Source organism: Endozoicomonas sp. Mp262 (genome assembly GCF_025643335.1).
Classification (GTDB): domain Bacteria; phylum Pseudomonadota; class Gammaproteobacteria; order Pseudomonadales; family Endozoicomonadaceae; genus Endonucleibacter.
Genome location: NZ_CP092489.1, coordinates 3,799,630 through 3,857,300 on the forward strand (window position 1 = coordinate 3,799,630; position 57,671 = coordinate 3,857,300).

Consider the following 57,671-nt stretch of genomic DNA (forward strand, 5'->3'; position numbering starts at 1 on the left):
GCATCGATATCAATAGCCTGAGCCTGGGAGTGACGGCCAGCGATGGTACCCGTACCTCCAGTGAGTCCACGGTGACCGTGGATATTACCCGGATTAACGACAATGCACCGGTGATGGATACAGCATCGGACAGTACCCTTACCGAAGGTGCTATCAATACCAATACCGTAGTAGCCAGCTTTACCGCCAGTGATCTGGATGATGCGGATACGGTGACCTTTAGCCTAACTAGCGGCAATGACCAGGGCTATTTTGCCATTGATGGCAGCACCGGGGTGGTGACCCTGACCCAGGCAGGGGTGGATGCCATTAACAGCGATGCCGGCATTGATATCAATAGTCTGAGTCTGGGAGTGACGGCCAGCGATGGTACCCGCACCTCCAGTGAGTCCACGGTGACCGTGAATATTACCCGGATTAACGATAATGCACCGGTGATGGATACCGCGGCGGGCAGTACCCTTACCGAAGGTGCTATCAATACCAATACCGTAGTAGCCAGCTTTACCGCCAGTGATCTGGATGATGCGGATACGGTGACCTTTAGCCTAACTAGCGGCAATGACCAGGGCTATTTTGCCATTGATGGCAGCACCGGGGTGGTGACTTTGACCCAGGCGGGAGTGGATGCCATTAACAGCGATGCCGGCATCGATATCAACAGTCTGAGCCTGGGTGTGACCGCCAGCGATGGTACCCGCACCTCCAGTGAATCTACGGTGACCGTGAATATTACCCGGATTAACGACAATGCACCGGTGATGGATACCGCGGCGGGCAGTACCATTACCGAAGGTGCTATCAATACCAATACCGTAGTAGCCAGCTTTACCGCCAGTGATCTGGATGATGCGGATACGGTGACCTTTAGCCTAACTAGCGGCAATGACCAGGGCTATTTTGCCATTGATGGCAGCACTGGAGTGGTGACCCTGACCCAGGCAGGGGTGGATGCCATTAACAGCGATGCCGGCATTGATATCAATAGTCTGAGCCTGGGTGTGACCGCCAGCGATGGTACCCGTACCTCCAGTGAGTCCACGGTGACCGTGGAAATTACCCGGATTAACGACAATGCACCGGTGATGGATACCGCGGCGGGCAGTACCATCACGGAAGAATCCATTGATACCAATACCGTAGTGGCCAGCTTTACCGCCAGCGACCTGGATGATGCGGATACGGTGACCTTTAGCCTAACTAGCGGCAATGACCAGGGCTACTTTGCCATTGATGGCAGCACCGGGGTGGTGACTTTGACCCAGGCGGGAGTGGATGCCATTAACAGCGATGCCGGCATCGATATCAACAGTCTGAGCCTGGGTGTGACCGCCAGCGATGGTACCCGCACCTCCAGTGAATCTACGGTGACCGTGAATATTACCCGGATTAACGACAATGCACCGGTGATGGATACCGCGGCGGGCAGCACCATCACAGAAGAATCCATTGATATAAATACCGTAGTAGCCAGCTTTACCGCTAGCGATCTGGATGATGCGGATACGGTCACCTTTAGCCTAACTAGCGGCAATGACCAGGGCTACTTTGCCATTGATGGCAGCACCGGAGTGGTGACCCTGACCCAGGCAGGGGTGGATGCCATTAACAGCGATGCCGGCATTGATATCAATAGTCTGAGTCTGGGTGTTACCGCCAGCGATGGTACCCGTACCTCCAGTGAGTCCACGGTGACCGTGGAAATTACCCGGATTAACGATAATGCACCGGTGATGGATACCGCGGCGGGCAGTACCCTTACCGAAGGCGCTATCAATACCAGCACGGTGGTGGCCAGCTTTACCGCCAGCGATCTGGATGATGCGGATACGGTGACCTTCAGCCTGACCAGCGGCAATGACCAGGGCTACTTTGCCATTGATGGCAGTACTGGAGTGGTGACCCTGACCCAGGCAGGGGTGGATGCCATTAACAGCGATGCCGGCATTGATATCAATAGTCTGAGCCTGGGAGTGACGGCCAGCGATGGTACCCGTACCTCCAGTGAATCTACGGTGACCGTGAATATTACCCGGATTAACGACAATGCACCGGTGATGGATACCGCGGCGGGCAGTACCCTTACCGAAGGTGCTATCAATACCAATACTGTGGTAGCCAGCTTTACCGCCAGCGACCTGGATGATGCGGATACGGTAACCTTTAGCCTAACTAGCGGCAATGACCAGGGCTATTTTGCCATTGATGGCAGCACCGGAGTGGTGACCCTGACCCAGGCAGGGGTGGATGCCATTAACAGCGATGCTGGCATCGATATCAATAGCCTGAGCCTGGGAGTGACGGCCAGCGATGGTACCCGTACCTCCAGTGAGTCCACGGTGACCGTGGATATTACCCGGATTAACGACAATGCACCGGTGATGGATACAGCATCGGACAGTACCCTTACCGAAGGTGCTATCAATACCAATACCGTAGTAGCCAGCTTTACCGCCAGTGATCTGGATGATGCGGATACGGTGACCTTTAGCCTAACTAGCGGCAATGACCAGGGCTATTTTGCCATTGATGGCAGCACCGGGGTGGTGACCCTGACCCAGGCAGGGGTGGATGCCATTAACAGCGATGCCGGCATTGATATCAATAGTCTGAGTCTGGGAGTGACGGCCAGCGATGGTACCCGCACCTCCAGTGAGTCCACGGTGACCGTGAATATTACCCGGATTAACGATAATGCACCGGTGATGGATACCGCGGCGGGCAGTACCCTTACCGAAGGTGCTATCAATACCAATACTGTGGTAGCCAGCTTTACCGCCAGTGATCTGGATGATGCGGATACGGTCACCTTTAGCCTGACCAGCGGCAATGACCAGGGCTATTTTGCCATTGATAGCAGCACCGGGGTGGTGACTTTGACCCAGGCGGGAGTGGATGCCATTAACAGCGATGCCGGCATCGATATCAACAGTCTGAGCCTGGGTGTGACCGCCAGCGATGGTACCCGCACCTCCAGTGAATCTACGGTGACCGTGAATATTACCCGGATTAACGACAATGCACCGGTGATGGATACCGCGGCGGGCAGTACCATTACCGAAGGTGCTATCAATACCAATACCGTAGTAGCCAGCTTTACCGCCAGTGATCTGGATGATGCGGATACGGTGACCTTTAGCCTAACTAGCGGCAATGACCAGGGCTATTTTGCCATTGATGGCAGCACTGGAGTGGTGACCCTGACCCAGGCAGGGGTGGATGCCATTAACAGCGATGCCGGCATTGATATCAATAGTCTGAGTCTGGGAGTGACGGCCAGCGATGGTACCCGTACCTCCAGTGAGTCCACGGTGACCGTGAATATTACCCGGATTAATGATAATGCACCGGTGATGGATACCGCGGCGGGCAGTACCCTTACCGAAGGTGCTATCAATACCAATACCGTAGTAGCCAGCTTTTCCGCCAGCGACCTGGATGATGCGGATACGGTGACCTTTAGCCTAACTAGCGGCAATGACCAGGGCTATTTTGCCATTGATGGCAGCACCGGGGTGGTGACTTTGACCCAGGCGGGAGTGGATGCCATTAACAGCGATGCCGGCATCGATATCAACAGTCTGAGCCTGGGTGTGACCGCCAGCGATGGTACCCGCACCTCCAGTGAATCTACGGTGACCGTGAATATTACCCGGATTAACGACAATGCACCGGTGATGGATACCGCGGCGGGCAGCACCATCACAGAAGAATCCATTGATATAAATACCGTAGTAGCCAGCTTTACCGCCAGTGATCTGGATGATGCGGATACGGTGACCTTTAGCCTAACTAGCGGCAATGACCAGGGCTACTTTGCCATTGATGGCAGTACTGGAGTGGTGACCCTGACCCAGGCAGGGGTGGATGCCATTAACAGCGATGCCGGCATTGATATCAATAGTCTGAGCCTGGGAGTGACGGCCAGCGATGGTACCCGTACCTCCAGTGAATCTACGGTGACCGTGAATATTACCCGAATTAACGACAATGCACCGGTGATGGATACCGCGGCGGGCAGTACCCTTACCGAAGGTGCTATCAATACCAATACTGTGGTAGCCAGCTTTACCGCCAGCGACCTGGATGATGCGGATACGGTAACCTTTAGCCTAACTAGCGGCAATGACCAGGGCTATTTTGCCATTGATGGCAGCACCGGAGTGGTGACCCTGACCCAGGCAGGGGTGGATGCCATTAACAGCGATGCTGGCATCGATATCAATAGCCTGAGCCTGGGAGTGACGGCCAGCGATGGTACCCGTACCTCCAGTGAGTCCACGGTGACCGTGGATATTACCCGGATTAACGACAATGCACCGGTGATGGATACAGCATCGGACAGTACCCTTACCGAAGGTGCTATCAATACCAATACCGTAGTAGCCAGCTTTACCGCCAGTGATCTGGATGATGCGGATACGGTGACCTTTAGCCTAACTAGCGGCAATGACCAGGGCTATTTTGCCATTGATGGCAGCACTGGAGTGGTGACCCTGACCCAGGCAGGGGTGGATGCCATTAACAGCGATGCCGGCATTGATATCAATAGTCTGAGTCTGGGAGTGACGGCCAGCGATGGTACCCGTACCTCCAGTGAGTCCACGGTGACCGTGAATATTACCCGGATTAATGATAATGCACCGGTGATGGATACCGCGGCGGGCAGTACCCTTACCGAAGGCGCTATCAATACCAATACCGTAGTAGCCAGCTTTACCGCCAGTGATCTGGATGATGCGGATACGGTCACCTTTAGCCTGACCAGCGGCAATGACCAGGGCTATTTTGCCATTGATGGCAGCACCGGGGTGGTGACTTTGACCCAGGCGGGAGTGGATGCCATTAACAGCGATGCCGGCATCGATATCAACAGTCTGAGCCTGGGTGTGACCGCCAGCGATGGTACCCGCACCTCCAGTGAATCTACGGTGACCGTGAATATTACCCGGATTAACGACAATGCACCGGTGATGGATACCGCGGCGGGCAGTACCATTACCGAAGGTGCTATCAATACCAATACCGTAGTAGCCAGCTTTACCGCCAGTGATCTGGATGATGCGGATACGGTGACCTTTAGCCTAACTAGCGGCAATGACCAGGGCTATTTTGCCATTGATGGCAGCACTGGAGTGGTGACCCTGACCCAGGCAGGGGTGGATGCCATTAACAGCGATGCCGGCATTGATATCAATAGTCTGAGCCTGGGTGTGACCGCCAGCGATGGTACCCGTACCTCCAGTGAGTCCACGGTGACCGTGGAAATTACCCGGATTAACGACAATGCACCGGTGATGGATACCGCGGCGGGCAGTACCATCACGGAAGAATCCATTGATACCAATACCGTAGTGGCCAGCTTTACCGCCAGCGACCTGGATGATGCGGATACGGTGACCTTTAGCCTAACTAGCGGCAATGACCAGGGCTACTTTGCCATTGATGGCAGCACCGGGGTGGTGACTTTGACCCAGGCGGGAGTGGATGCCATTAACAGCGATGCCGGCATCGATATCAACAGTCTGAGCCTGGGTGTGACCGCCAGCGATGGTACCCGTACCTCCAGTGAGTCCACGGTGACCGTGGATATTACCCGGATTAACGACAATGCACCGGTGATGGATACAGCATCGGACAGTACCATTACCGAAGGCGCTATCAATACCAATACCGTAGTAGCCAGCTTTACCGCCAGTGATCTGGATGATGCGGATACGGTGACCTTTAGCCTAACTAGCGGCAATGACCAGGGCTACTTTGCCATTGATGGCAGCACCGGGGTGGTGACCCTGACCCAGGCAGGGGTGGATGCCATTAACAGCGATGCCGGCATTGATATCAATAGCCTGAGCCTGGGAGTGATGGCCAGCGATGGTACGCGGACCTTCAGTGAATCTACGGTGACCGTGGATATTACCCGGATTAACGACAATGCACCGGTGATGGATACAGCATCGGGCAGTACCATTACCGAAGGTGCTATCAATACCAATACCGTAGTAGCCAGCTTTACCGCCAGTGATCTGGATGATGCGGATACGGTCACCTTTAGCCTAACTAGCGGCAATGACCAGGGCTACTTTGCCATTGATGGCAGCACCGGGGTGGTGACCCTGACCCAGGCAGGGGTGGATGCCATTAACAGCGATGCTGGCATCGATATCAATAGCCTGAGCCTGGGAGTGACGGCCAGCGATGGTACCCGTACCTCCAGTGAGTCCACGGTGACCGTGGATATTACCCGGATTAACGACAATGCACCGGTGATGGATACAGCATCGGGCAGTACCATTACCGAAGGTGCTATCAATACCAATACCGTAGTAGCCAGCTTTACCGCCAGTGATCTGGATGATGCGGATACGGTCACCTTTAGCCTAACTAGCGGCAATGACCAGGGCTACTTTGCCATTGATGGCAGCACCGGAGTGGTGACCCTGACCCAGGCAGGGGTGGATGCCATTAACAGCGATGCCGGCATTGATATCAATAGTCTGAGTCTGGGTGTTACCGCCAGCGATGGTACCCGTACCTCCAGTGAGTCCACGGTGACCGTGGATATTACCCGGATTAACGACAATGCACCGGTGATGGATACAGCATCGGACAGTACCATTACCGAAGGTGCTATCAATACCAATACCGTAGTAGCCAGCTTTACCGCCAGTGATCTGGATGATGCGGATACGGTGACCTTTAGCCTAACTAGCGGCAATGACCAGGGCTACTTTGCCATTGATGGCAGCACCGGAGTGGTGACCCTGACCCAGGCAGGGGTGGATGCCATTAACAGCGATGCCGGCATTGATATCAATAGTCTGAGTCTGGGTGTTACCGCCAGCGATGGTACCCGTACCTCCAGTGAGTCCACGGTGACCGTGGATATTACCCGGATTAACGACAATGCACCGGTGATGGATACAGCATCGGACAGTACCATTACCGAAGGTGCTATCAATACCAATACCGTAGTAGCCAGCTTTACCGCCAGTGATCTGGATGATGCGGATACGGTGACCTTTAGCCTAACTAGCGGCAATGACCAGGGCTACTTTGCCATTGATGGCAGCACCGGAGTGGTGACCCTGACCCAGGCAGGGGTGGATGCCATTAACAGCGATGCCGGCATTGATATCAATAGTCTGAGTCTGGGTGTTACCGCCAGCGATGGTACCCGTACCTCCAGTGAGTCCACGGTGACCGTGGAAATTACCCGGATTAACGATAATGCACCGGTGATGGATACCGCGGCGGGCAGTACCCTTACCGAAGGCGCTATCAATACCAGCACGGTGGTGGCCAGCTTTACCGCCAGCGACCTGGATGATGCGGATACGGTCACCTTTAGCCTAACTAGCGGCAATGACCAGGGCTACTTTGCCATTGATGGCAGCACCGGAGTGGTGACCCTGACCCAGGCAGGGGTGGATGCCATTAACAGCGATGCCGGCATTGATATCAATAGTCTGAGTCTGGGTGTTACCGCCAGCGATGGTACCCGTACCTCCAGTGAGTCCACGGTGACCGTGGAAATTACCCGGATTAACGATAATGCACCGGTGATGGATACCGCGGCGGGCAGTACCCTTACCGAAGGCGCTATCAATACCAGCACGGTGGTGGCCAGCTTTACCGCCAGCGACCTGGATGATGCGGATACGGTCACCTTTAGCCTAACTAGCGGCAATGACGAAGGTTATTTTGCCATTGATGGCAGCACCGGAGTGGTGACCCTGACCCAGGCAGGGGTGGATGCCATTAACAGCGATGCCGGCATCGATATCAACAGTCTGAGCCTGGGTGTGACCGCCAGCGATGGTACCCGTACCTCCAGTGAGTCCACGGTGACCGTGGATATTACCCGGATTAACGACAATGCACCGGTGATGGATACAGCATCGGACAGTACCATTACCGAAGGTGCTATCAATACCAATACCGTAGTAGCCAGCTTTACCGCCAGCGACCTGGATGATGCGGATACGGTGACCTTTAGCCTAACTAGCGGCAATGACCAGGGCTACTTTGCCATTGATGGCAGCACCGGAGTGGTGACCCTGACCCAGGCAGGGGTGGATGCCATTAACAGCGATGCCGGCATTGATATCAATAGTCTGAGTCTGGGTGTGACCGCCAGCGATGGTACCCGTACCTCCAGTGAGTCCACGGTGACCGTGGAAATTACCCGGATTAACGATAATGCACCGGTGATGGATACCGCGGCGGGCAGTACCCTTACCGAAGGCGCTATCAATACCAGCACGGTGGTGGCCAGCTTTACCGCCAGCGACCTGGATGATGCGGATACGGTCACCTTTAGCCTAACTAGCGGCAATGACCAGGGCTACTTTGCCATTGATGGCAGCACCGGAGTGGTGACCCTGACCCAGGCAGGGGTGGATGCCATTAACAGCGATGCCGGCATTGATATCAATAGTCTGAGTCTGGGTGTTACCGCCAGCGATGGTACCCGTACCTCCAGTGAGTCCACGGTGACCGTGGATATTACCCGGATTAACGATAATGCACCGGTGATGGATACCGCGGCGGGCAGTACCCTTACCGAAGGCGCTATCAATACCAGCACGGTGGTGGCCAGCTTTACCGCCAGCGACCTGGATGATGCGGATACGGTCACCTTTAGCCTAACTAGCGGCAATGACGAAGGTTATTTTGCCATTGATGGCAGCACCGGAGTGGTGACCCTGACCCAGGCAGGGGTGGATGCCATTAACAGCGATGCCGGCATCGATATCAACAGTCTGAGCCTGGGTGTGACCGCCAGCGATGGTACCCGTACCTCCAGTGAGTCCACGGTGACCGTGGAAATTACCCGGATTAACGACAATGCACCGGTGATGGATACCGCGGCGGGCAGTACCATCACGGAAGAATCCATTGATACCAATACCGTAGTGGCCAGCTTTACCGCCAGTGACCTGGATGATGTGGATACGGTGACCTTTAGTCTGACCAGCGGCAATGACGAAGGTTATTTTGCCATTGATAGCAGCACCGGCGTGGTGACCCTTACCCAGGCGGGAGTAGAGGCCATTAACAGCGATGCCGGTGTGGACCTGACCAGCCTGAGTCTGGGGGTGACCGCCAGTGATGGTACCTACAATTCCAGTGAGTCCACGGTGACCGTGGACATTACCCGGATCAATGATAATGCTCCGTTAGTGACTGGGGTCGTCAGCTATAACATTCTGGAAGATAATTCATTGCTGATAACAGAAGATCAATTACTAGCGAATGCCAGTGATGTTGATGGCGACAATTTATCAGTTCAGAACTTAACAAGTTCAAGTGGCTCTATAACTGATAATGGTAATGGTACTTGGACACTAACTCCAACTGCTAACTTTAGTGGTAATGTTCAACTTAATTATGATGTGTCAGACGGTACTTTCAGTACCGCTGCGCAAGGCTCTGTTTCTGTAACCGCTGTTGTTGATTCTGCAAGTCTCTCTGTCAACGCATCCACCACGGATCAACTGCCGGATGGAGCAGTATTCCAGCTAAGGGCAGATAGTTTAGGTAATATTACTGATGGGGATTCAGTAACAAGTTGGGACAGTCTGACAGGAAATCATGATGCCTCGGTTGTTGGTACTGCTCCTCGTTTTGATGCTAGCGCAGGTTCAGGTAGTGGCGGTATTGATTTCAGCGGTCGCAATGGCGTGTTACAGATACCTGATCATGCTGATATAAATATCAATGGAACCAGCGCAAGAAGTTTTGCTTTTTCATTTGCTACTGGAGCGAATACTGATGGATTTCAGGTTATTTATGAAGAAGGTGGTGGGGCTAATGGTTATAGCCTTTCCATTGTCGATGGTAAATTATATGCCTTTGCCTGGAGTGAAACTAATTGGCCCAATGGCAACCAGCATAAGGCAATCCTTTTAGGAGAAGTATCTGAAAATACCAGTTATGAAGTGGTTATGGTTCATGATGGTGACGCAGGTACCTTTAGTGGCTGGTTAGATGGAGAATTGATAGGTACTCTGAATGGTGCAAATGCGATGTCTGCAGATAGTGGTGATATTGGTATAGGAGGCATAAAGAGCCATACCGTCAGGCCAGACAATTTTGCAGATAATACTTCTGAAACGGGAGGGTTCTTCGAAGGTGCTGTTCATGAATTAACCATGTGGAATGATGCACTCAGTGCAGATCAGGTTGATGCTGTACAGGGACGTATGGTTGATAGCTGGAGAGGGGTGATTAGCGAAGATACTCCAGTCGCTCTTGATATCTCCGCAGCCTTAGTTGATACCGGTGGTAGTGAAGTCTTAAGCATTACTATTGACAATTTGCCTGCAGGCGCAAGTTTATCTGCGGGTACTGATAATGGAAATGGTAGTTGGACATTAACGCCTGACCAGCTTCAGGATCTGGTTTTAAATTTACCTGAAAACTTTAATGGGCAGGTCCAATTATCTGTCACAGCAACATCTACAGAATCCGCAACGGGTGAAACGGCGACAACGACGGAAAATATCACTATAGATATTGCGGCTGTTAATGACTTAGCGACAACGAGTGATAACAGTGTTAATGGTGTTGAAGACACATCTTATATTTTCACATTAAATGACTTCCCATTTTCTGATGTTGATACTGGGGATAGTTTACAGGCGGTTCAAGTGGTGTCGCTTCCAGGTCAGGGCCAGTTACTTCTTGATAGCAATGGTGATGGTTCATTTGAGACTGTGATTGAAGCAGGAAATTCAGTTAGTGCTACTAATATCAGTAATGGGCGATTGAGCTTTCAACCGGAAGCAGACTTTAACGGCACTTTAAATTTTGATTTTAAAGTTAATGATGGTTCAGACTGGTCCAGCAATACAGGAACCATGACGATTAATATTGCTGCTGAAAGTGATGAGGCCGTTATTAGCGGAAACAATCAGGGAGCAGTCACGGAAGATCTTCAATTAACCACTTCAGGGAGTTTAAGTATTACTGATGCTGATGCGGGTGAAGCTTCATTTATTCCTGAAACATTAAATGGTACTTATGGCGCTTTAACTATAAATGCAGCGGGTGAATGGAATTACAATATAACTAATAGTCAGGATGCTGTTCAGTCTTTAGGGCAAGGTGACAGTCTCACTGATACAATTACAATTCGTTCTCTGGATGGAACGGAGCACGATATCAGCATAACTATCAACGGTACTAATGACGCGGCAGTTATTGGCGGTGTAGATACAGGTAACCTGGTAGAAGATGCATCGTCCATATTGGTGGCTAATGGAACATTAACAATCGATGATACTGATAGCGGGGAAGGTAGTTTCAATACCGGAACGGTTACAGGTAACTATGGCTCGTTAACTATCAATCAGGATGGTAGTTGGAGTTATAGCGCTCAAAGCAATCAGTCTGATATTCAGAGCCTCGGTGTTAATCAGAGCCTGACTGAGAATCTGATAGTGAGAGCGGTTGATGGTACTGAGCATACTATTATAGTAACTATTAATGGTTCAAATGATGCTCCGACGATATCTGCCTCTCCATCATTTAATGGTACAGAGGATATTGCTCTTATAATTTCTGAATCCGATTTGCTGGCCATAGCGTCAGATATTGATGGTGATAATTTAAGCGTAAGAGGCCTAAGCGCTGAATCTGGAAATCTTACAGATAATGGTAATGGTACATGGACTTATACTCCTGTGGGAAATATGAGTGGTTTGATTAACCTTTCCTATGAAGTGTTTGACGGTACCGATGCAACATCAGCATCAGCAACTATTGATTTGGAAGCTGTCAGTGATGCGCCTGATTTAGCAATCACAACAGGATTTACCGCCTCTTATTATAATATTGGAAGTAGCCTTTCCCAGCTTAGTCAGGTGGATTGGAATTCCTATCCTGCCCATACTGAATTTACATCTGAGATAAATTATGCCAATGGCAGCGGTTCGTTTTGGAGTGGTGGAGCCACAGATTATTTTGCTGCACGTATTATCGGAACCATTAATGTTGAAACGGGTGGTAGCTATACTTTTAACCTTGGGGGTGATGATGGAGCTGCGCTTTATATAGATGGTCAGCGGATTGTTAATAACGATGGGTTGCATGGTTTTGAAACCCGAACTGGGTCACTGTCTCTGGGTTCAGGTAACCATACTATAGAGGTGCGCTATTTCGAAAATACCGGTAGTGCAGGTTTGCGACTCCAGTGGAGTGGGCCAGATACCGGGGGAGCTACGCAGCTGGTAACTTCTGCCAGTGCATCGAATACTGTGACTGTTATGGAGGATCAGGCGGCGGACCTTGACCTCTCTGCCGTTTTGACAGATAACGATGGTTCAGAAACCCTGGCATTAACAATTACCAATATTCCCCATGGCACTGTCCTGTCAGATGGAACCAATACCTTTACTTCGGCAACAAACCAGGAAGCAGTCAATATCTCCAACTGGAATTTGAATGTACTTCAGTTAACGCCGCCACTAAACCATACCGGCGAGTTGCAGATTACTGTTAATGCAACCGCTTCCGAAAGTACTAATGTGGCTAATGCCGTAAGCAGTGAAGTTGTCACTTTCAATGTGATGCCTGTTCAGGATGCACCTATCATTGCAGAGCAGCTAGAAGATGTCTCTACGGCAGAAGAGGCTGCATTTAGTTATACCTTACCGGCCGGAGCTTTCAGTGATCCTGATGGTGACACTCTGACATTATCCGCTACATTATCTAATGGTAATCCGTTACCCGGTTGGCTCAGCTTTGATCCGGCCACTCAAACTTTCAGTGGGACGCCAGATGATCCGGATCTTGGCACCGTAACGGTTAAAGTGACTGCCAGTGATGGGACTGATTCGGTGGATGCACTCTTTGGCTTGACGGTTACAGCAACAGATGATGCCCCGGTCGCTGGCAATATAGATTTAGGGGCTACCACAGAAGATACCAGCTTTGTTATTACTTCTGCTGCACTCCTTGCCAATGCTTCGGATGTGGACGGTGATACCTTATCCGTTGATAGTGTCAGTCTTGCCAATGCCAGTCAGGGTGCTGTAGTTAATAATGGCAATGGTACCTGGACATTTACCCCTACTGCCAACCTCAGTGCTGATGATGTGACCTTTAATTTCAGTGTGACAGATGGTACCAGTGGTGATGAAGCATCAGCTACTGCAACGTTGGATGTAACGGCAGTGGTGGATGCACCTGAACTGAGTAGTAATCAGGTCAGGACAGAAACTAGCCTGTTTAGCACTAGTGGGGCTGGAGGCTGGAGTGATAATGGAGGTACGCACTGGAATACAAGTTCGGGTGAAAGCATGAACGTTGGTTCATCTATAATTCGGACAATTGATACATCGTCTCAAGGTGCAACCTATGAATTTACAATGTCATTTTATGGGGATTTTAGAGTAGAGTGGAATGGGCAAACTATAGCAACGGTTAGTCAGTCGGGGTATACACAAACATCGAGAACAATATCATTACCTAGTGTTGGGAATGATACAAGTTCTGCTGAACTTGTTGTAACAGCCATCAATCGTCAGGGTTCGTTTGGTAGCAGTAATTTACTAATGACATCAGGCCCTGTTCAGGCAGAAGAAGATACAGCTGTTGACCTTGATCTATCCATTGCACTCACTGATACCGATGGTTCTGAAACGCTGCAGGTTTCATTAGCGGGTGTTCCTGACGGAGCTACCATAACGGATGGAACCAATAGTGTCATTGCATCAGGTGGTACCATTGATATTTCAGGGTGGAATTTTTCTTCTGTTAGCTTCACTCCACCAGAAAACCAGTTTGGTAGTTATGAACTTGAGTTTACGGCTACCAGCTCTGAAAATGGGATGCAGTCGTCAAAAACAATGAGTATCGAGATTGATGTTGCCAGTGTTAATGACAGCCCGGAATCAGCGGATAATGCGTTACTGCTGGCAACTGGTAATAGTTATACCTTTTCTGCAGATAATTTTACTTTTTCTGATGTGGATGCGGGGAATAGCTTACAGTCCATTACCATTACATCATTGCCTGAATATGGATCACTGACATTAAATGGCAGCGCTGTAACAGCCAATCAAGTTATTTTAGCCAGTGATATTGATGACCTTGTATATACTTCACCATCGAGTACGCAGGGTGCAGGAACCGAATTTAAATTCACAGTCAGTGATGGGGCTGCATCAAGTACAGAGCAATCTTTCTCATTAAATGTCCAAAGTCCTGCAATGGGTGATTTTTCTGATAACTTGCTAACTAACGCCAGTGCGCAGTCAGGGACAACAGGATGGAATATTATATCAAATGGGGGGGATGGTTGGGCAACGGTTGGATCCAGCCATGATGGTGATGGGGCTGGTTGGAGAACCTCTTATGGTTGGACCAAAAAATCCCAGACAATAGACCTGCTTGCAAAAGGATTTGATGCAGAGTATCTGGATACGGCCCCTACGATCAATATCAGTGATTGGTTTAAGCAGTATCATAGTGGTGGAGATAAATATTATTTAAAAGTGCAAATTCAGGATGAAAATCAGAATGTTTTGGCTTCATATGATACCGGGACTCTAAATGCATCGACCAGCTGGCAAGAAGCAAGTAATAGTTTTGAAAATTATGGTGAAGGCGCTCGTTATATTTACTTTGAACATGGTGGTGATGATGGTGAATATTGGGCCGGTCAATGGGGCACCGACATTGATGATTCTGAAGTGGTCATAGAGCTTGAGGCAAATACCGATTTTAACGGCACAGAAAGTGGTGAAATCATCTTAGGCACTGCCCGTAAAGATACTATTACGGCCGGAGGTGGTGATGATGTGATCAATGGCGGAGCAGGTGATGATATTATTATTGGCGGACTCGGTAATGATGAATTGACCGGAGGGGCCGGCAGTGACCACTTTATCTGGTATGTTGGAGACCAGGGAAGTTCCTCAGACCCGACCGTTGATACCATTACTGACTTTACCGTTGGCCAGGGTGGTGATGTTCTTGATATTAAAGACTTGCTGATTGATGAATCCAGTGATTCCATTGATCAATACCTGGACTTGAGCTTCAGTGATGGCAATACTGAAATAGCCGTTAAACCAACAGGTGAAGGCAGTACAAGTCAGACTATTGTTTTAGAAAATGTTGATTTATCGGCATTAGGCAATAACAGTTCAGAAATTCTTGATCAGTTGATTAGTAATGGGAACCTGAATATAGATAATTAGCCATTTGTTAATAGAATCTGATGTTGCTTCTCTGGAAAATAGAACCGTATACTAAATCCAGAATATAGAAAAATTCAGGAAGCAAGTCTCTATGGAAAGGGATAAGGATCAAACTATTAGCGATAGCAATCCAATGGGTACTGATGGCTTTGAGTTTGTGGAGTTTGCAGTGAAAGATACCAGGCCATTGGGGGAATTATTCGAATCTTTGGGTTTTGTTAAAACCGCGTATCACCGTTCAAAAAATATAGCTTTATATGGTCAGGGTGCTATTAACTTTCTGGTCAATGGTGAGTCCAATTCTTTTGCTTCCCAATTCTTTGAAAAACATGGTGAGTCGGCCTGCTCTTTTGCTATCAGGGTCGCAGATGCTGAATATGCTTATCAGCGGGCATTAAAGCTGGGAGCTAGACCCGGCCCCTCCGATGGAGACCTGGAAGCATTGGGAATTCCCGCAATTATGGGAATAGGTGGTAGCCTTCTTTATTTTGTGGATCGTTATAAAAATCATGAGTCTATATATGATACAGCATTTCATCCCATTATTACGGAGAAAAAGGTTGAGTCAGGCCATTCTATCCATGAACTTGATCATCTAACCCATAACGTATATCGGGGGAATATGGATAAGTGGGCTGGATTTTATGAAAAGTTATTTAATTTCAAGGAAATTCGTTACTTTGATATTGAAGGAAAGCTCACTGGGCTTAAGTCCAGGGCGATGACCAGTCCCTGTGGCAAAATACGTATCCCTATTAATGAATCCTCTGATGACAAGAGCCAGATTGAAGAATATCTGACAGAATATCAAGGAGAAGGCATACAGCATATAGCCCTGGCTTCAGGTAATATTTATGAAACAGTCACTGCTATGAAAACGGGAGGAGTGACGTTTATGACGCCTCCTCCTGAGGCATACTATGATATGCTTGAAGATCGTATACCCTGGCATAATGAAGACGTTGAACAGATGAAGTCTTTGGGAGTACTGATGGATGGCGCACCCACGAAAAACGGGGGACTGTTGCTGCAGATTTTTACCGAAACCGTTGTTGGACCCATTTTCTTTGAAGTGATCCAGCGTAAAGGTGATGAAGGGTTTGGTGAAGGTAATTTTAAGGCTCTTTTTGAAAGTATGGAGCGGGATCAAATCCGGCGAGGAGTGTTGAAAGAAGGTTAGGTGTTGCTGACATCATAAAAACATTCATTTCCAGCTATCTGGGTTTACAGGGAAAGTGAGGCATTAATGAAATCATCGCAATACACTGCCAGGAAACCTGATGCCCAGGGGATTATTCATTACAGTAAAACTGAAAATGAAACCTGGAGTATCCTGCTGAAAAGACAGCTTGGCTTGGTAAGAAGACGGGCCTGTGATGAATTTATAGAGGGCCTTGAAAAGCTCTCATTGCCGTTGGATCGGATTCCCCAGCTCCATGAAATTAATGAAAAGTTGAAAGAGTCTACGGGATGGGGTGTGGCCAGAGTACCGGCACTGATATCATTTGATCGCTTTTTCAAATTACTGGCTAACCGAAAATTTCCTATAGCCACTTTTATAAGAACACGGGAAGAACTCGATTATCTGCAAGAGCCGGATATATTTCATGAGGTGTTTGGTCACTGTCCTTTGCTAACAAATTCTGATTTTGCAAAATTTACAGCAGCCTATGGCCGGTTGGGACTTGAGGCCAATCCGCAGGAACGGGTGTTTTTAGCCCGTCTTTACTGGCTTACAGTGGAGTTTGGATTGATACGATCTGGGAAGGAGTTACGAATTTATGGGGGAGGCATTCTTTCTAGTTATAGTGAAACCGCGTATGCGCTGGAAAGTGATAAACCTCAACGAAAACCATTTAATCCTATGGATGCGCTGAGGACACCCTATCGAATTGATATTTTGCAACCCCTGTATTACGTGATTAATGCTATGAGCGATCTTCAAAAGCTCAGTGAGATGGACATCATGGGGATGGTGCATGAGGCAATGGCACTGGGGTTGTATGAGCCACTATTTAATTCAGAATAATCCTTTACTCTTTATTGCGGTCCCTAATCAAAATTTTTATGCCTTCTTTTTCTTCCTTATTGCTTCTTTCCTGAATGTCGCCAAATAGTTTGACTGGAGAAACTGTTGTAATTGTTCCTGCTCGTTCACTAATAGGTGTTGTTTTTCCAAGCAGACTGATAATGGTTCCTGACTTAAGTGAGTGGGCCACTGGCTCAGCTTTCTTGACCTGCCTTCCTTTGTGAAAACCCATTGGAGTATCAGTCTTGTCAGGATTAATGGCTTCATTATTATCCTGGGGCTTGGCTTCCTCAGACATGTTTTATCCTTGATATTGTTGAGTTACTACTAGCATAAATGTCTTTAGGTGCAAATTATACTGGCGCATAATATCAAAAAAATTGGGGCGTTAATGGAGTCTTATAATGATTAGTATCCTTAAGGACAGACGCTGCCAGCTTGCTGGCCTTGTCAGTGTTGTAATCACCATCTTTCTTGCCGGATGTCATCAAGCCCCACCGATAGAGGATAAAACCGTTGTTCGGCCGGTAAAGCTTTTTGAGGTCAAGGATCCTGAACAACAGCGCCTACGCTACTTCCCCGGAAAAGTCACGGCAACAGAAGAGGCTGAAATTTCTTTTCGGATTTCGGGGCAACTGGATCAGCTGGTTGTTAAACAGGGCGATGAAGTGGTTAAGGGGCAGTTTCTGGCGCATCTTGATGACCGGGATATCCGTAATGAGCTCCAGGATCGTCAGGCCAGTTATGAGCTGGCTCAAAATGAATTTGAGCGGGCACGTTCACTGATTGAAAAAAAAGTCATTTCTCAATCTGACTATGACTCAGCCAGTGCTAAGTTGAAATCAGCTAAAGCGGCTCTGGAACTGGCCAGGGACAAGCTTGAATACACTACTCTGAAAGCCGTATTCAGTGGCCGGGTTGCCCAGACTCTGGTTGAAAATCATCAGCAAGTTCAGGCACAGCAACCAGTACTGGTTTTACAAAGTAGCAATATGCTGGATATCAGTATTCAGATTCCTGAGAGCGTTGTTTCCCATGTGGATAAAGAATCTGTAGATGCTGGTTACCATCCGCTGGCTACCTTTCCGGGGGCACCAGGAAAAAACTATCCGGTTATTTATAAAGAGCATGCAACCCGTGTAACACCCGGAACACAGAGTTATGAGGTGGTGTTTTCCCTTCCTGCCCCTCCTGACTTGAATGTTTTACCCGGTATGAGCGCAACAATTATTATTGACCTGGCAAAAATTATGCACAAGGAGCAAAGGGGTGGGTTTATGTTAGTGCCCTTGGCTGCTATTGCCCAAGATGATGCCAACAATAAAACCAGTGTCTGGCGCTATGACGAGCAATCTGGTCAGGTGGAGCCTGTGGAAGTGGTGACAGGCCGAATCACTGAGTCAGGTATTCAGGTTATGTCAGGTATCAACCCGGGAGATAACATAGTAACAGCTGGTATCAGTCAACTGGCGGCTGGTATGAAAGTAAAACCCCTGCGTAAAGAACGGGGGCTATAAACAATGAATATCGCAGAATATTCCATTAGTCACCGTGTTATCAGCTGGATGTTTGTGATTATCCTGCTGGTAGGGGGCTGTTTGTCATTTTTTGGCTTGGGGCAGTTGGAGTTTCCGGAATTTACCATTAAGCAGGCCATGGTGATTACCCAATATCCAGGCGCAACACCACAGCAGGTAGAGGAAGAAGTAACGCTTTCTTTGGAGGAGGCCATTCAGGAACTAGAGTATGTCAAGCATATAAGATCCATTAGTAGTAGCGGCAGTTCACAGATTACTGTGGATATGAAAGATCAGTACCATAAGGGGGATCTCCCGCAAATCTGGGATGAGTTACGGCGTAAAGTCAATGATACCCAGAAAGATTTACCACCTGGTGTTTATCCATCCCTGGTCAAGGATGATTATAGTGATGTATTTGGCATGTTGTTTAATATTCGTGGTGAAGGTTACAGTCATCGGGATTTGGAAAACTATGCTGATTTTTTAAAAAGAGAATTGGTTTTAATACCTGGTGTAAAAAAGGTGGCTATTGCTGGTGAACGTCAGGAACAAATCGTTCTTGAGGTTTCCCGAGAGAAAATGGCAGCTTTAGGAGTGGACCCTAACTGGTTATTCTCATTAATCCAAAATCAAAATGTGGTTTCTAATGCCGGGCGAATATTTGTTGAAGGACGCTCTATTCGTATTCATCCCACCGGTGAGTTTAATAATGTCAATGAATTGAAACAGCTTATTGTTAGCACTCCAGGGAGTAGCCAGCTAGTGAGACTGGGTGATATTGCCACGGTTCATAAAGACTATGAAGAAACGCCTAGTACAATTTACCATTCCAATGGTTTTCCTGCCCTGTCTTTAGGTATCTCTTTTACTTCCGGAGTGAATGTTGTTGATGTGGGAGGTCTGGTCAGGGAGCGGCTGAATGAGCTGGAAGGCCAGCGACCTATTGGTATTGATCTTGATACGGTGTATGACCAGCCAGAGGTTGTCCTGGAGTCAGTGAATGGATTTTTGATTAATCTAGCGCAATCCGTTGCCATTGTCATTATCGTCTTGCTCTGTGCAATGGGGGTACGTTCAGGGCTGTTAATGGGAGTGGTTTTGCTCCTTACCATTCTGGGAACCTTTATTGTGATGCGAGTTGTGGGTATTGAACTACAGCTTATTTCTCTTGGTGCCTTGATCATTGCTCTTGGGATGCTGGTTGATAATGCTATTGTAGTTACGGAGGGTATTCAGGTTGGGTTGCAACGGGGACTTACTCGTATTGAAGCAGCTAAACGGGTCGTAAAGCAAACTCAATGGCCTCTGCTTGGCGCTACAGTGATTGCTGTGATTGCCTTTGCGCCTGTTGGCTTGTCTGATGAAATGTCAGGAGAGTTTTGTGTATCTCTGTTCCAGGTGTTGCTCATTTCTTTGATGCTTAGCTGGGTGACGGCGATTACATTGGTACCCTTTTTTAGCTACCTGCTGTTTAAAGAAGAGAAGCTGACTGAGCAGGCAAAGGATTTTGACCCCTATCAAGGGGCTTTGTTCACTATCTATAAACAGTTACTTTCTTTTGCTCTAAAGCACAGGCCTGTGACCCTAATCATTACGGTGATTGCGTTGTTTTCAGCATTTGTGGGATTTGGTTATGTGAAAAATGTCTTTTTCCCTCCTTCCAATACACCGATCTTTTTTGTGGATTACTGGATGCCAGAGGGTTCTGATATCCGTGATACAGAAACGGAGATATCGCGTTTTGAGCAACAGGTTCTGGCTCTTGATGGGGTTAACAATGTTACTACGGTTATTGGTATGGGAGCCCAGCGCTTTGTATTACCTTATACGCCGGAAAAGCAATACAGTAGCTATGGCCAGCTGGTGGTAGAGACAAAGGATCTTGATTCCATATTGGGAGTAATTTCCAAGGTTCAGGGTATTTTGGATCAACAGTTTGCAGATGTTGAATATCGAGTTAAACGGTTGCAAAACGGACCTTCTCCATCAGCAGAGATTGAAGCCCGCTTTTACGGTGAAGACCCTGTTGTTCTGAGATCATTAGCAGTACAGGCGATGCAGGTTTTAAGGGATGAGCCTTTGGCAACTAATATTCGTCACGGCTGGCGTAACCGAACCCCTATTATCAGACCACAGCTGGATGAAGCCAGTGCCCGTCGTAGCGGTATTTCCAAACAGGCATTGGATGAAGCGCTGCTTATTAACTTCTCCGGTAAGCAAGTGGGTGTTTACCGTGAAGGCACGCATTTGCTGCCAATGATTATCCGGGCACCTGAAGCTGAACGTTTAAATGCGGATAGCTTGACAGACCTTCAGGTGTGGAGTGCTGACCATAAAAACTTTGTTCCCATTACCCAGGCTGTTTCCAGCTTTGATACGGAGTGGGAAGATCCTTTGATTATTCGTCGTGAACGTAAGCGGATGTTGTCGGTTATGGCTGATCCCCAGTTGTTAAGTGATGAAACCACCGACAGTGTTTTCCGTAAGGTCAGGGCTAAGATAGAAGCCATTCCCTTGCCGGATGGATATAAGCTGGAGTGGGGTGGTTCCTACGAAACCTCCAGGGATGCCCAGGAGGCGGTTTTTGCATCTATCCCCATGGGTTATTTGTTTATGTTCCTGATCACCGTACTGCTATTTAATACGGTACGACAGCCCCTGGCTATCTGGAGTACTGTTCCCCTGGCGTTAATTGGTGTTGTGGCAGGTTTACTGCTACTGGATGCCCCCTTTAGTTTTATGGCTTTATTGGGCTTGCTGAGTCTATCAGGCATGCTGATTAAAAATGGAATTGTGCTGGTGGAGCAGATTAAGCTGGAACTGGATCAAGGCCGGGAGGAGCATGAGGCGATTTTTCATGCATCAGTTAGTCGGGTAAGACCTGTCTGTATGGCAGCACTGACCACCATGCTGGGAATGATTCCGTTGCTGTTTGATGCCTTCTTCGAGTCTATGGCGGTAACTATTATCTTTGGGTTAGGCTTTGCCACAGTGCTGACCTTAATAGTATTACCGGTTGTTTACTCGCTGCTCTATAAAATCAGTTTCAAACAATTTCATTACAGTAATATCTGAGCCAGTAGCTATCCGTCGTAAAAATACTGATGGATAGCTACATTTTTAGAGGAGTGACTCATGCAGCCCGGAGAGATTACCATTCCTGTAGGAAATATGAACTTTTCGGCACTTGAATGGGGGGCGTCCGAAGACCTGCCTTTGTTGGCATTTCACGGCTGGATGGATAATGCGGCCAGTTTTATGCCATTGGCAAATCATCTAAAAGGCATCAGGCTTATTGCTGTTGATCTTGCCGGGCATGGTTGTTCTGACCACAGGGCTGAAGGAGTGGACTACGGTATCTGGAGCTACGTTGAAGATGTTGTCAATATTATTGAGGCATTGGGCTTTAGCCAGGTATCTCTGCTGGGTCATTCTCTTGGAGCGGTTATTTCTGTGATGGTTGCTGCTTCCGTACCAAGGCGGGTTGAAAAGGTAGTGCTGATTGATGGCGTTAACCCTGTTCCCTGTGATGCCAGCAGCTTGCCTGGAGTACTTGCGAGCTATTTACAAGCCCGAAAGAAAATACGGCAAGGGCGAAGGATTAACCACTATTCTTCCCTGGAATCGGCAATCAAGGCCAGGGCAGGAGGAAGGTTCCCTGTAAGTATGGATTCCGCAAGGCTGCTGGTGGAAAGGGCAATGACTGAAACAGAGAGAGGCTGGCAATGGCGAACAGATCCCCGTATTTCCATGCCATCACCTTTTCGTATGACCATTGAACAATCCCTGGCTTTTCCCAAAGCGCTGACCCAGGAGTGTCATTTGTTTTTCAGTGAGCAGGGAATTATAAAACCTTTGTTAGAACAGCATGCTAATGAGTTAGCCCATATCCATCTTCACCCCTTTCAAGGCGGTCATCATTTTCATATGGAAGAGCAGGCTGAAAAGGTTGCCAATACCCTTGTCAACCTGCTCTGATGTGGCTTATTTCAAAAGCATTATAAGTGCTCAATTAAAGGCAGGGTTGCTTTATTGAGCCAGGCAAGATCATCATCATCCAGATGAGGGGCTATCATTCTTTTGACTTGGGCGTGGTATTGATCAAGCCATTGAATGTCGTCCTTTGTCATCATCTCAGGATTGAGTAAACGATAATCAATGGGGGCAAATGTCAGGTTTTCAAATTCCAGGAATGTGATTTCACCTGATCTATAGGCCTCTCGAACCAGATAGAGATTTTCTATTCTTATGCCGAAACAGTCTTCCTTGTAATAGCCTGGCTCAATGGAGATTACCATGCCTGGCAGTAGTCTTGAATTTGCTTCCTGGGGTGACATCCTGGCGGGGCTTTCATGGACGCTGAGGAAATGCCCCACACCATGACCTGTGCCATGATCATAATTAGCTCCCGCTTGCCATAGGGGCCAGCGAGCCAGGGTGTCAAGCTGGATACCACGGGTTCCTTGCGGAAAACAGGAGGCAACCAGTTTAATATGCCCCTGTAAAACCTGGGTGTAACGCTCGCGCATTTCACCGGTGACATTTCCCACCTTGACGGTCCGGGTCATGTCGGTAGTCCCTTCCGGGTATTGGGCACCATTATCTATCAGGTACATGCCATCCCGTCCCAGTTTTCTGGGTGTTTCCAGTGCATGGTTGTAGTGACACTGGGCGGCATTGGGTCCTATTGCTGAAATGGTATCAAAACTACAGCCGTGGTAATGGGGGTGTTCTTCCAGTAATGATTCCAGTTTATCTGCCAGTATGCCCTCATCCAGCAGGGAACCTTTTGCTACTTCCCTATCCAGCCAGGCCAGAAAACGACAGGTGGCAATGCCTGCATAAAGATGGGCTTTGCGCATGCCATTGATTTCAGCTGTATTCTTTATGGCCTTTTTTAACATGCAGGGATCTTCCCCATGCTTAAGCTCTGCACCGGATTGTTCCAGGGTCAATGGAATCCAGGCGTTGGTATTTTCTGTATCCAGCTGGATATATGCACCGGTTTCTCCCAGTTGCCTCAATGCCTGCTCAAGTTTGCCAAGGTGCTGTACGATGACATCGTTACCTGCGTGCTGGTTGAATGTTTCGTCCAGCTTGCCTTCTGAAACAAAGAGTTCAGCACTGCCACTCTGGTAGACAATGGCATAACCCAACACCACCGGTAAACAGGGAACATCGTTGCCGCGGATATTAAATAACCAGTTAATGGAGTCCGGCTGGGTAATGATCATGGCATCCAGGCCTTTCTTATGCATGATTTCGGACAACTGATGCCTTTTTTCCGCGCTGCTACAGCCGGACAGTTCCTCTGCCAGAAGGATTCCGGGTGTGCTATTGGGCTGGGGGCGGTCATGCCATAGATTATCAATGGGATTTTCTGGTAATTGAGCCAGTTCGATATTCGCTTCCTTCAATAGAGCCTTGGCTTCTTTATACCAACTGAAAGTATGGATGCTCGGGTCAAACCCTAATCGATCCCCGGGCATCAGGGTTTCCTTTAACCACTGTAAATGCGGCTCTTCAATGAGGTGATGGTATTCAAACAGGGATTCAGGGACTTGTTGGCGCACTTGGACCGTAAAGCGGCCATCAACAAAAATTGCAGCCTTATCTTCCAGAATAATGGCTATGGCCGCCTCTCCGGTAAACCCGGTTAGCCATCTTAAACGTTGGGCATCAGGACCAAGGTATTCCAGTAGATACTGGTCAGCACAGGGTAGAATAAATGCAGCCAGGTTTTCCCTGTGCATAAAATCCCTGATGTCTTCAAGACGTTTCTCGCAAGTGCTGGTGGGTATTGTCATGGTCGTATGTTCCTTTTTGTTTTTGCTGAATAACAACGGCGGTTACGATGATAACCAGACCAATAAATGTAGAGGGGGCAATGGGTTCACCCAAAATAAATGATATGAGCAGCAGCGATAAAAAGGGTGAAATAAAGATTAGATTGCTGATACGGGCGATATGGGTGGCTTTTTTCAGTGCTGTTAGCCAGAGTACAAAGGTAATACCCATTTCAAACAGACCTACATAAATGGCACCAGCAATTCCCTGCCAGTTAAAGGTAAAGCTTTCGCCAAAGAACAGGTTCGCGGCAATGACAAAAGGCATACCGCACAGGAAGCATAATAGTAAGCCGGCAATGGGGTTGTCATTGTTGCGGGTGTTGTATATCCAGTAAAGGGCCCATAGCAGGGTGCTGGTTAACGCGAGAATAACCCCGAGCGGACTTTGGAAGTTCAGGGTCATAATATTACCGCCTGTAGCAATAATCAGGGCACCGGTATAACCCAGGCAGCAGGCTAGACTATCAATTTTAGTGAGCCTCTGGCCCAGCATGGGAACCGATAAAATAGTGAGCGTCAGTGCCCAGGTATAATTCAAGGGTTGTGCCTGTTGCGCGGGAAGCAGGTCATAAGCCTTGAACAGCACAATGTAGTAGAGAAACGGGTTTAACAGCCCCATTAGCAGGTAGTACCCGGGCTTATTCTTAAAGGCGCTGACCACTTCTCTCCAGGATTTTTTGATGGTTACCCATATTCCCAGTGAAAGCACTGAGGTTAAGCTGGCAAAGAGCACCAGCTGGATAGGCGTCAGATGCTGAAGACTTAGCTTGAACGCTGTGGCAACGGTTGACCACAAGAGTACAGCCATCAGGCCATAGAGCATTGCCTGGCGCTGGGATTTTACTTCCATCGGCGATCCTGTTCAGGTTTTAAAGGGTGCGTGGAGTTTGGATTATTTATGGAGTAAGCAGGCTAAAGTGTCAGGGGGAAGGATTCTTTGATAATTATCATGGTTATGTTTTATATAAGGAGCTTTTGATCAAGAAAGGGGCTTTCGCCCCTCATCAATTTATGGGTGCTTGCTGTTCTTATACTCGGGATTAGCGGAAAATTGTTCCTTGTCCAGTAAAATAGGCTTGCCGTCCTGGGATTCTCCAGGCACTGTGACAGATGTGCCATGGCTATCCGCTAAACTGATCATTGCCGTCACGATGCTTTCATGAACATCCCGGTCATACGGCAGAATATTAGGTTTTTCTGTTTCAACAAATCCTTGTGACGACCCGTGGGTTCCATAGCCATAACGCCCTGCACCACGCATGATGCTATCGGTATAACTTCCCCCTTCAAGAATAGGCAGGTCTAGTGCCCTGATTAATGCATCGGTTCCTCCCTGTGGTCTATAGGGGATTTGGTTGGGTATTACGAAATCGCCCGGGTTCCATTCAATCCGCTCATTTATTAGAGCCAGTCCCAGCTTGACTATATCAATATCATTCGATCCATCACCTACAGCTTCATATAGAAACAGTGGCTCGTCTTTGTGATTTGCTAACACTGTGGCATGGTTAATGGGGTCGATGGGATCAAGCACGGACTGTATGGTGAGTTCTGCCAGGTTGGAAAAGGAGTCCCATGCCTGTTTGGCAGATTGTTCATAGGCTTTCTTTTCAGGGCTTCCCTCTATAAGGGAATTTTCATAATCGCCAAGCTGGTCCAGTGCCTCAATCTTTTGCTGGCTGGAAAGGTCTTGCAGCGGGTTGTAATAACCGAGCTGTTCTGCCAGATATAACCGGAATGCTGCGCCGGGCTTCATTATATCTTTAACCATAGGACCAATCGCGGGGGAGTGGATCATAATTGAAGTGAGGCCTGCTCCAGGTACGGAAAGGGCTGTGGACTTCAGATCCAGCTGCCCTGAAAACTCCGGATGCTGGTTTTGGGTATCCCGAATCAGTGATGAAACGGATGTGGAAACGATTCCTCCCAGAGAAATGCCTGTTAAATGCACTTCATCATTATTCAGCAACGGGCCATTTTGATCGTTTATACCCTTGGCAATAGCCAGGCGAAGACCCAGATGATCAACAAAGGTCTGATACATAAAACTTTTAGTGGTCAGGACATTATTTGGCATGGCAAAGTCCATACCATTGCCTGTGGCATTAATCTCGTAGTTACCGTCATTATCAATATCAATACTACGACTGCCGTGAACCGGGTGATCGATAGCGATGACAGCATAGCCATGTTCCGCCATCACACTGGCCATACCCCGGGCGCTTTCCTTATCCATATTAAAACCATGGATGTAGATAAAGGTTTTAAATCCTTTAACCGGATCTCTTTTAGATACATCCTTTGGAATAGTGATTAAGACATCCACCTTATTATTTTTATTAAAGGGGTAAAGATTGCCTGCGGTTTTTGCTGTAATGGGTAAACCTGATGGCTGATCTGCTCCTGATTGCCAATAACTGAAAGCACCCGGACAAAATGCAGCCGGGTTGACAATATACTCATTCGGGTTTGAAGGGGCTATTCCTGACTTCATGCCCGGGTAGTAGTCGCAGTTTTTACCGTATTCGGGGGAGTCCAGGAAGTAGGGCAGGTTTATGGAGGTTCGCAAGACTTTATAGTTGTCTTGTTCTGTGTCTGTGGACTTATGATCCAGACTATCCGGACCAAGGTGTGGCTCCAATGCGGGGTTAACTAGCCCCTGGCTGGCGAGGGTATTTTTATCGTAGGAGGTTACATCCTCTTCTACCGCATTGAAATGAACATCACTGTATTCTTTCAGGTACTTTGTAGCTACCGGCCTGAGAGTATTAAGAATACTGGTGGTGGTAAAATCTGCACTGTAAGCAATGCTGTTTTCTTCAATGCCATTGGCTATCAGCTTATCATTAACCTGTTGCAGGTGAATAGCTGTTGGGTCATTGCCTTCCAGTAGTTTTAAATAAGAAGAAGAGGGCTGTATGGATTCACCGTTAGTGTCTGTAATGGTTTTTGTTAAAACCAGGTAGTAGCGGGTCTGTTCTTTGAAAGGTTTTAGCGGTTCAATATTTAATGTGCCATTTTCGCCGATAATTGCCCTGAAATCCTGATTCCAGGATAACTCTTGAAGCTCGCTGTGCTCATTTTCAAAAAAAAGTCGGACGCCATTTTTCAAAGTGCTCTCATTGAGGGGAGTCATACTTTCTTCATTATTGTTTTCTGGCATTTCAAGATTGATAACTATAGGTATAGAGGTTCCCCAGCCCTCTTGGGTTCCCATATAGTTCCAGTAAGCATTGACGGGTTCTGATGAGTTGGCTGTATTCCATTCGGACTCGCCCGGTATGTGGAGGGTACCGTCTTCATCAAAGCCAAAGATATCACTGGGAAAAGGTACGACTCCATGTTCCGGATCAAAGCTAATCACCGGCCCGTTTGATGAGGGGGGAGGTGTAGTGCCGCTGTTGCTATCAGTACTATCATTGCTGGTACATGCTGCCAGTAGTGTCAATGGCATGGTCAGAGCAATCGCTTTGGCCAGTCGGGTATACGTCATTGGACCCGAGACTCCTAAATAGTGAGTAAACAGAGATGTTGTTTTATTTTCTGACCTGACCCGTAAGATTTATATCTTATGCTTTGCAAGAGTTAGCTTATGGGCTATGCCTTGGTCAGGTAGGTGTTATTCTAAAAATATTGTTATGATTGGCAATGCGGCGGGGTATGAACGTATTGACATTGATGGGCTGTCTTGATTTGAGTCATTGGTTAGCTAGAAACCTTGTTGCCTTATAGTTAGTTTGTGTTGGGAATATGTAAAAAATGAGAGTTTGTTAAACCTGCATTTATCTTATTTATTGTAGCGATTGCTGGCTGCTTGCTTAAAAGCCATCATAAAAATCATATAAGTTCTATAAGAAAGCCATACTGGCTAGGGTTGATTTTGGATGAAAACGATTTATCTGGTAACTGGCCTTATACTGTTATCCAGGTTTGCTGGTGGAGACTCTGGCCATGACTCTTTAGCTGAGCTGGCAAACGCAAAGCTGGTGGAGTCTGTCTCTGAAGAACGTCAGCAGCATCCCTTGATCTTTAGCGCCATGAAAAAAGTCAATGGCCTTATCAAGGCTGACTCAGAGCAATGGCTTGACGGGGAACTTTCCAGGAAGTTGTATCTGCTACCCGATGGGTTAACCAGCTTTTCTGCCTTTGATCACTTCACCAGGCAGTTTGAGGCACTGGGTGCCAAACCTGTTTACCAGTGTCAGCGGTTTCATTGTGGTGACAGTAATTTCTGGGCGAATAATGTGTTTAAACTTCCTGTTCTTTATGGTCTGGATAGGGAGCAATCGTATTATATCGGAGAAAGAAGCATCAAAGGCCAGAGCGTTTATTATTCGGTGTATACCGTAAGGCGAGGGAACCGCAGAAGCTATGCGCTGGTGGATATATTCAAACCAGCACCTGAAGATGGGAAAAGTATAAATGCCCTTGGAGTAGAGACGCTGTATAGCCAAATGCTGCATCAAGGCTATGCTTATCTTCCTGTAAAAGACAATGAGCACTTTATAAATGATATTAATACGATATTATCCAATCATAATTCCTTAAGGCTTATTATCTCCATCTTCTCTCCTAAACCGGACTCAATACAATCATTTGATCAAACAAAAAAAAATGCCGAATCTCATACCAAGGAGTTAACAAAATTACTGGTAACCAAAGGTATAGATGAAACCCGGTTTCGACTAATCTACAGCGGAATACAGCCTGATTTACCCAATGGTGAAAACCAGGCGAAATTAATACCCATATTTAATAACTAATCTTCGGGTTATCAAACAGCTGATCGTGACTTAACTGGGTAAATTGCTTAATACCCACAAATCAGATACCCGTCTCATAGATGGGTTTCCTATTGATGTAAACCAGAGTATTCCAGAATAAGGCATTTTGAAGGGTACTATAGACTAAAGAGAAAATGTTTTTATGGCTTTCAAGGACTCCCTCAATAACCAGAGGGAGTCCTGTTGCTATAGATGTCACAGCAGCTAATATTGATAAACATAATGTTGCTTGTAACTTGATAAATGATATTTCTCATCGATTTCTGCTAATTTTTAAACTCCTTGATATTAAAGATGTGCAGGTTAGCTGCAGGCAGAGCTTGTCGCAAAGTTCGGTAATGCACGATTTTTAAGGGCTTTAGAACCACATCAAATGCAGTAGATTCAGACTGGACACCCAATAAACCATTTAGAGGTATGATTTCAGCCTGAAAACTCACGCAGCAGGTTTATATTTTTTATGAGATACGCTATTTTTCTAGCTTTATTGGCAGTTACTTTAGATGCGATTGCCGTATTATCAGAATATACTACAAAGGAGGTTGATTGGACTGACCCTAAGCAAGGTTTCGTTAGAGCTTTTACCCTAGAAAGCGATCCAGGATATCTCTATATTTTGATAGAGGAGAGAACCATTGGGCAGTTATATGGGGGACAGGCAGTAAATATTGATGGTTATACTATTTTTCATGCTAATTCTAAAATAGGGTGCATTGCTAAGTTTTTGGATGATAAATATAAGCTACCATTCCAAATGGATAATGAAAGCATATCCCTTTCAGAAGATAAGCCAGTAAAATATCTTAAGAAATGGCTTCCTTATGAGTTTAAGTTTGATGATCCTGTAGCCAACTTTGTTATTGAGGTTATTGTTGAGAAGTATTACAAGGATACAGATTGTTTGCGAAATCGATTAAAGGAGGCTGAGAGGTTATGTGATGAAGTCTTTGACTGGTATAAAGCGGAGTATAATGAAAGTAAAAAGAAAACAATATATATAAAAGAATTGAGAGAAAAACAAAAAAGGTTAGCAGAAGAAATTGATAGAAAGGAAAGTGTCATATTAAGGCATAAATCAGAATGTCACAGGCTCAAAAGAGGAAATGAGGAATTACAGAAACAAAACGCCGTGCTACATAAGGAATGTAAAAAAAATATGGAATCAAAAAGAGTGTTGACAGAAACTGTTAATGACTTATCAGAGCAATTTGTTAAAATTAGTTTAAGAAAGCAGGAATGTGAAGCAGAATTATTAGTGTTAAATAATAGATTTGATAATATAAATCTCAAAACTGATATAGACAGTGATAGTGGTGTTTTAAGTGATGTTATCGTTTGTTCTTTGGATATAGATGACACCGGATTTGACTGCAAAACAAAAAAACATATAAAAGATAATGGAGTAAAAAGTTGGTTGAGTCAACAGCCCGATGAAAGAGTGCTATTAAAAACGGATATTCAATCTTCCCAAGATGATGAACTTTCCTGTGCTAGCACACATAGAACAAGCTTAAAGGAATCTGAGTATCAAAGTTTAGATAAAGCGGATAAGAAGAATGTTAAAGTCAATGGAAATACCCGTGTTCCAGAAAAAGATAGGATTAAGTCAAAAAATAATAAAAAAGTTAAAAAAACTAAAAAATTCAAAGTCAGTTGGGGAGATAGGGAAAAAAATTTTGAAGTAGAAAAGCTTATGGAAGATATTTTTGATAATGATCAGCCGCTAGAAAATTATCAGCAATTATGTACAACAAGCACTATGGGTTGGCTATTGGATAAACTTATACCTGTATTATGTAGAGCTGGTTGCTCTACACAAAAATTAGCGGGTTATTTTGGTAAAGCTAGTTTATACACTGTTCATCAGTTAAGTGCTGTTTTGAATTATTTGCTAGCTAATTATTATACAAAGGATACGTTTATTGTGATGTCACAGTCTAAGGTGATAAGTAAACTAGTGCGTTCATTTTTTCTAGAACCAAGAAATAACCCATTTATAGAATCAAATGCCTACATGCTGGAAATGCTGTCGATTGTGAGCATGCAAGCACTTACTCAGGGTTGCTTCGGTGTTCGAATGAATATAGAAAGAACTGCTGGCTTTCTCATTGGCTATAGCATTTGCAGTTTAATGTTTATTTATAAGTACACTACTGACCCTGACGTGAAAGATGAAGTTGTTAAAATATTTAATGACTATCTTTATCCACAGGAGCTTATGCGTCAGGTAATACATACAGGCAGTATTGCCATACTGGCTGCTTCACCTGTTCTTTTTTTAAAATGTGCTCGTAGGGGGATGAATCCACCAACAGGATCATTATCGTTGAATAATGACGCAGCTCCAGCAAAAGAGCAATTGCCTTATTGGTCAGGCAGTAGAGCTGTGATGCTGGGGGGAATATTATGCGTCTGTTATATCGTTTTTATGAATATTATAGCCTTATTAAGTGCTCAAGGTTGAGATATAGGAACCATTTTAGAGCATCAGATATTAATCACACTCCACTTCCGTTTATCCCAGAACCAAATAAATGTCAGTGAACTTAATAAGCGCTGTACGCCTTGGATAGCCCAGATGGCAGACAGCCCCAACCCCATGGTTGGTCCAACCAGCCAGCAAAGTGGCAATAGCACCAGCCATTGAAAGAAAAACCGAATACAAAGCACTGTGCGATTGGCTCCTGCTCCCAGTAAAGCCTGAGGCAACACCAGGGCACCAGCATCAACGATAATGCCGATACATACCAGTTGTAACGGAAATTTGGCCATTGCTAACAGCTTTGGATCATGGAGAAACCAGGATAGAAAAAATCCGGGAAAGAAAATAAAGGGAATTCCCAGAGCCATTAAAATAACCACGGCAACCATTAATACATCACGCCCCCAGCGCCAGGCATCTTCCAGATCCTTTTTGCCCAGGCTTTTACTAACCAGTGTGGTTGCGGCAATACCGAGACCCACCCCTGGCAATATTAAAAACAGGGATATATTGATTAATACATGGGCGATGGCCATTTCGCTGGTACCAAGCATTGAAATAATGATATAGAGAACCATTATTCCCATACAAAAGAAAAACTGCTGGATTGAGTCTGGCAGTGCCAATGTTACCAGACGGATAAATGACGATCGCCCTCTCCAGCGAGTAAACAGCCCATGTTGCCTGGCTTTATGGCGGAGACTTTTAATGTTTAACAAAGCACAGAGGTACATGGATAAAAAAGTACCCAGTGCTGCCCCTGCTACACCCATAGCAGGCAGGCCCAACTTACCATAAATCAGGATATAACTGGTCAGGGCATTGAATACATGGCTTATCAGCAAGATTTTCAGAAAGCCCCGAGGTTTGCTGGTACCATTCCAGTAACCACGGAAAGAGATATTCATAACCGCAGCGGTTAACGTCATTACCCTGATACGAAAATAGAGAACTGCCGTATCTAAATCGGGGCTATAAAGTTTTAAAATAAAAGGGGCAGCAATAACTAACGCAACACTGAGCGGCAATGCGAAGCAAAAGGCGATTAAAATGCCGTGATTAACAGGCACAGCACACTGACTTATTAATCCCTTACCCACTCTCCTTGCAACCTGAGCCTGAACGCCAGAGGAGACGCCTGCAATCAGGGCCATTGCCACTAAGGTGGCATTACTACCAGCACCTACTGCTGCTAAGGCCTCTTCTCCTAACGGACCAACCAGGGCGGCATCCACCAGATTGATAAGACTCTGGGAGAGCATGGCCACAATCATAGGTAGTCCCAGTTGCAGTATGGTGACCACACGGGGCTTATAATCTTCCTTCAAAAGCACCTCAGAACAGCATTTACGGGTGCGGCGATTTTATAGAGCCTGGGATGGATTGTCTGTAGTGGAACCCGCCAAAAATTATAGGCAGGGTTGCAGCCAATATTTTGCTTTTTCTTTAGCGATTCCTTTTCGTGCGGCATAACTATCCAGTTGGTCAATGCCTATTTTCCCCAAACCAAAATAGCTTGATTCCGGATGAGAAAAATACCAGCCACTGACACTGGCGGCAGGTAACATGGCAAAATGCTCAGTAAGGGAGATACCGGTATTGGCTTCAGCCTCCAACAGTTTAAACAATGTTTCTTTCTCGGTATGTTCAGGACAGGCAGGGTAGCCTGGAGCAGGACGTATGCCGGTATATTTTTCCTTAATGAGTTCTTCATTGCCAAACTGTTCATCAGGACTGTAACACCAGAATTCTTTTCTCACCCGTTCATGCATATGTTCGGCAAAGGCTTCTGCCAGACGATCGGCCAGGGCTTTTACCATGATGCTGTTATAGTCATCCCCTTTTTCTTCGTAGGATTTGGCCAATTCATCAGCCCCTATACCTGCGGTAACCGCAAACCCACCAATTGTGTCTTTTATTTCAGTCTCTTTGGGGGCAATAAAATCACTTAAACAATAGTTAGGTTTATTTTCTGGCCGTTGTGACTGTTGTCGCAAATGATGAAGCCTGACCCTGACCTGGTTATGACTCTCGTCGGTATACACCTCAATATCATCGTAATTAACCTGGGCTGCCGGCCAAAAGCCAATCACGGCCCTGGCTTGTATACGGTTATTTTTTACCAGGTCTTCTAACATACGTTGGGCATCATTATAAAGATTTGTGGCTGCCTCACCGACCACTTCATCATCAAGAATTTTGGGAAACTTTCCAGCCAAATCCCAGGTAATAAAAAAGGGGGTCCAGTCGATATAATCCAGCAAATTTTCCAGTGGGTAGTTCTCAAAAACCTTTGTACCAGTGAAGATTGGTTTGGGAGGGGTATAATTTTTCCAGTCAGGTTGAAAGCGATTATCTACCGCCGCTTGATAACTGAGTAGTGAGCGTTTCTTTTGACGATTGGCATAACGGTCACGAATGGTTTCATACTCTGCTCTATTGCCTGTAATAAGCTCATCTTTGAGTGCTGTATTAACCAGTTTACTGGCAACACCTACACTACGGGAGGCATCACTGACATAAATGGCCAGATCATTCTGGTATTGAGGCTCAATCTTAACCGCAGTATGGGCTTTAGAGGTGGTTGCTCCACCAATCATCAGTGGAATGGTGAAGCCCTGGCGTTGCATTTCTGAAGCAATGTGAACCATTTCATCCAGGGAAGGGGTAATCAATCCACTTAAGCCGATAATATCAACCTGTTCTTCCTTAGCGGTTTTGAGAATGGTTTCGCAGGGAACCATTACGCCCAGGTCAATAATCTCAAAGTTATTGCAGGCAAGGACGACACCAACGATATTTTTGCCAATATCATGAACATCCCCCTTAACCGTAGCCATTAGAATCTTGCCATTAGAGCGGGCTTTACCACCTTTTTCTTTTTCAATAAATGGCACAAGATGGGCAACGGCCTGTTTCATCACCCGGGCACTTTTCACCACCTGAGGCAGAAACATTTTTCCAGCCCCAAAAAGATCGCCGACCACATTCATACCAGACATTAATGGGCCTTCAATCACTTCAATAGGGCGGTTAACCTGAAGGCGGGCAGCTTCGGTATCCTCAAGAATATAGGTGGTAATGCCTTTCACCAGAGCATGTTCCAGTCTCTTTTCTACTGGTTCGTTACGCCAGGCATGATCATCCGATGATTCTTCCTGGTTACCATCACTGCGATATTGCTCAGCGATAGCCAGTAAATCTTCTGTTGCCGATGAGGATTGATTAAGAATAACCGCTTCAACACTCAGACGCAGTTGTTCAGGAATATCTTCATAGATAGCCAGTTGCCCGGCATTAACAATCCCCATAGTGAGGCCGGATTTTATTGCATGGTAAAGAAATACAGCATGGATAGCTTCCCTGACAGGATTATTCCCCCGAAAAGAAAAAGAGACATTACTCACCCCTCCTGAAACCATGGCATGGGGTAAGTTCTCATGAATAAAGCGGGTGGCATTAATAAAATCTACGGCATAGTTATTGTGTTCTTCTATCCCTGTGGCTACAGCAAAGATGTTGGGATCAAAAATAATATCTTCTGCAGGAAAGCCAATGTCATCAACCAGAATATGGTATGAACGCTGGCATATTTCTATTTTTCGGGCTTCTGTATCTGCCTGGCCTTGCTCATCGAAAGCCATCACAACAACAGCTGCACCGTAGTTTTTACACTGTAAGGCCTGTTCTTTAAATTGTGTTTCTCCCTCCTTAAGACTGATTGAATTGACAATGCCTTTGCCTTGAATGCACTGTAAGCCGGCTTCAATAACTTCCCATTTCGATGAATCCACCATAATTGGAACTTTAGAAATATCCGGTTCAGAGGCAACCAGATTCAAAAAAGTCACCATGGCCTGCCGGGCATCCAGCATTCCTTCATCCATATTAATATCAATAACCTGAGCGCCGTTTTCTACCTGGGTTCTGGCGACATCCAGTGCTGTATCGTAATCCTCATTAATAATTAATTTCTTGAAGCGGGCAGAGCCGGTGACATTACAGCGTTCACCAACATTAACAAATAATGATTCACTTTTGATATTAAAGGGTTCCAGCCCGCTTAAACGACAGGCAGGACTAATTTCAGGGACTTCCCTTGGAGTAATAGAAGCCATTCGATCAGCGATGGTTCTGATATGTTCCGGTGTAGTACCACAGCAACCACCAATAATATTAATCAGACCTGACTGGGCAAATTCTTCAATAATGTCAGCCATCTGCTGAGGTGTCTGGTCATATTCGCCAAAAGCATTAGGTAATCCCGCATTGGGGTGGGCACTGATAAAGGTATCAGCCAGTCCGGATAATTCTTCAAGATAAGGTCGAAGTTCACTGGCACCAAGAGCGCAGTTTAAACCGATGGAAATAGGGGAAGCATGCTTGACAGAATTCCAGAAAGCTTCGGTGGTTTGTCCTGAGAGCGTACGACCTGAGGCATCTGTAATCGTCCCCGAAATCATAATGGGTAACCGGTAGCCGAACTGATCAAAGAGGTGATTTACACTATAGATGGCGGCTTTGGCATTTAAGGTGTCGAAGATGGTTTCAATCAGAATGATATCGACTCCACCATCGATCAGGGCTAGGGTTGCTTCTTCATAAGCGGCAACCAGCTCACTAAAGGAAGTATTACGAAAGCCGGGATTATTAACATCCGGTGAAATCGAGGCGGTTCTATTGGTAGGTCCAAGCACGCCGGCAACGAAGCGAGGCTTGTCTGGCGTTTTAGCAGAAAATAGATCAGCGGCTTGTCTGGCTAGTCTTGCTGCCTCCCTGTTTATCTCAGGAACCAGCGATTCCATATTATAGTCAGCCATGGCGATAGCGGTAGCATTAAAGGTATTGGTCTCGATAATATCCGCACCGGCTTCAAGGTACTCTTTATGGATATCACTGATAATGGCCGGCTGGGTCAGGCAGAGCAGGTCATTATTGCCTTTAACGTCACAGTCGTGGTGACTGAAGCGTGTTCCTCGATAGTCATTTTCGTTCAGCTTGTAGCCTTGAATCATTGTGCCCATGGCGCCATCAAGGATCAGAATGTTTTTTTTTAGCCACCGCTTAAGAGATTGGGTGCGCTTCGAGATTGCTATGGGTGTATCGCTACAAGGCATAAACTGCTGATTCCTGCTTTATCATTGTGATTTATAAGGAGCATGGTATCAGATATAACATGAATGATGTTTAGTCACTGACTGTCTGAGTCTACCCTCCAGTAGCTGGTGTATCTATTTTGGTTGTTTTTTAAACTGAATGCATAAAGCCACTTGCCATTTAGCAATGCTACCTCAAAAATGTCCCTTTTCTCTGCTTGGCTATATGCTTTGTATAGGAGCATGTTTTTACAGCGCTGATTTTTTTTACCTGCTTCTTTAAATGATGATTTTATTATATACACCCCCTTGTCAATTGAGGTGCCAAAGAGTGCCTTTGATAAATACAGTAAGATACGAAGTACTAACCCTCCTTCTTCGTCAGTAATGCCTATCATTTGTTCTTCGACAAAAAATGTTGCACCATTTTCATCGAGTCTGGACAGTTGCTGCTCGCCATAAAATATGGCTAGATGGCTTTCTGGATATCCTACATCAATGAGGCAGTAAGGAGTGTCTACTAACATCGATAAAGTAACCGGTTTTTCCTCAAATTTGACCAACTCTTTTGTATACTGCCTGCATATTTGACAATATTTAACATTACTTGTTATGACAGGTGCATCCCGGAGTGATTCTGCGATAACTTTGGGATAATCACACATACAGACATTCGGAGTGGTGGTTTCTGGTGCTATGCCTATCAGCCGGCGTCCGCTGCCATTAGACATTGATATTGATTTACAATCATTGACTGCTTCCTGTTTTGATAAAGTGGGCAGGGACACAGGGTTAATAGCCACATTGATTGAATTAGTAGTGTGATATACTTTGATTTCAGCCAGATAATTTTGAGGTACAGGGCATGTAGGGTGATAAGGGGTATTGACTCCATCCTTGCCTTGTAAATTAACAGTTTCACCAAGCCTGCCTGCAAAGGCTTTGAATTGTTGTTTTTCTATACACGGAAAGACTTCACTAGATACGCTGCCAAAGATCAAATTGTTTGACTCTGATTTCATAATAGGAGCTATCCAGAGCAAAAAGAATATTGCCATGAAATAGAAAAAAGAACCCATATAGATTGGCTGTACCCAACAATCTTCACGATAGAGTTTATATAGACTCTATCGTGAGAGTTTGCCTAGGTTATACCGTTTGAGGGTGATGAGCTGATGTATTATGGCTCCTGAACAGGCACAGGGTTGATAGTATTACGGCAGCTAAAGTCACAGTTGCCAGAGAAGTGGTGCCTGCCTCTGGCAGCCATCCCACCAGACTGCTTATGAGGGTAGCCAGTAACATTTCAATAAAGAATATCAGGCCGGATGCCGTACCAATATAATCTTTCATATGCTCTGTTGCCCGGGCCTGACAGATGGGCATATAGATGCCAAGACCCAGTTCATAGATGACAATACCTGCTATATAGCCAATCACTGACTGCCCCTCGGTCATATAGCCCGTAACCAGGGATACCAGGGTTCCCAAAATTAATAGTCCGCCCGATAATCTGAGGCAACCGGCACGACTCAGTTTAGTGTTAAGTTTTGGCGCATAAGCTGCACTGACCATATAAGAAGCAATGGCTATGGCAAATAACATTCCGTAATGTTTTGGGGTAACACCCAGCTGGTCAATAATAACGAAAGGGGCACCGGCTACAAAAACAAAGGCTCCAGCAAAAGCAGCTCCAGCGGCGATGGTGAATCGAAGATAGCGCCAGTCTGTTAAGACTTTTCCGTATCCGGATAAAATACCTGATTGTTTCTGCTGTTGGGGTTGGTGGCGTTCAGGGAGTGTTTGCAGGGCTAGCATTGCAATAATGGCCATCAGTGCCATAGCCGCAAAGCTATATTGCCAGCCTGCATATTCCTGGATAAATCCCCCGGCTATGGGAGCCAGCATAGGCGCTATGGTCAAACAGCCACCGATATAGGCCAGCATCCGGACTTCCATCTGGTCGCTGTAATAATCACGGGCTATGGTTCTGGCAATGGCGGTACCAAAGCAACCAAATACCGCCTGGGCAAAGCGCGCTGCAATAAAGGCATAGATACTTTGTGTATATAGAGTGGTGAGTGTTGCCAGGAGGTATAGGCTATATCCCAGCATTAACGTCTTTTTGCGTCCAAGCCTGTCCGCCAGGGGACCACAAATTAGCATGGAAATAGAGAAGCCCAGCATAAAAATGCCTACACTCCACTGGGCTGTTCCGTTATCGGTGGAAAAATACCGGGTAATGGCGGGTAGGGAAGGGGTGAATATATCAATGGATACAGGGCCTACCACAGCAAAGAGCGTCAGTATAACCAGTATGGTCGCAGGGTGTTTTTCTGGAATCAGGTGTTGCATGATGATTTTCTGGGAAATTATAGGCGCAAGCAGTTGGGTTTCTTGCTATCTGGCTAGGGGCTGAGCACACGAGCAAACGTCAACAGCCCCTAATAAAAATAGCCGGAGGATGATTGAAGAAACAGCTCTATTCAATCAGTGTTTATGCTGATTCGTTTAAATTGATAGCTATTTAATAGCTGACTTATTTGCTTGGGATTTGATGAAGGCCAAGGATCGCTTAGAATAGCCTCATAAATTATGTAAGGAGTTATTGCATTGAATATTACGTTTACGAAAGCGGCACAAACCTATCTTGCCCAGCTTCTGAAAAAACAGGATGCAGAAGGTATCGGGGTAAGACTGTTTGTTAGCCAGCCAGGAACTCCTTATGCGGAAACCTGCCTTGCATATTGCAAGCCGGGAGAAGAAAAGGAAGGGGATTTCAAGTTGGAGCTGGAGCTTTTTAGCTGTCATGTTGAGGCAGCCAGTGAGCTTTATCTGGAAGATGCTGTTGTAGATTTTGCCGAAGATAAACTGGGAGGCCAGTTAACCATAAAGGCACCTAATGCCAAAGTACCCCAGGTTAATGAAGACAGTCCTCTTGATGAACGGATTAACTATGTTTTACAAACAGAAGTCAATCCGGGGCTTGCTTCCCATGGGGGAGTGGTATCCCTGGTGGAAATTGATGACGCCGTTGCCGTATTACAATTTGGTGGCGGATGTCAGGGCTGCGGTATGGTGGATATGACCTTAAAAGATGGCGTTGAGCGAACCCTGCTTGAGCGAATCCCGGAACTAAATGGTGTTCGTGATGTGACAGACCATACAGTAAGAGAGAACGCATACTTTAAGTAAGCAAAAAATGCCCGGATGCTCCATTGTTCAGGGCATCCAGGCATATTAATTAATATGATTTTATCCAATCATATTAATTAAAAAATACAAACAAAAAAACAGAATTTCCTCCCAGCTAATCAGTTAGCATAAAACCCTGTACGACTTGTACATTTTAAAAATATCATTGGGCAAAATATCCCTGGATTGCAAAAAAGCGAAAATATTTATCAAAACTATAGTACTTCCACTTATGAGGGGATAATATAGTATGACTTGATGAAACTAATGGTGTATTTTACTCCGCCTCATGCAATAAGCAGACACATTTTTCAGACATTCACGGTGTTTTTAAACAACATCTTTAGCCATATTGAAGGAAAAGTGAAGCGCTACAAACAGACCATTTTATCCAACTTCTTTATGACACAGGATGGTCCCAAACCTAATCACCTCGTCGAAGCAAACCTGGATATCGAATCAAGGAGTGATATCACTTTATGTACTGAAATACTTAAAGGTGTCCATGGTTTTCATGTACTGACCAATGACCTGTTAACATCCGTATGTCCTATCTGTACGGCAATTCTGATTCGCCGCATCAATAATATGCCTCAGGATAGTAAGCCGGTTACAGTAACAAACCAAAAAGCAGTGGAAAGTAAAGCTCAACTGTCACTCTATCTATCTGATGAACGTGGAAAAAGAGAAAAAAACAGAAAGGAAAAAACATTCAAGCAATTTGAACTCATACTTTAACTCGGCGTTAAAATACACAGATGAACGCCGAGTTGACCATTATCCTCTACGGTTTGGCAGAACATCTCTAAGTTTGTTAGTCATATCCCTTAAAATTTCTTCAGTAGTATCCCAGTCAATACAGGCATCCGTGACCGAAACGCCATATTTCATCTTATCCGGGGCTGTAATTTTCTGACTTCCCCAGCAAAGGTTGCTTTCCAGCATCAAGCCAACAATAGATCGGTTCCCTTCAATAATTTGATGGGTAATATTCTCCAGTACCAGAGGCTGCAAGGCAGGATCCTTATTAGAGTTTGCATGGGAGCAATCAATCATTATATTGGGTTTTATCCCTACATCAGACAAAATTTTCTCACACAACGCAACATTCACTGAATCATAATTAGGTCTGTTACTTCCTCCTCTCAACACAACATGGCCATATTTATTACCCTGCGTATGCGTCACAGCAACCTGACCTTTTCCGTTTAATCCTAAAAAACGATGAGGGCTTGAAACAGACTGCAAGGCATTCATAGCGACATCAAGACTTCCGTCAGTCCCGTTTTTAAATCCAACAGCTGATGAAAGCCCACTGGCCATTTCGCGATGAGTCTGGGATTCTGTCGTTCTGGCACCAATAGCCGACCAGGAAATGAGATCCTGCAAATATTGCGGTGTAACAGGATCCAGAGCCTCTGTTGCAGTAGGAAGTCCCATTTCCGCAATATCCAGTAACAACCGGCGACTAATATGCAGGCCTTCCTCTATTTTAAAGGAGTCATCCATATAAGGATCATTAATTAACCCCTTCCAACCCACGGTGGTTCGTGGTTTCTCAAAATAAACACGCATAACCAGGAGCAAAGTGTCCTTCAACTCCTCACTCAACCGTTTTAATCTTCCCGCATACTCTATTGCAGCCCCTACATCATGTATAGAACAGGGTCCAACCACAACAAATACTCTGTGATCATCACCATCAAGAATACGCTGGATAGTATTACGGCCAGCAGATACAGTGTATGCTGCCTTTTCACTGGCTGGCATTTCTTTCTTTAGTATTTCAGGGGTTACCAGAACATCCTGAGACTTTATATTAAGATTTTCGATAGGAAGCATGACTAAAAACTGGAATTAACTAATTATCTTTAACATCAGGTCAACATAGAAAATACTATTAAAAGGCATTTCTATCCACTCCAGATGCCAGAGGTTTGCCATAACCCCTTCACTCTAATCCAATTAAAGACAAACCTGCAACTAAAATATAAAACCAAGGCATGTTGTAAGTATCGAGCTATAATAATCTCTCCCTGAAAATACAAATTTCAACAGGTAACCAGTCGCTATGGTTGAAGAAATAAGTCCAAGGCATAACGTATCTTATAGTTCCCCATTGAGAGCCTCTTACAAGTGATAAACATACACTCCATTGCACTTTGTCAGTGCGGTACATACCTGGCCAATACCCATGGTTATATATTCCGGAAAACCAAATGGTAAAAGGAGTAAATATCAAAAATCCATCTCCTGTGACAGTCATTCCCATATCAAAATTCACATAAATACTTGCAGCAATGTCGAGCATTATGTACATAAAATATGGTCTAAAGTTATAAATAGCTCAGGCGATGTTTGAAATCATGATTAAAGATAAATGATTTTCTGGCAACTGTAGCGACCACCATCTATTCTTAAAAAGAATTTATTAATATGTTTTTATGTCATGCAGTGCTAAAAATACCTGTTGCTCTGCTATTGCGTACTGTAAATACATAGCTAGCCCCACCGGAGGCCATCAATGAAGCTGCAACAACTGCGCTATATCTGGGAGGTCGCCCACCATGACCTTAATGTATCAGCTACGGCGCAGAGTCTTTACACTTCTCAGCCTGGCATCAGTAAACAGATCAGGCTCCTGGAAGATGAACTGGGCGTCGAGGTTTTCTCCCGAAGCGGAAAACATCTCACAAGAATTACCCCTGCCGGGGAAAAAATCATTGAAACTGCAGGTGAAATTCTCAGGAAAGTAGAAAGTATCAAACAGGTGGCTCAAGAGTTCAGCGATGAAAAGAAAGGTAGCCTGTCAATAGCCACTACCCATACCCAGGCTCGATATGCCTTACCTGCCGTCATCAATAAATTTATTGCGCAATACCCGGATGTTGCCCTGCACATGCACCAGGGAACTCCCATACAAATTGCAGAAATGGCAGCAGATGGATCCGTTGACTTCGCCATTGCAACAGAGGCACTGGAACTGTTCAACGATCTGGTGATGATGCCCTGTTATCGCTGGAACCGCTGTATTCTGGTGCCACGGGATCATCCTTTAACCCAGGTATCACAGTTAACCCTTCAAGATGTTGCCCGTTTTCCCCTGGTGACCTATATTTTTGGATTTACAGGACGGTCTAAACTAGATGAGGCCTTTATGAATGAAGGGCTTTCGCCACGGGTTGTATTCACTGCTGCCGATGCTGACGTTATCAAAACCTATGTAAGACTGAATCTGGGCGTGGGAATTGTTGCCAAAATGGCATATGACCCGAAACTGGACTCAGATCTTGTCCCCCTTAATGCAGATCACCTGTTTGAGCCCAGTGTCACTAAAATCGGTTTTCGCAGAGGTACTTTTCTACGAGGGTTTATGTACGACTTTATAGAGCAGTTTGCTCCTCACCTTTCCAAGGATATTATTCAGGATGCAATTGCACGGCACAACAAAATAGAAATTGAAGAGCTTTTTTCAAATATTCAGCTACCTACTCACTGAGCACAGCCTCATCTTTCAGGATTGATAATAAACCCATAGACTGCTGGCGGTTATCTTTGTTGCTCTTTAATAAAGAAGGTACTTTATACCCTGAGACAATCAGCCAGCATAATTCCTTCGCTGACTGGATAACTTTCACTCTTCATTATTCAACACATTCACGGCTTCCCATTTGCTCTAACGCCTGCATCAAATTAGATACTTTTGTAACTGATTCCTGATATTCCAACTGACAATCAGATTCGGCAACAATGGCACCACCTCCCCAGCAATGCAGCCGGTCACCATTATCAACCAGTGATCGTATGGCTATGTTAGTATCTAAACGTCCGTTGCAGCTGATATAACCGATAGAGCCACAATAAACAGATCGAGCGCCAGGCTCCAGTTCCCGGATTATTTCCATGGATCGAATCTTCGGAGCTCCCGTAATCGATCCTCCCGGAAAGACGCTGGCCATTAACTCAAAGACACAGGTTTCTGGAGATAAAGTACCCGTCACGGAACTCACCAAGTGATGGACATTGGCATAGCTTTCCAGGGCAAAAAGCCGTGGAACCTTGATAGAACCCGTTTGACAGACCTTACCAAGATCATTACGCAGCAGGTCAACGATCATCAGGTTCTCGGATTTATCTTTTTCGCTATTTTGCAAAACATTGGCATTGGTAATGTCTTCCTCTGGTGTTGCCCCTCTGGCAATGGTTCCTTTGATGGGAAAGGTTTCCACATGACGGTCTGTCACCCGAATAAATCGCTCCGGGGAATGACTCAATATAGACAGACCGGGATAAGCCAAATAGGCAGAATAGGGCGCAGGACTTACCTGCCTTAAATGCTGATAGGCAAGCCAGCTATTTCCAGAGTAAGGTGCAGTAAATTCCTGGGTTAGGTTAACCTCATAGCAATCCCCGGCAACGATATAGTCCTGTATACGGGAAAAAGCCTGCTGGTATTGGTCATAATTGATAGAGGCAGAAAACTTTTCTTCCAGAGAGAACGCTTCTGCACAGGGTTCCACTGGAATTTTCAATGCATTGATGATGGTAGTATACGTTTTCTGATCAATATCAGGATGAAAAACCAGCGTAGTTTTTTTTTGTTGGTGATCCGTTACCAATGCCCACCAGAACAGTCCAACACACATCAGAGGGCTGTTATTATCCGCTCTTTTTTTTATTTTCTCCGGTTCAAGAACTGTCCCTAATTCATAGGCCCAAAAGCCCAATAAACCGCCAGTAAACGGAAGGTCATCATTTGCCACCGGTGGCAGTGTTTCAAACAGTTCTGATAAAATATCAAATGGATTAGCACTGTATCTCCGTTTTTCATCACCACCCGCTAACCGGCTATCCCAGACTACTTCGCCCTCAGCCGTCACGGTGATTACATCGGAAGGCTCTGCAGTAATAATATCGAAACGGCCATTTTCACTATCATGAGCCATAGCACAACTATCAAGATAGCTGGCCAGTGGCATGTGCCTGAAATATTCAAAATACTGGCTGGAATCTTCCCGATAATCCAGTTGGTGTAAATCCAGTTTCTTCATGAGAACTCCGGCGAAAAAAATGCGTTCAATTCTAACTGGAGCACAAGGGGATCACCATGCCGAAACCGGCAATATCATTGAATAAAGCTTTTAAACGACAAAGTATGAAATTAAACTGGTAACCAACGGGGCTCAGACATTATGTTAATAGCGCTCATGAGATGAACAATTGACATAAGCTAAAAATAATTACCCCAGGAGAAATAGATATGCCATTGACACCGGGCACACGATTTCGAAAGGCCGTAAGCAATAACAAGCCCTTACAAATCGTCGGTACCATCAATGCTTACTGTGCCATCCTGGCAGAACGTCAGGGACACCAGGCTATTTACCTTTCAGGTGCAGGTGTGGCAAATGCCTCCTATGGTTTACCGGATCTTGGTGTAACCAATCTCAATGATGTATTGACCGATGTTGCCCGAATTACTTCTATAACCCAACTTCCGCTACTGGTGGATGTTGATACCGGGTGGGGAGGTGTTTTTAACATCACCCGAACTATCAAGGAAATGATCCGGGCAGGGGCGGCTGCCATTCATATTGAAGACCAGGTTGCCCAAAAACGCTGTGGTCATCGCCCTAATAAGGCCATTGTCGATAAATTTGAAATGGCAGACCGAATAAAAGCCGCTGTTGATGCCAGAACGGATGACACCTTTGTCATTATGGCCAGAACAGATGCTCTTGCTGCCGAAGGGATAGAGGCGGCCATTGAGCGGGCCCAACTTTGTATTGATGCCGGTGCCGACATGATTTTTCCGGAGGCCGTAAGGTCCCTGGATGAATACCAGCAATTTAGCCAGGCCCTGAGGGTTCCTGTTCTTGCCAATATCACAGAATTTTCCAACCAAACCCCTTTGTTTGAGTGTCATGAGCTTGCAGATGCAGGTGTTGATATGGTGCTCTATCCTTTAACCGCCTTCAGAGCCATGTCTAAAGCAGCGGAACAGATTTATCACACCCTTGCTAAAGAAGGGCATCAAAAGACTGTGCTAAAACATATGCAAACCCGGGAAGAGTTGTATGAGTGTTTAAATTATTATACCTATGAACAAAAAATTGATGAATTGTATGAAAAATAATAACTAAAAATAAATCCTGCCTGATAATAAGTAGAACATGGAGTAACTATGGTTGATAAAAAGCTGAGTGGTGCCGGCCTGCGGGGACAAAGTGCCGGTGAGACAAAACTGTGCACTGTAGGCAAATCCGGGACGGGGTTAACCTATTGTGGCTATGATATTACCGAACTGGCTGAACATGCCTGCTTTGAAGAAGTGGCCTGGCTACTATTCCATGGAGAGCTGCCTACGGCCACTGAACTTACCGAGTATCAGTCCAGACTCAAATCCCTGAGAAAACTCCCTGATCCATTAAAACGCTGTCTGGAAGAAATACCAGCCCAGGCTCACCCAATGGACGTACTTAGAACAGGATGTTCTATCCTCGGTAATCTTGAACCCGAGACAGATTTTAATCAGCAGCAATCTGTTAGCAACCGTTTAATCAGCCTATTACCGTCCATGTTACTGTATTGGTATCGCTACAGCCATGATGTGGTAAGAATTGAAACCGAAACAGATGATTTGTCGGTTGCCGGGCATTTCTTACATATGCTTCATGGAAAACCTCCATCAGATGAACATCGCCGCTGCCTGGATATCTCCCTCATCCTTTACGCAGAGCATGAGTTTAATGCCTCAACGTTTACTGCCAGAGTTTGTGCTTCCACTCTATCGGATATGCATTCCTGTATAACCGGGGCCATAGGTTCACTCAGGGGGCCGCTTCATGGTGGCGCCAATGAGGCAGCCATGGAGTTAATTCAACAGTATCAGGGGCCAGATGATGCGGTTAACGCGGTACGCAATCTTCTCAAAAACAAAGAAAAAATTATGGGCTTTGGGCACGCCGTTTACAGGGAGTCAGACCCAAGAAATGCCATCATCAAGGAATGGTCCAGAAAACTATCGGAAGCTGCTGATGATAAAAAACTTTTCAGTATTTCAGAAGCCATTGAAAAACTGATGTGGGATGAAAAGAAACTGTTTGCCAATGCCGACTTTTTCCATGCTTCTGCCTATCACTATATGGGTATTCCTACCAAGCTGTTTACGCCTATTTTTGTCTGTTCAAGGGTGTCCGGGTGGGCTGCACATGTCATGGAACAACGATCTAACAACCGAATTATTCGTCCCTCAGCAGATTATATAGGATCACCTGCCCGATCATGGACACCACTGGATAGCCGGGGATAAAAATAAATTACAGTTAGGAAGTCGTTCTATGAATACTAATGTTGACCTGAATAATCGACCGGATTACGACCAGGTTATTCAGGATATTGCAGATTATGTCCTGAATTTTAATACTCCTTCAAGGGAAGCCTTGAACACAGCCCGCTACTGTTTAATGGATACCCTGGGTTGTGGCCTGCTTGCCCTTAAATTTCCAGAGTGCACCAAGCTGCTCGGCCCTGTTGTTGAAGATACTATTGTGCCCAATGGTGCAAGGGTTCCTGGAACCCGTCTAAGGCTCGACCCCGTCAAAGCTGCATGGGATATTGGCTGCCTTGTCCGCTGGCTCGACTATAACGATACCTGGCTGGCCGCTGAGTGGGGGCATCCCTCGGATAATCTTGGGGGCATTTTAGCGGTTGCTGATTATCTATCCCAAAAAAACATAACTCAGGGAAAAACACCTTTAACCATGAGAGATGTTCTTGAAGCCATGATTATGGCCCATGAAATTCAGGGCTGCCTGGCACTGGAAAATTCTTTTAACAGGGTGGGTCTGGACCATGTGGTACTGGTAAAAGCTGCCTCTACGGCAGTGGTAGCAAAACTGAAAGGCGCCTCAAGAGAACAAATGCTGTCAGCCCTTTCCCATGCCTGGGTGGACGGACAAAGTTTAAGAACCTACCGGCATGCCCCCAACGCCGGCTCAAGAAAAAGTTGGGCTGCCGGGGATGCCACATCACGGGCAGTGCAACTGGTTGATATCGCCATGCGGGGAGAAATGGGAATACCGGGTGTTCTGACTGCGCCTCAGTGGGGCTTCTATGATGTACTGTTTTCAAAAACCAATAAAGACCAGGCTATTAAAAAAGAAGAAGATCAACAGTTCAAGTTCCAGCGCCAATATGGAAACTATGTGATGGAAAATATACTGTTCAAGATTTCCTTCCCTGCGGAATTTCATGCGCAAACAGCCTGTGAGGCGGCGGTATCTTTACATCATGAAATAAAAGGTCAATTAGAAGACATTGAACGAATTGAATTGACCACTCATGAATCGGCCATCCGGATTATCTCTAAATCAGGTGCTCTGGCCAATGCTGCTGACCGAGACCACTGTCTTCAATATATGGCGGCGGTGCCACTGCTCTTTGGAACACTGAAAGCCGAGCATTATGATGACAGTTTTCATCAGCAACATCCGGCAATAGATCAGTTGCGTGAGAAAATGGTTGTTATAGAAGAACCCCGCTATACCCGGGATTACCTTGATCCTGAAAAACGCTCTATTGCTAATGCCATCCAGGTATTTTTCAAGGACGGCAGTAGTACTAAAAAAGTGGAAGTGGAATATCCGGTAGGCCACAGGCGTCGTCGGCAAGCAGGGATTCCCCTGTTAGAGAAAAAATTTAGGCAGAATCTATCAACCTGCTTTCCTGCCAGTCAGTCAGAGCAAATCTACAATACTCTCAATCATCAGGAGGAACTTGAGTCAATGGCCGTCAATGAATTTATGAACCTTATGTCACGATAAAAGAATGGCTACATAAATAAAGAACGACTGCCCCTCATTCCTAGCGTCTCGCTGGGAATGAGGGCGGGTATTCCAATGACTATATCGTTAAAGTGTCCGATGGGTATAAAACTTCCCCCAACAGACAGTTATTTCAAACGACGATCCAACCTGGCTAATGCCATAATTCGGGTGGCAATTTCCTCCACTGAGTACTCAGTTGTGTTGATATAGTTAATACGCTCTGTTTGATAGAGATGTTCGATTGAACGTACCTCGTATTGGCACTGCCTACCGGATGAATAACGACTATCCGGCTTTCGCTCATTCCTGATATTTGCCAGGCGATCCGGATCAATAGTGAGCCCAAATAGCCGGGGTCGATAAGTGGACAACGTTTTAGGTAAACGAACGCCTTCTTCCAGATCCTCTTCTGTAATTGGGTAGTTCGCAGCAAAAATACCAAACTGAAGGCCCAGATAAATACAGGTTGGTGTTTTTCCTGAGCGCGACGCCCCCAGTAAAATAATATCAGCTTTATCATAATGCCGGGTTTTGGCCCCGTCATCGTTGTCCAATGCAAATTGAACCGCTTCAATACGGCGATGATAGGATTCACTGGAGCACGTTGACCGTTTTTGTCCTATACGGTTAAGGGCGTGCAAACCTATCTCTTTCTCAAGTCCGGGCATAAAAGTAGCAAACAGATCCACTGTATAGGCTATGCATTCGCTCAGTACACTTCTCACTTCATCATCCACTACCGTCATAAAAACAATAGGAGAAGCTGAATCTCCAGCTATAGTGGACTGAATCAATGCTAAAGCTTCCGATGCCTTTTGCCGGTCATTCACATAGGGCAGGGTGGTATGTCGAAATGTCATTCCTTCAAACTGAGCCAGCAGGCTCTGACCAAAAGACTCTGCCGTAATACCTGTGCCATCAGACACAAAAAACACATTTCTTTGCATAAATTAATCCAAAGGGGCTGTATATCACTATCAAACAAATGTTAACATGCGACAACATAAATTATCACCGTTATCCAGGATTTACTTAGCTATCTGCTGATGGGAGACTGATAGTGAACGATTACGTTATACCGCTGAACCAGCTTACCGCAAAGGACATTAATCAAGTGGGCGGAAAAAATGCCTCGCTTGGTGAAATGCTGGGACAGTTAACCAATGTCGGCGTTCATGTGCCTGATGGTTTCGCTACCACAGCGGAAGCCTACTGGGATTTTCTTCAGTCCGGTGGATTATACGAACGAATTCACCAGCAACTGGATGGCCTGGATATTAATGATATCCATGCGTTAGTGACGGCAGGGCGAACCATTCGCTCCTGGATTATGAAAGAACCCTTCAGGCCTGAGTTTGAACAGGCCATTATTCAGGGTTACAGGCAATTATGCATTGATCAGGCTGACCTGGCCGTAGCAGTCAGGTCTTCAGCAACTGCCGAGGATCTACCGGATGCCTCTTTTGCCGGTCAGCAGGAAACCTTCCTGAATATCAGGGGGGAACAGAATGTATTGAGGGCTGTACGGGAGGTCTTCGCCTCCCTTTTTAATGACCGCGCCATAGCCTATCGAGTCCATCAGGGGTTTGACCATCGACAGGTGGCGCTTTCTGCGGGAATCCAGAGAATGGTGCGCAGCGAGACCGGAGCTTCTGGGGTTATGTTTACTCTGGATACCGAGTCCGGGTTTAAGGATGCCATCTTTATTACATCATCATTCGGACTGGGAGAAACCGTTGTTCAAGGCGCTGTAAACCCTGATGAATTCTATGTCTACAAGCCCGGTGTAAAACAACAGCGGCCAGCTATCTTGCGCAGAACCCTGGGCAGTAAGGCGATCAAGATGATTTACAGTGGTGATGGCGCAGCAGGGCGATCCGTAGAAACCGTCGATGTTGATGTAGAAGAACGGCAGAAGTTTTCTATTAGCGATCAGGAAGCTTACGAACTGGCAAGACAAGCCATAGCCATAGAAGACCACTATGGTTGCCCCATGGATATTGAGTGGGCCAAAGATGGTGACGATGGCCAGCTCTATATTGTACAGGCAAGACCTGAAACGGTTCAAAGCCAATCCAGCGGAAAAATTCTGGAGCGCTACCATCTGCTGGAAAAAGGAGAGATCCTGGCAGAAGGACGAAGTATTGGTCAGCGCATTGGCCAGGGGCAGGTCAAACTGATCCGTGATGTGGAAGAAATGGACAGGGTTCAGGAAGGTGATGTGCTTGTTACCGATATGACTGACCCGGATTGGGAACCTGTCATGCAAAGGGCTGCTGCCATTGTGACCAATAGGGGAGGACGAACCTGCCATGCGGCCATTATTGCCCGTGAATTGGGTATACCCGCCGTAGTAGGCTGTGGCAATGCAACAGAGTTACTGACTGATAACCAACCTGTGACAGTATCCTGCTCAGAAGGGGATACCGGTTTTATTTACAAGGGACTTCTTGGCTTCCAAAAGCAGGTTCGGGATCTCGAAAAGCTGCCAGAGCTACCCTTTGAAATAATGATGAATGTTGCGAACCCTGACCGGGCCTTTAATTTCTCCCAGATGCCAAATGCCGGAGTAGGACTCGCCAGGGTCGAATTTATTATTAATAAAATGATTGGTGTGCATCCTAAGGCCCTACTGAACTTTGATACATTGCCTGTTGAGTTACAACGTCAGATATCTGAGCGAATAGTTGGGTATTCTAACCCGGTTGATTTCTATATTGAAAAGCTCGTAGAAGGGGTTGCGACTATCGCCGCAGCCTTTGCCCCGAAAAAAGTCATTGTCCGTCTGTCCGACTTTAAATCCAATGAATATGCCAACCTTCTGGGTGGTCAACGGTTTGAACCCGATGAAGAAAACCCCATGATTGGTTTCAGGGGAGCTTCCCGTTATATTGATGAAAGTTTCAGGGCATGCTTTGAGCTTGAGTGCCGGGCCATGAAAAAAGTAAGGGATGAATTAGGACTGACTAATGTTCAGTTGATGATTCCCTTTGTCAGGACACCGGATGAAGCGCGGCAGGTGGTAGACATTATGGAAAGTTTTGGTTTGCGCCGCGGAGAAAACGGACTAAAACTGATTATGATGTGTGAGCTGCCTTCAAATGCACTAATAGCTGAAGACTTTCTTCAATATTTTGACGGATTTTCCATAGGCTCTAACGACATGACTCAGCTAACCCTGGGGCTTGATCGTGACTCTGGCCTGATTGCCAATTTATTCGATGAGCGCAATGATGCAGTTAAAGCATTGCTGTCCATGGCAATCAGTGCCTGCAAAAAACAAGGGAAGTACATTGGAATTTGTGGGCAGGGACCTAGTGATCACCCTGACTTTGCCCGCTGGTTAATGGAAGAGGGAATTGATACTGTCTCCCTTAACCCTGACTCAGTTATTGAGACCTGGCTCTATCTATCCGGGCAATAGTAAACCAATAGGAAGGTGGTGTCTTTGTATAATAAGGCACCGCCTGAATATTATTGAAATTTATCTCGGCGCACTGGCTATCCTATCCTTAGCGCATCGGTAGATACATTAAGCTCGAGGGGCAATGTTACCTGCTATTTTTTAATCCGAACCATCCTGTTTTTGGTTATCGAATGGGTCACCATCCCAATTAGTGCCATAAATATATGGCAGGTTTATACGGTACGAAACTTAAGAGGCTGGAGCTCAGAGAGGTTAATTCTTTTCTTTGCCTGCCAAATTTCATAGTTATCTTGCATAGCAAGCCAGCTTTGAGGGGTACGACCCAGAACCTTAGAAAGCCTTAACGCCATTTCAGGAGAAACGGCACTTTTACCCTTTATGACCCGATTAAGGGTAGAGGCAGCAACTCCCAGCTGTTCAGCCAGATAGCGACAACTAATCCCGTATGGCTCCATATAAATGGATTCGATGAACTCCCCAGGATGTGGCGGATTGTGCATGGACATTAGTGATAATCCTCATAGTTAAGGATGTACGCATCGAGGGAAATTAGGACAGCCATAAATTTTACAATAAATTTCACGCTGCAAATCAATAGTCTTTGATAAATGTGCTGTTTTTTTGGCTTGGGAGAAAACTACATTAATAAGAGAGAGGAATTATTCATGACAGGTTTGAAGCTATGCTGCCAGCCTTGATCCAGGCATAAATCAAACAGGTGGTGTTGTTTGCATAAAATTGTTTGCAGACTCAGATAAATTGACAAAATAAGACTTTAACGTTGATGTGATATGTATAAACGGCAACAGGCAGTCAATCCCCGCAGCCAGTTCCGGCCTGTTTTTAACGCATGGGCTTTCATTGCCTGTAACCGGCCTACCGCTTGATAAAAGCGGTTATTCCATCGCATAGTGTTAATCCATTCATTGGAATCAATACCAAGCCTGGAGAGAATAGGCGGGATATCATCAGCAATAGCCCCTCGTTTGTCAGCCCTGACTACTCGGCCACTCCAATCAACCAGTTCCAGATAATGCTGAAGAATAAATGGTAACGCTACCTCCGGGCTTTGTCCCTGACATCGAAAAGGCTTCAAGCTGGCAGGCTGTTTGCTGGTAGTGTTATCCGCGGCTTTCTCAATTCTCTCTTTGATAGAGGTAAAATCTGATGCCTCCGGTGTATCCGCCAGTTTTGCTCTGACGGGGTTTAAATCCACATAGGCCATACAAGTCAACAGCGCGGCTTCATCCAGTAGCGCCTGACTCTTAAACCGCCCCTCCCAGAAGCGCCCACGACACTTATCTTCTTTATTCGCTTCTCTAGCCAGGTATTCATTAAGACAGCGCATAAACCAGCTAATATCCTGAAGCCTGAACCGATACTCTTCCGCAAACTCGTCAACACGACGCATTTCTGCTTCACTCAGTCTGGCTCCCCCCAGATACCGTTGCACTATTACAGGTCCAGCGAATAATCGAGTCCAGCGTTTCAGAATATCATTCTTGTTCCAGTCATTAGCTTCCTGCGCATTGATATGCAAAACCACATGATAATGATTGGACATCACGGCATAGGCACAGACTTCAATGGCAAAAATAGCAGCCAACTCTGTCAGTCTATCCACCACCCACTGCCGACGGTGCTCATAATCTTTGCCTGAAAAATGATCCTTTCCACAGAGATAGGCACGACGCACGCACCGTGCCATACAGTGGTAGTAAGGTGTACTGTCAGGATCAATCAGGCTATTGCGGGCGCGGGTCATAGGTACTTTTGTCCAAAAGGTGAAATTTTAAAGACAAAAGAAAGATAGTTTAGTTGGTCGATAAGTCAATTTTATGGCTGTCCTGCATCCTACTGATTTTATGGCTGTCCTGCATCCTACTGCATCCTGTACGCTGCATCCTGTACTCGGCTACCCGATTAGGCGCGGACTCGGGGCAGGGAAAAATCATTGGTACCGCGCATTTATATCAATCTTCAAAGAGTGAAACTCATCATCTACTTGAGTCCAAACCTCATTTTTGAAGGATAAAATTTCACCCTGCATGTTGATCTGAATTCTACCTTCTTCTTGATGTTTGATTTCTATATTATTCGCTGAGGTGATCATAAAAGGGGAGTTTTTACCCGGTGCTTGAGAGCTAGATAGAAAAAAGTAGTAGTAATAAAATGGAACAGTTGCTCCCCCTTTGTTCACTCTATATCCTACTACCCTTGTATTTTCGCTGACTTTGTATTGAACAACTTCTTTATCAAACACAACTTCTGGTGAAGCAATATAGTAATAACCAAGAATGAAGGTAGTTGTTATAATAATTAGGCTAATAACCAGACTTTTTAGCACGCTCTATTCCTTCCTTGATCCAACGCTGATCCTCTGGATCATCGCCATATGGCTCCTTGAACCAATATGAACCCCAGCTTTCATCTGATGTTCCAGCTTGTTTTTGAGCCCAGCCTGCTGCACGTAATAGAACACTTTCAGGAATACCCGCAGCATAACCTGCGGCTCCATAGTTGTAATTTCCGAAATTCTGATATTCTCTTCCTTGTTGCTTATAATCCCATGGGCCTTTATTTTTAACTTGTTCCATAAACCAGTAATAATCCATAAGACCAGCAAATAATCCGGCTCTTTCACTAGCCTCCTTCATGTTTGCCTCAATAGAGACATTTTTTGGAGACTTTGGAGCGTTAACCGCTTCAAAAAAAGTATTTCTATTTTTTCCTGATGCTCCCACTGCTGCGTCAAAAGCTTCTGTCATTTCAGATTCTGACAACTGAGGATGCTTTTTACCAAGTGAAGTAGGTTGACGTGTTTGGGAGAAAAAAGAAGACATAAAAAACCACCTGTGACTTACTAACTAAAGCTTTTTATAGCATGAAGTAAGCATTTATCAAGAGAGCTTAACTTATTGATATAATAGAGTGATCGTTTATATGTGAAGCGCATAACGCTTGCAGCAGGGGCAGCGAACGCAGTGAGCTGTCCTATGCCTGCACTTGTTATGTTGCATTTTTGATAATTGCTGTTGCTGCTGATATAGAGTCTTTCCACTCCAAGTTTCTTTGCGGCGTTCTGTTAACTCTATGAATAATTTCTCCAGTATTACAATATTCCAAACCACCATCGGCATCAATAAAATACTGGTACATTGATATAAGATCATTCATGTTACCAAGTAACTTTCGACTATTTGTAGAGGTAAGCTCTATAGTTCTATTTTCTTGAATGATTTTGCCTATAGTCTCATTACTGAAGCCTTCTAATTTCAATAGCTGCTCTAGCCCCCAAGGGAAACCCTTTATCGTTTCTTTTGATTTTATTTTCTTGACTCCCGTAAATATAAATGAAAGTAAAGTCACCTCATTCATAAAGATGATAATTTTTCTTCTTTCTTGAGTAAAAATGTTTGTGTACCAGTTCCCAAGAGCACTATCTGAATCAGATATATCACACAAGTCTGATGTCTTAACACCCAAAAAATCTTGCACTTTTTTTGTGCATCGTAATTGAATCATGTTTATCTCAGATTTATGGTGGTAATGTTTAGCAACATAACGCTTGCATGCGGGGCGCGAACAAAGAGAGCGTCCCGCACTATGCACTTGTTAGGTGCAAGCACTAAGCAGTGAAGTGTGATTTATTCGCTAAATTCGTGAAGGTAAGAAGCTAATTTCGTAATGGTAGCAAAGTTCGATTGCTTGTGACTTTGGTCATTGACTTTAGAAAGAACTAATTCTTCGTTTACAGCAAGAAACAGCGAAATATCTCTGATACTCATCCCTTGGTCATATAAGAATTGCATATACTGAGCTTGCTCATGACCTGGCGTTTGCGTAAAAACAAAATCATTAGTTTGCACTCTAGAATCACTACTGATTTTCATGGATCATATCCATACAGTCTAAAGGAACAAAAAATATAGACCAGATATGACTATAAGCAATGAAAGCATCAGAACCTAACGCCTAGCAGCAACGGCGGGCCGGTAGGCCCGTCCAGCCCGAAGGGCGATGTTGCCTGCTATTGTTAGGTGCTTTTTGTTTACGCTGACTTGTCGGTACTCACCTTTACGTTGACTTCGGCAGGCTGTATATCTTGCAATAATTTTTGCTGCTGCTCATAAGCCTTCTCTATCATGCGGTTATGATCAAGCTTATCCCCCCACTCAGTTACAACTCCATCTGTTAGGGTGATTGTTACTCTATCGTTAGCAAGCATTTCATTATCAACAGGGGTACAGCCATAAACAACTTCTGACCAGTAGGATAGTTCTTCAACTTTTTTACCTTGATGCATTCTCACGGAGGTTCTCTTGGGTTGCCCAAGCAGTTGTATAACATCCTGCTTGGTCATAGCAAGAGATAGCTTTGATGCTTCCTGCGCATAATTAATTTTTGTCGAGGCGCACCCGACAAGCGTGAGAGAAAGGATAAGAGTAAGAATATATTTCATGAATATGTTTGTGTGTATTTATTGACAAAAATGGAAGTGTACCAAAGTACAATCAGCTTGAAACCGGGTATTTTTAGTATGAGTTATGAGCACCTAACAGCTATTAAACCTCAACCAAGTAATATTGGATATTAACCGCAACGCCCAAATATTACCCGAAAACCTTTCTTATACCCGCAAGGTGCGGTATATCACCCGTTTACTGACCCAACATAACCACCTGATAATAATAAAAAAACAACCCAATTCTCATTATCCATTTCAATATTACTCGTTTGAGTTTTTTTCATAATCCCAACATCTGTCAATAATACTGTATAAAAAAACAGTGACCAGGTATTGATATGACATTCTGCTTTATGGAAACCGTGCGTAAGACCTTACCTGTTAAGCGTTATAGCTATCAACAGAGCAGTCCCGCTGCTACTGGTTCAAGTCTTAACCAATCTGACTGCGCAGCGGCATTTTTCTGCGCCAACCCAAAACCAGGCCTGAGCGACACTCACGCTACCGCCCTACTTAGCCATTTTGAGCATATTCAGGCATCAGGGTAGTATTTATAGGGTACTTAAGTCTCATAAAAACAGCCTATCCTATCATGGAATATAAGGGATGTTATATTATCTGAAGTATTGTTATAACCACCCTGTTTAAAAGATAATATTGATTGCTAAATAGTCTGAAAATATAAAGAGATAATGGTTATTGCATTATGATTAACTTTACGACCCCTGATCTCTGTGATGAATACCCCTATGATATTTCTGTGGTGGAGCCTGGATTTAAA

General features: G+C 45.6%; 35 protein-coding genes (2 of these 35 only partly in view). 17 read left to right on the forward strand and 18 right to left on the reverse strand.

What is annotated here, in order from left to right; all coding sequences use genetic code 11:
• The 3 genes from MJ595_RS16520 to phhA form a co-directional block, all read left to right on the forward strand.
• Positions 1–15,212, forward strand: the 3' portion of a protein-coding gene (locus MJ595_RS16520) for a cadherin domain-containing protein (protein ID WP_263079088.1). 3,958 nt of this gene lie to the left of the window's left edge; only the last 15,212 of its 19,170 coding nucleotides appear in the window; the start codon falls outside the window, past its left edge; the stop codon is at positions 15,210–15,212.
• Positions 15,213–15,303: 91 nt separating this feature from the next.
• A complete protein-coding gene (hppD, locus tag MJ595_RS16525) occupies positions 15,304–16,392 on the forward strand; it encodes a 4-hydroxyphenylpyruvate dioxygenase (protein WP_263079089.1) in 1,089 nt (362 codons plus the stop codon).
• 36 nt (positions 16,393–16,428) lie between these two features.
• Positions 16,429–17,241 carry a phenylalanine 4-monooxygenase gene (gene phhA / locus MJ595_RS16530; protein WP_263322532.1) on the forward strand — a complete coding sequence of 271 codons (813 nt, stop codon included), beginning with the start codon at positions 16,429–16,431 and terminating at the stop codon, positions 17,239–17,241.
• Between the two features lie 4 nt (positions 17,242–17,245).
• On the opposite strand, the gene MJ595_RS16535 is transcribed toward phhA, so the two are convergent.
• Entirely contained in the window at positions 17,246–17,539 is a 294-nt protein-coding gene (locus tag MJ595_RS16535) for a hypothetical protein (protein WP_263079090.1), read from the reverse strand.
• 106 nt (positions 17,540–17,645) lie between these two features.
• On the opposite strand from MJ595_RS16535, the gene MJ595_RS16540 reads away from it, so the two are divergent.
• From MJ595_RS16540 to MJ595_RS16550, 3 genes are read left to right on the forward strand one after another with little or no spacing between them, the layout of a single operon-like run.
• A complete protein-coding gene (locus tag MJ595_RS16540; RefSeq protein WP_263079091.1) occupies positions 17,646–18,758 on the forward strand; it encodes an efflux RND transporter periplasmic adaptor subunit in 1,113 nt (370 codons plus the stop codon).
• A gap of 3 nt (positions 18,759–18,761) precedes the next feature.
• Positions 18,762–21,836: an efflux RND transporter permease subunit gene (locus MJ595_RS16545; protein WP_263079092.1), complete on the forward strand. Its 3,075-nt coding sequence runs from the start codon at positions 18,762–18,764 to the stop codon at positions 21,834–21,836.
• 60 nt (positions 21,837–21,896) lie between these two features.
• A complete protein-coding gene (locus tag MJ595_RS16550) occupies positions 21,897–22,739 on the forward strand; it encodes an alpha/beta hydrolase (RefSeq protein ID WP_263079093.1) in 843 nt (280 codons plus the stop codon).
• Positions 22,740–22,759: 20 nt separating this feature from the next.
• Here MJ595_RS16550 and MJ595_RS16555 read toward each other — a convergent pair whose 3' ends face one another.
• The 3 genes from MJ595_RS16555 to MJ595_RS16565 all read right to left on the reverse strand — a co-directional run bounded on the left by MJ595_RS16555 (position 22,760) and on the right by MJ595_RS16565 (position 28,103).
• Entirely contained in the window at positions 22,760–24,568 is a 1,809-nt protein-coding gene (locus MJ595_RS16555) for an aminopeptidase P family protein (RefSeq protein WP_263079094.1), read from the reverse strand.
• Complete coding sequence (locus tag MJ595_RS16560) at positions 24,531–25,460, reverse strand: DMT family transporter (protein ID WP_263079095.1); 930 nt, start codon at positions 25,458–25,460, stop codon at positions 24,531–24,533. Before MJ595_RS16560 ends, MJ595_RS16555 begins: the two co-directional genes overlap by 38 nt.
• Positions 25,461–25,619: 159 nt before the next feature.
• On the reverse strand, positions 25,620–28,103 hold the full coding sequence (locus tag MJ595_RS16565) for a hypothetical protein (RefSeq protein ID WP_263079096.1): 2,484 nt from the start codon (positions 28,101–28,103) through the stop codon (positions 25,620–25,622).
• A gap of 391 nt (positions 28,104–28,494) precedes the next feature.
• On the opposite strand from MJ595_RS16565, the gene MJ595_RS16570 reads away from it, so the two are divergent.
• Both MJ595_RS16570 and MJ595_RS16575 read left to right on the forward strand, forming a co-directional pair.
• Complete coding sequence (locus tag MJ595_RS16570; protein WP_263079097.1) at positions 28,495–29,373, forward strand: DUF4892 domain-containing protein; 879 nt, start codon at positions 28,495–28,497, stop codon at positions 29,371–29,373.
• Positions 29,374–29,854: 481 nt separating this feature from the next.
• A complete protein-coding gene (locus tag MJ595_RS16575; RefSeq protein WP_263079098.1) occupies positions 29,855–31,858 on the forward strand; it encodes a hypothetical protein in 2,004 nt (667 codons plus the stop codon).
• 23 nt (positions 31,859–31,881) lie between these two features.
• On the opposite strand, the gene MJ595_RS16580 is transcribed toward MJ595_RS16575, so the two are convergent.
• From MJ595_RS16580 to MJ595_RS16595, 4 genes are all read right to left on the reverse strand, one after another.
• Positions 31,882–33,204 (reverse strand): MATE family efflux transporter, encoded by a 1,323-nt coding sequence (locus MJ595_RS16580; protein ID WP_263079099.1) that lies wholly within the window; start codon positions 33,202–33,204, stop codon positions 31,882–31,884.
• Between the two features lie 81 nt (positions 33,205–33,285).
• Positions 33,286–36,993, reverse strand: coding sequence for a methionine synthase (metH, locus tag MJ595_RS16585; protein ID WP_263079101.1), 3,708 nt, complete (start codon positions 36,991–36,993; stop codon positions 33,286–33,288).
• Positions 36,994–37,067: 74 nt separating this feature from the next.
• Positions 37,068–37,994, reverse strand: a complete 927-nt coding sequence (locus tag MJ595_RS16590) for a hypothetical protein (RefSeq protein WP_263079103.1) — start codon at positions 37,992–37,994, stop codon at positions 37,068–37,070.
• Positions 37,995–38,121: 127 nt separating this feature from the next.
• Positions 38,122–39,327 carry a multidrug effflux MFS transporter gene (locus tag MJ595_RS16595; RefSeq protein ID WP_263079104.1) on the reverse strand — a complete coding sequence of 402 codons (1,206 nt, stop codon included), beginning with the start codon at positions 39,325–39,327 and terminating at the stop codon, positions 38,122–38,124.
• A 258-nt stretch (positions 39,328–39,585) separates the two neighbouring features.
• On the opposite strand from MJ595_RS16595, the gene nfuA reads away from it, so the two are divergent.
• Together nfuA and MJ595_RS16605 are read left to right on the forward strand one after the other, a co-directional pair.
• Positions 39,586–40,167, forward strand: coding sequence for a Fe-S biogenesis protein NfuA (gene nfuA, locus MJ595_RS16600; protein WP_263079105.1), 582 nt, complete (start codon positions 39,586–39,588; stop codon positions 40,165–40,167).
• 324 nt (positions 40,168–40,491) lie between these two features.
• Positions 40,492–40,905 carry a hypothetical protein gene (locus MJ595_RS16605; protein ID WP_263079106.1) on the forward strand — a complete coding sequence of 138 codons (414 nt, stop codon included), beginning with the start codon at positions 40,492–40,494 and terminating at the stop codon, positions 40,903–40,905.
• Positions 40,906–40,944: 39 nt separating this feature from the next.
• On the opposite strand, the gene MJ595_RS16610 is transcribed toward MJ595_RS16605, so the two are convergent.
• Entirely contained in the window at positions 40,945–42,009 is a 1,065-nt protein-coding gene (locus MJ595_RS16610; protein ID WP_263079107.1) for a 3-deoxy-7-phosphoheptulonate synthase, read from the reverse strand.
• A 682-nt stretch (positions 42,010–42,691) separates the two neighbouring features.
• Here MJ595_RS16610 and cysB point away from each other — a divergent pair.
• Positions 42,692–43,666: an HTH-type transcriptional regulator CysB gene (gene cysB / locus MJ595_RS16615; protein WP_263079108.1), complete on the forward strand. Its 975-nt coding sequence runs from the start codon at positions 42,692–42,694 to the stop codon at positions 43,664–43,666.
• Between the two features lie 145 nt (positions 43,667–43,811).
• Here the strand turns inward: cysB and pabB are convergent, their stop codons facing one another.
• A complete protein-coding gene (gene pabB / locus MJ595_RS16620) occupies positions 43,812–45,218 on the reverse strand; it encodes an aminodeoxychorismate synthase component I (protein WP_263079109.1) in 1,407 nt (468 codons plus the stop codon).
• A 209-nt stretch (positions 45,219–45,427) separates the two neighbouring features.
• Here pabB and prpB point away from each other — a divergent pair, with 209 nt between their 5' ends.
• From prpB to MJ595_RS16635, 3 genes are read left to right on the forward strand one after another with little or no spacing between them, the layout of a single operon-like run.
• Positions 45,428–46,303, forward strand: coding sequence for a methylisocitrate lyase (gene prpB / locus MJ595_RS16625; protein WP_263079111.1), 876 nt, complete (start codon positions 45,428–45,430; stop codon positions 46,301–46,303).
• A gap of 48 nt (positions 46,304–46,351) precedes the next feature.
• Positions 46,352–47,479 carry a 2-methylcitrate synthase gene (gene prpC / locus MJ595_RS16630; RefSeq protein WP_263079112.1) on the forward strand — a complete coding sequence of 376 codons (1,128 nt, stop codon included), beginning with the start codon at positions 46,352–46,354 and terminating at the stop codon, positions 47,477–47,479.
• Positions 47,480–47,507: 28 nt separating this feature from the next.
• Positions 47,508–48,992 carry a bifunctional 2-methylcitrate dehydratase/aconitate hydratase gene (locus MJ595_RS16635; protein ID WP_263079113.1) on the forward strand — a complete coding sequence of 495 codons (1,485 nt, stop codon included), beginning with the start codon at positions 47,508–47,510 and terminating at the stop codon, positions 48,990–48,992.
• A 128-nt stretch (positions 48,993–49,120) separates the two neighbouring features.
• Here the strand turns inward: MJ595_RS16635 and MJ595_RS16640 are convergent, their stop codons facing one another.
• Complete coding sequence (locus MJ595_RS16640) at positions 49,121–49,942, reverse strand: kinase/pyrophosphorylase (protein ID WP_263079114.1); 822 nt, start codon at positions 49,940–49,942, stop codon at positions 49,121–49,123.
• Positions 49,943–50,055: 113 nt separating this feature from the next.
• On the opposite strand from MJ595_RS16640, the gene ppsA reads away from it, so the two are divergent.
• Positions 50,056–52,419: a phosphoenolpyruvate synthase gene (gene ppsA, locus MJ595_RS16645; RefSeq protein WP_263079115.1), complete on the forward strand. Its 2,364-nt coding sequence runs from the start codon at positions 50,056–50,058 to the stop codon at positions 52,417–52,419.
• A gap of 215 nt (positions 52,420–52,634) precedes the next feature.
• Here ppsA and MJ595_RS16650 read toward each other — a convergent pair whose 3' ends face one another.
• The 7 genes from MJ595_RS16650 to MJ595_RS16680 form a co-directional block, all read right to left on the reverse strand.
• Positions 52,635–52,928, reverse strand: a complete 294-nt coding sequence (locus MJ595_RS16650; protein WP_263079116.1) for a HigA family addiction module antitoxin — start codon at positions 52,926–52,928, stop codon at positions 52,635–52,637.
• Between the two features lie 269 nt (positions 52,929–53,197).
• Entirely contained in the window at positions 53,198–54,187 is a 990-nt protein-coding gene (locus MJ595_RS16655; protein WP_263079117.1) for a transposase, read from the reverse strand.
• Between the two features lie 186 nt (positions 54,188–54,373).
• Positions 54,374–54,769 carry a hypothetical protein gene (locus tag MJ595_RS16660; RefSeq protein WP_263079119.1) on the reverse strand — a complete coding sequence of 132 codons (396 nt, stop codon included), beginning with the start codon at positions 54,767–54,769 and terminating at the stop codon, positions 54,374–54,376.
• Positions 54,747–55,265 (reverse strand): polymorphic toxin type 44 domain-containing protein, encoded by a 519-nt coding sequence (locus tag MJ595_RS16665; protein ID WP_263079120.1) that lies wholly within the window; start codon positions 55,263–55,265, stop codon positions 54,747–54,749. The genes MJ595_RS16660 and MJ595_RS16665 overlap by 23 nt, the downstream gene beginning before the upstream one ends.
• A 166-nt stretch (positions 55,266–55,431) precedes the next feature.
• Positions 55,432–55,920, reverse strand: a complete 489-nt coding sequence (locus MJ595_RS16670; protein ID WP_263079121.1) for a hypothetical protein — start codon at positions 55,918–55,920, stop codon at positions 55,432–55,434.
• 149 nt (positions 55,921–56,069) lie between these two features.
• The gene (locus tag MJ595_RS16675; RefSeq protein ID WP_263079123.1) at positions 56,070–56,315 is read right to left on the reverse strand and encodes a hypothetical protein; all 246 of its coding nucleotides are present in this window, start codon (positions 56,313–56,315) and stop codon (positions 56,070–56,072) included.
• Between the two features lie 158 nt (positions 56,316–56,473).
• The gene (locus MJ595_RS16680; RefSeq protein ID WP_263079124.1) at positions 56,474–56,884 is read right to left on the reverse strand and encodes a hypothetical protein; all 411 of its coding nucleotides are present in this window, start codon (positions 56,882–56,884) and stop codon (positions 56,474–56,476) included.
• A gap of 344 nt (positions 56,885–57,228) precedes the next feature.
• Between MJ595_RS16680 and MJ595_RS16685 the strand changes: the two genes are divergently transcribed.
• On the forward strand, positions 57,229–57,438 hold the full coding sequence (locus MJ595_RS16685) for a hypothetical protein (RefSeq protein ID WP_263079125.1): 210 nt from the start codon (positions 57,229–57,231) through the stop codon (positions 57,436–57,438).
• 158 nt (positions 57,439–57,596) lie between these two features.
• Positions 57,597–57,671: the 5' portion of a ribonuclease E activity regulator RraA gene (gene rraA, locus MJ595_RS16690; RefSeq protein WP_263079126.1), read on the forward strand. Its footprint extends 408 nt past the window's final position; the window shows 75 of its 483 coding nt (coding positions 1–75); its start codon is at positions 57,597–57,599; its stop codon lies off the right edge, out of view.

Bases quoted from the DNA above. Each gene is read 5' to 3' on its own strand.
- hppD (WP_263079089.1), top strand. From the start codon at position 15,304: ATGGAAAGGGATAAGGATCAAACTATTAGCGATAGCAATCCAATGGGT.
- MJ595_RS16535 (WP_263079090.1), bottom strand. From the start codon at position 17,539: ATGTCTGAGGAAGCCAAGCCCCAGGATAATAATGAAGCCATTAATCCT.
- MJ595_RS16540 (WP_263079091.1), top strand. From the start codon at position 17,646: ATGATTAGTATCCTTAAGGACAGACGCTGCCAGCTTGCTGGCCTTGTC.
- MJ595_RS16545 (WP_263079092.1), top strand. From the start codon at position 18,762: ATGAATATCGCAGAATATTCCATTAGTCACCGTGTTATCAGCTGGATG.
- MJ595_RS16550 (WP_263079093.1), top strand. From the start codon at position 21,897: ATGCAGCCCGGAGAGATTACCATTCCTGTAGGAAATATGAACTTTTCG.
- MJ595_RS16555 (WP_263079094.1), bottom strand. From the start codon at position 24,568: ATGACAATACCCACCAGCACTTGCGAGAAACGTCTTGAAGACATCAGG.
- MJ595_RS16560 (WP_263079095.1), bottom strand. From the start codon at position 25,460: ATGGAAGTAAAATCCCAGCGCCAGGCAATGCTCTATGGCCTGATGGCT.
- MJ595_RS16565 (WP_263079096.1), bottom strand. From the start codon at position 28,103: ATGACGTATACCCGACTGGCCAAAGCGATTGCTCTGACCATGCCATTG.
- MJ595_RS16570 (WP_263079097.1), top strand. From the start codon at position 28,495: ATGAAAACGATTTATCTGGTAACTGGCCTTATACTGTTATCCAGGTTT.
- MJ595_RS16575 (WP_263079098.1), top strand. From the start codon at position 29,855: ATGAGATACGCTATTTTTCTAGCTTTATTGGCAGTTACTTTAGATGCG.
- metH (WP_263079101.1), bottom strand. From the start codon at position 36,993: ATGCCTTGTAGCGATACACCCATAGCAATCTCGAAGCGCACCCAATCT.
- MJ595_RS16590 (WP_263079103.1), bottom strand. From the start codon at position 37,994: ATGAAATCAGAGTCAAACAATTTGATCTTTGGCAGCGTATCTAGTGAA.
- MJ595_RS16595 (WP_263079104.1), bottom strand. From the start codon at position 39,327: ATGCAACACCTGATTCCAGAAAAACACCCTGCGACCATACTGGTTATA.
- MJ595_RS16610 (WP_263079107.1), bottom strand. From the start codon at position 42,009: ATGCTTCCTATCGAAAATCTTAATATAAAGTCTCAGGATGTTCTGGTA.
- cysB (WP_263079108.1), top strand. From the start codon at position 42,692: ATGAAGCTGCAACAACTGCGCTATATCTGGGAGGTCGCCCACCATGAC.
- pabB (WP_263079109.1), bottom strand. From the start codon at position 45,218: ATGAAGAAACTGGATTTACACCAACTGGATTATCGGGAAGATTCCAGC.
- prpB (WP_263079111.1), top strand. From the start codon at position 45,428: ATGCCATTGACACCGGGCACACGATTTCGAAAGGCCGTAAGCAATAAC.
- prpC (WP_263079112.1), top strand. From the start codon at position 46,352: ATGGTTGATAAAAAGCTGAGTGGTGCCGGCCTGCGGGGACAAAGTGCC.
- MJ595_RS16635 (WP_263079113.1), top strand. From the start codon at position 47,508: ATGAATACTAATGTTGACCTGAATAATCGACCGGATTACGACCAGGTT.
- MJ595_RS16640 (WP_263079114.1), bottom strand. From the start codon at position 49,942: ATGCAAAGAAATGTGTTTTTTGTGTCTGATGGCACAGGTATTACGGCA.
- MJ595_RS16650 (WP_263079116.1), bottom strand. From the start codon at position 52,928: ATGTCCATGCACAATCCGCCACATCCTGGGGAGTTCATCGAATCCATT.
- MJ595_RS16655 (WP_263079117.1), bottom strand. From the start codon at position 54,187: ATGACCCGCGCCCGCAATAGCCTGATTGATCCTGACAGTACACCTTAC.
- MJ595_RS16665 (WP_263079120.1), bottom strand. From the start codon at position 55,265: ATGTCTTCTTTTTTCTCCCAAACACGTCAACCTACTTCACTTGGTAAA.
- MJ595_RS16675 (WP_263079123.1), bottom strand. From the start codon at position 56,315: ATGAAAATCAGTAGTGATTCTAGAGTGCAAACTAATGATTTTGTTTTT.
- MJ595_RS16680 (WP_263079124.1), bottom strand. From the start codon at position 56,884: ATGAAATATATTCTTACTCTTATCCTTTCTCTCACGCTTGTCGGGTGC.
- MJ595_RS16685 (WP_263079125.1), top strand. From the start codon at position 57,229: ATGACATTCTGCTTTATGGAAACCGTGCGTAAGACCTTACCTGTTAAG.